Source organism: Serratia marcescens subsp. marcescens ATCC 13880, assembly GCF_017299535.1.
GTDB classification, from domain to species: Bacteria; Pseudomonadota; Gammaproteobacteria; order Enterobacterales; family Enterobacteriaceae; genus Serratia; species Serratia marcescens.
On sequence record NZ_CP071238.1, the window covers coordinates 4,371,563 to 4,428,664 of the forward strand.

Annotated in this window: 49 protein-coding genes and 1 riboswitch (2 of these 50 only partly in view); of the genes, 22 read left to right on the forward strand and 27 right to left on the reverse strand. The window is 61.3% G+C overall.

Annotation, left to right across the window (positions count from 1 at the left end; translation table 11 throughout):
- Window positions 1–482, forward strand: partial view of a DedA family protein gene (locus J0F90_RS20840; RefSeq protein ID WP_004937300.1) — the 3' portion only. The gene continues 181 nt to the left of window position 1, outside the view; only the last 482 of its 663 coding nucleotides appear in the window; its start codon lies off the left edge, out of view; its stop codon occupies window positions 480–482.
- Between the two features lie 10 nt (window positions 483–492).
- Here the strand turns inward: J0F90_RS20840 and J0F90_RS20845 are convergent, their stop codons facing one another.
- Entirely contained in the window at window positions 493–1,413 is a 921-nt protein-coding gene (locus J0F90_RS20845; RefSeq protein WP_033639377.1) for a LysR family transcriptional regulator, read from the reverse strand.
- Between the two features lie 107 nt (window positions 1,414–1,520).
- On the opposite strand from J0F90_RS20845, the gene J0F90_RS20850 reads away from it, so the two are divergent.
- A complete protein-coding gene (locus tag J0F90_RS20850) occupies window positions 1,521–2,549 on the forward strand; it encodes a zinc-dependent alcohol dehydrogenase family protein (protein ID WP_033639376.1) in 1,029 nt (342 codons plus the stop codon).
- A 7-nt stretch (window positions 2,550–2,556) separates the two neighbouring features.
- Here J0F90_RS20850 and J0F90_RS20855 read toward each other — a convergent pair whose 3' ends face one another.
- Window positions 2,557–3,444 (reverse strand): AraC family transcriptional regulator, encoded by an 888-nt coding sequence (locus tag J0F90_RS20855; protein ID WP_156866316.1) that lies wholly within the window; start codon window positions 3,442–3,444, stop codon window positions 2,557–2,559.
- 226 nt (window positions 3,445–3,670) lie between these two features.
- Here J0F90_RS20855 and yqhD point away from each other — a divergent pair, with 226 nt between their 5' ends.
- The 3 genes from yqhD to J0F90_RS20870 all read left to right on the forward strand — a co-directional run bounded on the left by yqhD (window position 3,671) and on the right by J0F90_RS20870 (window position 6,692).
- On the forward strand, window positions 3,671–4,834 hold the full coding sequence (gene yqhD, locus J0F90_RS20860; RefSeq protein ID WP_016930127.1) for an alcohol dehydrogenase: 1,164 nt from the start codon (window positions 3,671–3,673) through the stop codon (window positions 4,832–4,834).
- A gap of 285 nt (window positions 4,835–5,119) precedes the next feature.
- Window positions 5,120–5,944, forward strand: coding sequence for a 2,5-didehydrogluconate reductase DkgA (gene dkgA, locus J0F90_RS20865; protein ID WP_004937289.1), 825 nt, complete (start codon window positions 5,120–5,122; stop codon window positions 5,942–5,944).
- Between the two features lie 142 nt (window positions 5,945–6,086).
- Window positions 6,087–6,692, forward strand: a complete 606-nt coding sequence (locus J0F90_RS20870) for a transglycosylase SLT domain-containing protein (protein ID WP_016930129.1) — start codon at window positions 6,087–6,089, stop codon at window positions 6,690–6,692.
- Between the two features lie 63 nt (window positions 6,693–6,755).
- On the opposite strand, the gene J0F90_RS20875 is transcribed toward J0F90_RS20870, so the two are convergent.
- Both J0F90_RS20875 and J0F90_RS20880 read right to left on the reverse strand, forming a co-directional pair.
- The gene (locus J0F90_RS20875) at window positions 6,756–8,924 is read right to left on the reverse strand and encodes a YgiQ family radical SAM protein (RefSeq protein ID WP_004937285.1); all 2,169 of its coding nucleotides are present in this window, start codon (window positions 8,922–8,924) and stop codon (window positions 6,756–6,758) included.
- An 80-nt stretch (window positions 8,925–9,004) separates the two neighbouring features.
- Window positions 9,005–9,739, reverse strand: a complete 735-nt coding sequence (locus tag J0F90_RS20880; RefSeq protein ID WP_016930130.1) for a GntR family transcriptional regulator — start codon at window positions 9,737–9,739, stop codon at window positions 9,005–9,007.
- A gap of 658 nt (window positions 9,740–10,397) precedes the next feature.
- Between J0F90_RS20880 and J0F90_RS20885 the strand changes: the two genes are divergently transcribed.
- Window positions 10,398–11,795 (forward strand): purine-cytosine permease family protein, encoded by a 1,398-nt coding sequence (locus tag J0F90_RS20885; RefSeq protein ID WP_004937281.1) that lies wholly within the window; start codon window positions 10,398–10,400, stop codon window positions 11,793–11,795.
- Window positions 11,792–12,724 carry a PfkB family carbohydrate kinase gene (locus J0F90_RS20890; RefSeq protein ID WP_033639374.1) on the forward strand — a complete coding sequence of 311 codons (933 nt, stop codon included), beginning with the start codon at window positions 11,792–11,794 and terminating at the stop codon, window positions 12,722–12,724. The genes J0F90_RS20885 and J0F90_RS20890 overlap by 4 nt, the downstream gene beginning before the upstream one ends.
- A 33-nt stretch (window positions 12,725–12,757) precedes the next feature.
- Here the strand turns inward: J0F90_RS20890 and J0F90_RS20895 are convergent, their stop codons facing one another.
- Complete coding sequence (locus J0F90_RS20895) at window positions 12,758–14,008, reverse strand: nucleoside permease (protein ID WP_033641351.1); 1,251 nt, start codon at window positions 14,006–14,008, stop codon at window positions 12,758–12,760.
- An 81-nt stretch (window positions 14,009–14,089) separates the two neighbouring features.
- Window positions 14,090–14,911 (reverse strand): xanthosine phosphorylase, encoded by an 822-nt coding sequence (gene xapA, locus J0F90_RS20900; RefSeq protein WP_033639373.1) that lies wholly within the window; start codon window positions 14,909–14,911, stop codon window positions 14,090–14,092.
- Between the two features lie 137 nt (window positions 14,912–15,048).
- On the opposite strand from xapA, the gene J0F90_RS20905 reads away from it, so the two are divergent.
- Entirely contained in the window at window positions 15,049–15,960 is a 912-nt protein-coding gene (locus tag J0F90_RS20905) for a LysR family transcriptional regulator (protein ID WP_033639372.1), read from the forward strand.
- A gap of 17 nt (window positions 15,961–15,977) precedes the next feature.
- Here the strand turns inward: J0F90_RS20905 and ftsP are convergent, their stop codons facing one another.
- From ftsP to parC, 3 genes are all read right to left on the reverse strand, one after another.
- The gene (gene ftsP / locus J0F90_RS20910) at window positions 15,978–17,393 is read right to left on the reverse strand and encodes a cell division protein FtsP (RefSeq protein ID WP_004937270.1); all 1,416 of its coding nucleotides are present in this window, start codon (window positions 17,391–17,393) and stop codon (window positions 15,978–15,980) included.
- Between the two features lie 132 nt (window positions 17,394–17,525).
- Window positions 17,526–18,260, reverse strand: a complete 735-nt coding sequence (locus J0F90_RS20915; RefSeq protein WP_033639371.1) for a 1-acylglycerol-3-phosphate O-acyltransferase — start codon at window positions 18,258–18,260, stop codon at window positions 17,526–17,528.
- A 246-nt stretch (window positions 18,261–18,506) separates the two neighbouring features.
- On the reverse strand, window positions 18,507–20,780 hold the full coding sequence (gene parC / locus J0F90_RS20920) for a DNA topoisomerase IV subunit A (protein ID WP_033639369.1): 2,274 nt from the start codon (window positions 20,778–20,780) through the stop codon (window positions 18,507–18,509).
- Between the two features lie 325 nt (window positions 20,781–21,105).
- Between parC and J0F90_RS20925 the strand changes: the two genes are divergently transcribed.
- Together J0F90_RS20925 and J0F90_RS20930 are read left to right on the forward strand one after the other, a co-directional pair.
- Window positions 21,106–21,687 (forward strand): NAD(P)H-dependent oxidoreductase, encoded by a 582-nt coding sequence (locus tag J0F90_RS20925; protein WP_016930136.1) that lies wholly within the window; start codon window positions 21,106–21,108, stop codon window positions 21,685–21,687.
- A 33-nt stretch (window positions 21,688–21,720) separates the two neighbouring features.
- A complete protein-coding gene (locus tag J0F90_RS20930; RefSeq protein ID WP_004937258.1) occupies window positions 21,721–22,029 on the forward strand; it encodes a putative quinol monooxygenase in 309 nt (102 codons plus the stop codon).
- Between the two features lie 8 nt (window positions 22,030–22,037).
- Here J0F90_RS20930 and J0F90_RS20935 read toward each other — a convergent pair whose 3' ends face one another.
- From J0F90_RS20935 to nudF, 6 genes are all read right to left on the reverse strand, one after another.
- On the reverse strand, window positions 22,038–22,934 hold the full coding sequence (locus tag J0F90_RS20935; RefSeq protein ID WP_033639368.1) for a LysR substrate-binding domain-containing protein: 897 nt from the start codon (window positions 22,932–22,934) through the stop codon (window positions 22,038–22,040).
- Window positions 22,935–23,016: 82 nt separating this feature from the next.
- Entirely contained in the window at window positions 23,017–24,912 is a 1,896-nt protein-coding gene (parE, locus tag J0F90_RS20940) for a DNA topoisomerase IV subunit B (RefSeq protein WP_025304305.1), read from the reverse strand.
- 46 nt (window positions 24,913–24,958) lie between these two features.
- Entirely contained in the window at window positions 24,959–25,543 is a 585-nt protein-coding gene (yqiA, locus tag J0F90_RS20945; protein WP_015379081.1) for an esterase YqiA, read from the reverse strand.
- The gene (gene cpdA / locus J0F90_RS20950) at window positions 25,543–26,370 is read right to left on the reverse strand and encodes a 3',5'-cyclic-AMP phosphodiesterase (RefSeq protein WP_033639367.1); all 828 of its coding nucleotides are present in this window, start codon (window positions 26,368–26,370) and stop codon (window positions 25,543–25,545) included. The genes yqiA and cpdA overlap by 1 nt, the downstream gene beginning before the upstream one ends.
- Window positions 26,371–26,397: 27 nt before the next feature.
- Window positions 26,398–26,823 (reverse strand): DUF1249 family protein, encoded by a 426-nt coding sequence (locus J0F90_RS20955; RefSeq protein ID WP_004937244.1) that lies wholly within the window; start codon window positions 26,821–26,823, stop codon window positions 26,398–26,400.
- On the reverse strand, window positions 26,823–27,455 hold the full coding sequence (nudF, locus tag J0F90_RS20960; protein WP_004937242.1) for an ADP-ribose diphosphatase: 633 nt from the start codon (window positions 27,453–27,455) through the stop codon (window positions 26,823–26,825). The genes J0F90_RS20955 and nudF overlap by 1 nt, the downstream gene beginning before the upstream one ends.
- Before the next feature lie 347 nt (window positions 27,456–27,802).
- Here nudF and hasF point away from each other — a divergent pair, with 347 nt between their 5' ends.
- Both hasF and dhaR read left to right on the forward strand, forming a co-directional pair.
- Window positions 27,803–29,302, forward strand: a complete 1,500-nt coding sequence (gene hasF / locus J0F90_RS20965; protein ID WP_016930142.1) for a multidrug efflux transporter outer membrane subunit HasF — start codon at window positions 27,803–27,805, stop codon at window positions 29,300–29,302.
- A 152-nt stretch (window positions 29,303–29,454) separates the two neighbouring features.
- Window positions 29,455–31,404 (forward strand): dihydroxyacetone kinase operon transcriptional regulator DhaR, encoded by a 1,950-nt coding sequence (gene dhaR, locus J0F90_RS20970; protein WP_033639366.1) that lies wholly within the window; start codon window positions 29,455–29,457, stop codon window positions 31,402–31,404.
- On the opposite strand, the gene dhaM is transcribed toward dhaR, so the two are convergent.
- From dhaM to J0F90_RS20990, 4 genes are read right to left on the reverse strand one after another with little or no spacing between them, the layout of a single operon-like run.
- Window positions 31,401–32,831 carry a dihydroxyacetone kinase phosphoryl donor subunit DhaM gene (gene dhaM / locus J0F90_RS20975; RefSeq protein WP_033639365.1) on the reverse strand — a complete coding sequence of 477 codons (1,431 nt, stop codon included), beginning with the start codon at window positions 32,829–32,831 and terminating at the stop codon, window positions 31,401–31,403. The genes dhaR and dhaM overlap by 4 nt on opposite strands.
- A gap of 11 nt (window positions 32,832–32,842) precedes the next feature.
- Window positions 32,843–33,475 (reverse strand): dihydroxyacetone kinase subunit DhaL, encoded by a 633-nt coding sequence (gene dhaL / locus J0F90_RS20980; RefSeq protein ID WP_033639364.1) that lies wholly within the window; start codon window positions 33,473–33,475, stop codon window positions 32,843–32,845.
- A 9-nt stretch (window positions 33,476–33,484) separates the two neighbouring features.
- A complete protein-coding gene (gene dhaK / locus J0F90_RS20985; protein ID WP_033639363.1) occupies window positions 33,485–34,555 on the reverse strand; it encodes a dihydroxyacetone kinase subunit DhaK in 1,071 nt (356 codons plus the stop codon).
- Window positions 34,556–34,606: 51 nt separating this feature from the next.
- The gene (locus J0F90_RS20990; protein ID WP_033639362.1) at window positions 34,607–35,707 is read right to left on the reverse strand and encodes a glycerol dehydrogenase; all 1,101 of its coding nucleotides are present in this window, start codon (window positions 35,705–35,707) and stop codon (window positions 34,607–34,609) included.
- 352 nt (window positions 35,708–36,059) lie between these two features.
- Between J0F90_RS20990 and J0F90_RS20995 the strand changes: the two genes are divergently transcribed.
- Window positions 36,060–36,722 carry a DUF1190 family protein gene (locus J0F90_RS20995; RefSeq protein ID WP_004937226.1) on the forward strand — a complete coding sequence of 221 codons (663 nt, stop codon included), beginning with the start codon at window positions 36,060–36,062 and terminating at the stop codon, window positions 36,720–36,722.
- A gap of 3 nt (window positions 36,723–36,725) precedes the next feature.
- Complete coding sequence (locus J0F90_RS21000; protein WP_016930148.1) at window positions 36,726–37,886, forward strand: glutathionylspermidine synthase family protein; 1,161 nt, start codon at window positions 36,726–36,728, stop codon at window positions 37,884–37,886.
- Window positions 37,887–37,934: 48 nt separating this feature from the next.
- On the opposite strand, the gene ygiD is transcribed toward J0F90_RS21000, so the two are convergent.
- Entirely contained in the window at window positions 37,935–38,717 is a 783-nt protein-coding gene (ygiD, locus tag J0F90_RS21005) for a 4,5-DOPA-extradiol-dioxygenase (RefSeq protein ID WP_028127592.1), read from the reverse strand.
- Between the two features lie 322 nt (window positions 38,718–39,039).
- On the opposite strand from ygiD, the gene J0F90_RS21010 reads away from it, so the two are divergent.
- Entirely contained in the window at window positions 39,040–40,572 is a 1,533-nt protein-coding gene (locus J0F90_RS21010; protein WP_033639361.1) for an alkaline phosphatase, read from the forward strand.
- Between the two features lie 53 nt (window positions 40,573–40,625).
- Here the strand turns inward: J0F90_RS21010 and ribB are convergent, their stop codons facing one another.
- The gene (gene ribB / locus J0F90_RS21015; protein ID WP_004937218.1) at window positions 40,626–41,279 is read right to left on the reverse strand and encodes a 3,4-dihydroxy-2-butanone-4-phosphate synthase; all 654 of its coding nucleotides are present in this window, start codon (window positions 41,277–41,279) and stop codon (window positions 40,626–40,628) included.
- Between the two features lie 109 nt (window positions 41,280–41,388).
- Window positions 41,389–41,549: riboswitch (FMN riboswitch) on the reverse strand.
- 145 nt (window positions 41,550–41,694) lie between these two features.
- Here ribB and ubiK point away from each other — a divergent pair.
- Window positions 41,695–41,970, forward strand: coding sequence for a ubiquinone biosynthesis accessory factor UbiK (gene ubiK / locus J0F90_RS21020; protein ID WP_004937216.1), 276 nt, complete (start codon window positions 41,695–41,697; stop codon window positions 41,968–41,970).
- Between the two features lie 51 nt (window positions 41,971–42,021).
- Here ubiK and hldE read toward each other — a convergent pair whose 3' ends face one another.
- From hldE to J0F90_RS21035, 3 genes are all read right to left on the reverse strand, one after another.
- Entirely contained in the window at window positions 42,022–43,452 is a 1,431-nt protein-coding gene (gene hldE / locus J0F90_RS21025) for a bifunctional D-glycero-beta-D-manno-heptose-7-phosphate kinase/D-glycero-beta-D-manno-heptose 1-phosphate adenylyltransferase HldE (RefSeq protein ID WP_004937214.1), read from the reverse strand.
- A 77-nt stretch (window positions 43,453–43,529) separates the two neighbouring features.
- Window positions 43,530–46,367: a bifunctional [glutamate--ammonia ligase]-adenylyl-L-tyrosine phosphorylase/[glutamate--ammonia-ligase] adenylyltransferase gene (gene glnE, locus J0F90_RS21030; RefSeq protein WP_033639360.1), complete on the reverse strand. Its 2,838-nt coding sequence runs from the start codon at window positions 46,365–46,367 to the stop codon at window positions 43,530–43,532.
- Between the two features lie 45 nt (window positions 46,368–46,412).
- Window positions 46,413–47,720, reverse strand: a complete 1,308-nt coding sequence (locus J0F90_RS21035; protein ID WP_033639359.1) for a CYTH domain-containing protein — start codon at window positions 47,718–47,720, stop codon at window positions 46,413–46,415.
- Window positions 47,721–47,998: 278 nt separating this feature from the next.
- On the opposite strand from J0F90_RS21035, the gene J0F90_RS21040 reads away from it, so the two are divergent.
- Both J0F90_RS21040 and J0F90_RS21045 read left to right on the forward strand, forming a co-directional pair.
- Window positions 47,999–48,619, forward strand: coding sequence for a TIGR04211 family SH3 domain-containing protein (locus J0F90_RS21040; RefSeq protein ID WP_016930153.1), 621 nt, complete (start codon window positions 47,999–48,001; stop codon window positions 48,617–48,619).
- Between the two features lie 122 nt (window positions 48,620–48,741).
- Window positions 48,742–49,986, forward strand: coding sequence for a multifunctional CCA addition/repair protein (locus tag J0F90_RS21045; protein ID WP_033639358.1), 1,245 nt, complete (start codon window positions 48,742–48,744; stop codon window positions 49,984–49,986).
- A 41-nt stretch (window positions 49,987–50,027) separates the two neighbouring features.
- Here the strand turns inward: J0F90_RS21045 and bacA are convergent, their stop codons facing one another.
- Window positions 50,028–50,852 carry an undecaprenyl-diphosphate phosphatase gene (bacA, locus tag J0F90_RS21050; protein WP_033639357.1) on the reverse strand — a complete coding sequence of 275 codons (825 nt, stop codon included), beginning with the start codon at window positions 50,850–50,852 and terminating at the stop codon, window positions 50,028–50,030.
- A 133-nt stretch (window positions 50,853–50,985) separates the two neighbouring features.
- The gene (gene folB / locus J0F90_RS21055; RefSeq protein ID WP_033639356.1) at window positions 50,986–51,345 is read right to left on the reverse strand and encodes a bifunctional dihydroneopterin aldolase/7,8-dihydroneopterin epimerase; all 360 of its coding nucleotides are present in this window, start codon (window positions 51,343–51,345) and stop codon (window positions 50,986–50,988) included.
- Window positions 51,346–51,452: 107 nt separating this feature from the next.
- Between folB and plsY the strand changes: the two genes are divergently transcribed.
- Window positions 51,453–52,091, forward strand: coding sequence for a glycerol-3-phosphate 1-O-acyltransferase PlsY (gene plsY / locus J0F90_RS21060; RefSeq protein ID WP_004937201.1), 639 nt, complete (start codon window positions 51,453–51,455; stop codon window positions 52,089–52,091).
- A gap of 30 nt (window positions 52,092–52,121) precedes the next feature.
- Here the strand turns inward: plsY and tsaD are convergent, their stop codons facing one another.
- Window positions 52,122–53,135 carry a tRNA (adenosine(37)-N6)-threonylcarbamoyltransferase complex transferase subunit TsaD gene (tsaD, locus tag J0F90_RS21065; RefSeq protein WP_028127590.1) on the reverse strand — a complete coding sequence of 338 codons (1,014 nt, stop codon included), beginning with the start codon at window positions 53,133–53,135 and terminating at the stop codon, window positions 52,122–52,124.
- A gap of 325 nt (window positions 53,136–53,460) precedes the next feature.
- Here tsaD and rpsU point away from each other — a divergent pair, with 325 nt between their 5' ends.
- The 3 genes from rpsU to rpoD all read left to right on the forward strand — a co-directional run.
- Window positions 53,461–53,676, forward strand: coding sequence for a 30S ribosomal protein S21 (rpsU, locus tag J0F90_RS21070; protein WP_001144069.1), 216 nt, complete (start codon window positions 53,461–53,463; stop codon window positions 53,674–53,676).
- A gap of 136 nt (window positions 53,677–53,812) precedes the next feature.
- Window positions 53,813–55,561 carry a DNA primase gene (dnaG, locus tag J0F90_RS21075; protein WP_033639355.1) on the forward strand — a complete coding sequence of 583 codons (1,749 nt, stop codon included), beginning with the start codon at window positions 53,813–53,815 and terminating at the stop codon, window positions 55,559–55,561.
- A gap of 157 nt (window positions 55,562–55,718) precedes the next feature.
- On the forward strand, window positions 55,719–57,102 hold the 5' portion of the coding sequence (gene rpoD / locus J0F90_RS21080) for an RNA polymerase sigma factor RpoD (protein WP_004937194.1). It continues 458 nt past the right edge of the window; only the first 1,384 of its 1,842 coding nucleotides appear in the window; it begins with the start codon at window positions 55,719–55,721; its stop codon lies off the right edge, out of view.

Here is a 57,102-nt window from a genome sequence, read left to right on the forward strand (position 1 = left end):
TCGCCAAAGGCGTGATGGGCTTTGCCCCCACTCTGCTGATACTGACCGCCGCCGCCGGGCTCGGCTGCTGGCTGAGCTATATCCAGGGCCGCTGGCTGGGCCACACCGGCCTGGTGAAGAGCTGGCTGCTGCAACTGCCGGCACAGTACCACCAGCGCGCGCACAACCTGTTCAACCGCCACGGGCTGACGGCGCTGCTGATCGGCCGCTTCCTCGGTTTCGTACGCACCCTGCTGCCGACCATGGCCGGCATTTCCGGGCTCAACAGCTCGCGCTTCCAGGTGTTCAACTGGCTGAGCGCGGCGATCTGGGTCTGCGCGCTGGTCGGCCTCGGCTACGCGTTCAGCCAAATCCCTCTGGTGAAACGCTATGAAAGCCAGGTGATGACCGGCCTGATGCTGCTGCCGCTGCTGCTGCTGTTCGTCGGCCTGCTGGGCGCCATGCTGGTGATCTGGCGTAAAAAACGCGCCGCCTCTTCCTGAACTGGGCGCGCTACAGCGCCTTCTCGACCAACGCCAGACTGGCAGGCAGTTTGTTCACCAGCGTATCCACCGCCAGCCGCACCTTCAGCGGCAGGTGAGGCGTGTGCGGCCACACCGCATGCGCTTCAAAGGCGGCGCCCGGCCGATCGCGCAGCAAGCGCACCAGCGCCCCGCTCAACAACTGCTCACGCACCAGCCAGCACGGCAGCCAGGCAATGCCGAAACCCGCCGTCGCCGCATCCGCAATCGCCTGCAGGTCGTCCATTTGCAGCCGGTTATTCGGCATCACGTCCTGCGGCTTGCCGTCGCTATCCAATACCAACCAGCTGCGCCGCGCGCCGGCGCGCATATAGGTCACCGCCTCATGCTGCGCCAGTTGCTCGATGCTGTGCGGTTCGCCGCACCGCTGCAGATAGGCCGGCGAGGCGCACAGCGCCATGCGGTGATCGCCGATGCGGCGCGCCACCAAGCCGCTGCTGTTGGCCAGCGTACCGTTGCGAATCGCCATATCGAAGCCGTCCTCAATCAGGTCCACCACCCGATCGCTGAACGACAGCTCCAGCTCCAACCCAGGATGCTCGCGCGTCAGTTCGGTCAGCAGCGGCGCAATGCACATGCGGCCAAACAGCACCGGCATCGACACCCGCAGCCGGCCGCTGACCTGTCGTTTCCCCGACTCCAGCAGCGTTTCCGCGCCACGGATCTCCTCCAGCGCCCGCAGGCAGCGCTCATAAAACAGCGCACCGTCGTCGGTCAGGCTCTGGCTGCGCGTGGTGCGATGAAACAGCCGCACCCCCAGCCGCTGTTCCAGCCGGGCGATGGTTTTGCCGACCGCCGAACGCGAAAGATGCAGCCGACTGGCCGCCAACGCAAAACTGCCCGCCTCCACGGCGGTAACGAATACCGAAATGCCGCTCAACCGATCGCTCATGATTTGTCGCCCTGAAAGAAACAATCTGCGGAAATCTTATCGCCACTGGCGAACCTTCATCAACGATATTATCGACAGGTCGTTAATCGCAGACTTTGGAGAACATCATGACCAATACAATGCAACGCTGGACGATGAGCGCCCTGGGGCGTGAGCACCTGCAGCTGACCACCGACGCGATCCCGCAGCCGGGGCCGCGCGAGATCAGAGTGAAAGTGAAGGCTATCTCACTCAATTACCGTGACAAACTGATGATAGAAAGCGGCATGGGGCTCACGCTGCCGCAGCCGTTCACGCCCGCCTCGGACATGGCCGGCGAGGTCGATGCCATCGGCCCCGGCGTCAGCCGCTTTCAGCCCGGCGCGCGCGTCATTTCCACCTTCAGCCCCGGTTGGCTCGACGGCGAGCAAAAACCCTACGGCGATGCGCGCCGGGTGCCTTATCACACCCTCGGCGGTTTTTATCAGGGCGTGCTGGCGGAATACGTGATAGTGCATGAAGATTGGCTGGTGGCGGCGCCGGCGTCGCTGGACGATGTTCAGGCCAGCACCTTGCCGTGCGCCGGGCTGACCGCCTGGTTCGCACTGGTGGAGCAAGGCAGACTGCGCGCCGGCGACTCGGTATTGGTGCAAGGCACCGGCGGCGTGGCGCTGTTCGCGCTGCAGATCGCCAAAGCGCACGGCGCCGAGGTGTACGTCACTTCCGGCAGCGACGAAAAATTGGCGCGCGCCAAGGCGCTGGGCGCCGACCGCGGCATCAATCGCCTGCATGGCGACTGGGTGGAGAAGGTCTATCAGCTGACCCAGGATCGCGGCATCGACCATGTGGTGGATACCGTGGGCGGCACCAACCTCGGCAACTCGGTGCGCGCCGTGGCGGTGGGAGGACGCATCTCGGTAATAGGCATCCTGGAAGGCAACGAAATTTCCGCCCCCGCCGGCCCGCTGCTATTAAAATCCGCAGTGATTCAGGGCATCGGCGTCGGCCACCGCCGCGCGCTGGAAGACCTGGTGCGCGCCGTGGACGCCGTCAACCTGCAGCCGGTGATCGACCAGGTATACCGCTTCGATCAGCTGCCGCAGGCGCTGGATCACCTCGATCGCGGGCCATTCGGCAAGATCGTCTTAACCCCATAAACGCGGCTCAGCCCTCCAGCAACAGCGGGTTGGCCTCGCGCAGCCGGGCGACTTCATCGCTCGGCGTCATGCCGAACAGCCGTTTGAACTCGCGGCTGAACTGCGACGCGCTTTCGTAGCCGACGCGGATCGCCGCCGTGCTGGCCTTCAGACCGTCATGAACCATCAACAGGCGCGCCTTATGCAGCCGGTACGACTTCACGTACTGCAGCGGCGAGGTGTTGGTCACCGCCTTGAAGTTGTGGTGGAACGCCGAGACGCTCATGTTGACCTCGCTGGCCAACTGCTCGACGTTGATGCTGTCGGCATACTGATGTTCGATACGCCGCAGCGCCTTGGCGATCTGGCTGAAGTGGGTATGCCGATTGACCAACTCCTGCAGCGACGCGCCGCAGGCGCCGCGCAGCACATAATAGAGAATCTCCCGTACGATCTGCGGCCCAAGCACCCGGGCGTCGAGCGGATTGGCCATCACGTCGAGCAGACGCTCGGTGGCGCACAGCAACTCTTCCGTCATTTCCGCCAGGTTCACCCCGTTGCTCTCCGCGCGCGGTTGCATCAGGTAGTCGTCATCGCCGATGTCGATCAGCAAGTCCTGCAGCATTTGGGTATCGATATTGACCGCCAACCCAACCAGCGGCAGTTCCGGGCTGGCGAAGGTTTCGCATTCAAACGGCAGCGGCACCGTCATCAGCAGGTAGTTGCGCGGATCGTATTGGAACTTCTTATTGCCGCAATAGCCGACCTTGTGCCCCTGAAAAACAATGACGATCCCCGGTTCATACATCACCGGCTGACGCGGGCTGTGGCGATCGACATACAAAATCTTCACCCGCGGCACCGGCGACGGCGTGTAGCCGTTGCCGCTGGCGATAGCCATCGCCTGGCGCGCCATGCGGCTGCGCAGCGCATCGATTTCAATCACGGAAACACCCTCTTACAGTCAGAACGATTCGGCATAAATCATAATTTAAAACTCGCCATTTCTACAGCCAGTTGTAGAAATAGGCAAGAACCAAACAGGAATGTGCATTGTGCGTTGCCGCCCGGTTCCTGACAATACGGGCCAGATACTTTTGCGCCACTTTGGCGCCCGCCTGACAGAAAGAGAGAAATCAACCATGCACAACTTCATTCTGCATACCCCAACCAAAATCCTGTTCGGCAAGGACCAAATTGCCGACGTGGCCGGCCAAATCCCGGCGGACGCGCGCATCCTGATCACCTACGGTGGCGGCAGCGTAAAGAAAAACGGCGTGCTGGATCAGGTGCATAGTGCGCTGGCCGGCCGCGACGTGCGGGAGTTTTCCGGCATCGAGCCTAACCCGACCTACGAAACGCTGATGAAAGCGGTCGAGGTGGTGAAAGCGGAAAACATCGATTTCCTGCTGGCGGTCGGCGGCGGTTCGGTGGTTGACGGCACCAAGTTCATCGCCGCCGCCGCCCGTTATACGGCCAGCAACGACGCCTGGCACATTCTGCAGACCGTCGGCAGCCACATCGCCGACGCGGTGCCGATGGGCTGCGTGCTGACGCTGCCGGCCACCGGCTCCGAGTCCAACAGCGGCGCGGTGATCACCCGCAAAAGCAGCGGCGACAAGCAGCACTTCTTCTCTCCGCTGGTGCAGCCGCGCTTCGCCGTACTGGATCCGGTGGTGACCTACTCGCTGCCGCCCCGCCAGATCGCCAACGGCGTGGTCGACGCCTTCGTGCACACCCTGGAGCAGTATCTGACCTACCCGGTCGACGCCAAGGTGCAGGATCGCTTCGCCGAAGGCCTGCTGTTGACCCTGCTGGAAGACGGCCCGCGCGCGCTGGCCGAGCCGGAGAACTATGCGGTGCGCGCCAACGTGATGTGGAGCGCCACCATGGCGCTGAACGGCCTGATCGGCGCCGGCGTGCCGCAGGACTGGGCGACCCACATGCTGGGCCACGAGCTGACCGCCATGCACGATCTCGACCACGCGCAAACGCTGGCCATCGTGCTGCCGGCGCTGCTGCACGAGAAGAAAGCGCAGAAGCGCGAAAAACTGCTGCAGTACGCTGAACGCGTCTGGGGCCTGCGCGAAGGCAGCGAAGACAGCCGGATCGACGGCGCCATCGCCGCCACCCGCGCCTTCTTCGAACAGATGGGCGTGCCGACCCGCATGGCGGATTATCAGCTCGACGGCAGCAGCATTCCGGCGCTGCTCGACAAGCTCCATCAGCACGGCATGACCGCCCTGGGCGAGCATCAGGACATCACCCTGGACGTCAGCCGCCGCATTTATGAAGCGGCGCGTTAATCGCAAAACGGCGATTTTTTGCTAGGCTTTAGTCTCCGCCAGCCATTTTTCGCCGCATCCTGCGCCCGGCCGATCACCGGGCGCAGTCGGGCGCTTCAGCGCCGCCGATCGTTTCGCACCACTCGTCTTACCGCTCATTCGCAGGGAGAGCGGGGAGAAAATGGCCCTCCCGCCACCGCTGAAATTAGGCTGGCAAACCCGGCAACCGCCCATTTTGCCAACTAGAATTTATCTATAGCCGTTTCGGCGCCGCAGGCGCCGCAATCCGTACACAAGGAGATGCGCATGACAACGCAACAACCCATCATCAAACTCCACGATGGTAATCTGATGCCGCAGTTGGGTCTCGGCGTTTGGCAGGCGAGTATTGAAGAGACCACCCGCGCGGTGAGCAAAGCGCTGGAGATCGGTTACCGCTCCATCGACACCGCCGCGATTTACAAGAACGAGGAAGGCGTCGGCGCCGCGCTGCAGTCCAGCTCGCTGCCGCGCAGCGACCTGTTCATCACCACCAAGCTGTGGAACGACGATCAGGGCGATCCGCTGGCGGCGCTGGAAACCAGTCTGGAAAAGCTCAAGCTGGACTATGTGGATCTGTATCTGATCCACTGGCCGCGCCCGCAGCAGGATCAATACGTCTCCGCCTGGCGCGAACTGATCAAGCTGCGCGAACAAGGCCTGGTGAAAAGCATCGGCGTATGCAACTTCCATACGCCGCACCTGCAGCGTCTGTTGGATGAAACCAACGTGGCGCCGGTCGTCAACCAGATCGAGCTGCACCCGCTGCTGCAACAGCGCCAGCTGCGCGCCTGGAACGCCACGCACCATATCGCCACCGAATCCTGGAGCCCGCTGGCGCAAGGCGGTGAAGGCGTGTTCGACCAGCCGCTAATCAAGGCGCTGGCCGAAAAATACGAGAAAACCCCGGCGCAGATTGTGGTGCGCTGGCACCTGGACAGCGGTCTTATCGTCATCCCGAAATCGGTCACGCCGTCGCGGATTCGCGAAAACTTCGAGGTGTTTGATTTCAAACTCGATAAAGATGAACTGGGCGAGATCGCCAAGCTGGATGTCGGCAACCGCCTCGGGCCGGATCCGGATACCCTGTAATCTCCCCCCAAGCCCTCTCCGGCCGGAGGGGGCTTTTCCTTCCCGCACATTGCTCCTTTGCGCCGCCTGACGTTATGATGACGACGCCGGAGGCTCCGCCCGCCGGTTAACGCCGTTAAAAAACAGACAAGCACGGAGCACCATGAAATTCTCTTTCTCACACGGGTCACGGCTGGGCATGCTTTGCGTCATGCTGGTGCTGGCGGGTTGCGCCGGCAAGAAACAGCGCGTCAGCTACGATCGCCACGCCTTCGATAGCGCCATCAAAGACGCCGCCAGCGAATACGGCGTAGACGCCAAGCTGATCACCGCCATGATCCAGGTGGAGTCCGGTTTCAACCCCGCCGCAGTGAGCAGATCCAATGCGATCGGCCTGATGCAGCTGAAAGCCGATACCGCCGGCTGCGACGCCTATCGCTACAAAGGCAAACGCGGTTGCCCGGACGATGACGATCTGCGGGATCCCGACACCAATATCGATCTCGGCGCCGCCTATCTGGCCACCTTGCAAAAACAACAGCTTAAAGGGATAGCCAATCCCGTCACGCTGCGCTACGCCACCATCATCGCCTACGTCAACGGCACCGGGGCACTGCTGCGCACCTTCTCCAGCAACCGTCAGCAGGCCATCGCGATGATTAACAACCTGTCGCCGGAGGCCTTTAACTGGCACGTGCGCAAATACCATCCCGCGCCGCAGGCGCCGCGCCATTTGATGAAAGTGGAAGCCGCGTACGAGCAGCTGTGACGCTCAACAGTGAAAAGGAGAACCCGGGGGTTCTCCTTTTTGTTTACGCATGCGGTGCGGCCGTTACGGCTTGGCTTTGCGAATCGGTTTGCGCGGCGGCCGGTTGGACGGCGTGCGCTGCCGATTGATATCGGTATGTTTGGTCAGCGCCGGCCGGGTATGGCGCTGCAGCCGTTTCGCTTCGCGCTGTTCGTCGATGCTCGGCGCTGGCACCAGACAATCGCGGCGGCTGCCGATCAGGTGCTTCAGGCCCATCTCTTCCAGCGCGGCGCGGATCAGCGCCCAGTTGGCCGGATCGTGGTAACGCAGCAGCGCCTTATGCAGGCGGCGCTGGCGATCGCCGCGCGGCACCACCACGTCTTCGCTCTTGTACCCCACCTTGCTCAGCGGGTTTTTGCCGCTGTAATACATGGTGGTGGAGTTGGCCATCGGCGAAGGATAGAAGTTCTGCACCTGATCGAGGCGGAAACGGTTCTTCTTCAGCCACAGCGCCAGGTTCACCATGTCTTCATCGCGGGTGCCCGGGTGCGACGAGATAAAGTATGGGATCAGGTACTGCTCTTTGCCCGCCAGCTTCGAATAGTGATCAAACAGCTGCTTGAAGCGATCGTAACTGCCCATGCCCGGTTTCATCATCTTCGACAACGGGCCTTCTTCGGTGTGCTCCGGCGCGATCTTCAGGTAGCCGCCGACGTGGTGGGTCGCCAGTTCCTTGATATAGCGCGGATCTTCCACCGCCAGATCGTAACGTACCCCGGAAGCGATCAGGATCTTCTTGATGCCCTCCAGAGAACGCGCGCGGCGGTAAAGCTTGATGGTCGGCTCGTGGTTGGTATCCATGTAAGTGCAGATCTCCGGATACACGCACGAGGCGCGGCGGCAGGTCTGCTCAGCGCGCGGGTTGGTGCAGCGCAGCATATACATGTTGGCGGTCGGGCCGCCCAGATCGGAGATCACACCGGTAAAGCCCGGCACCTTGTCACGGATCTCTTCGATTTCGCGAACGATCGAATCTTCCGAACGGCTCTGGATGATGCGCCCTTCATGCTCGGTGATCGAACAGAACGAACAGCCGCCGTAGCAGCCGCGCATGATGTTCACCGAGAAACGGATCATGTCATAGGCCGGAATGCGATCCTGACCGTAGGACGGGTGCGGTACGCGTTGATAAGGCAGAGCGAAGACGCTGTCCATCTCCGGCGTGGTCAGCGGGATCGCCGGCGGGTTGATCCACACGTAGCGATCGCCGTGTTTTTGCATCAGCGCGCGGGCGCAGCCTGGGTTGGTTTCATGGTGCAAAATGCGCGAGGTGTGCGCATACAGCACCTTGTCGCCCTTCACTTTCTCGAAGGACGGCAGCAGCACGTAGGTCTTCTCCCACGGCTTCGGTTTGGCGGCGCGCACGGTGACAGGCTTGGCTTCCGGCTCTTTCGGCTTGGCGCCGTCGGCGCACGGCAGATCCTCGCCATACGGGTTCGGAATAGGTTCGATGCGGCCCGGCTTGTCGAGGCGGGTGGAATCCACGCCGCTCCAGCCCGGCAGCGCTTCTTTGCGCATCACCGCGGTATTGCGAATATCGTGGATATCGCCGATCTTCTCACCGGCGGCCAGACGGTGCGCCACTTCCACCAACGGACGCTCGCCGTTGCCGTAGATCAGCATGTCGGCTTTGGAGTCCACCAGCACCGAGCGGCGCACGGTATCCGACCAGTAATCGTAGTGGGCGATGCGGCGCAGGCTGGCTTCGATGCCGCCCAACACGATCGGCACGTCTTTATAGGCTTCTTTGCAGCGCTGGCTGTAGACCAGGGTGGCGCGATCCGGCCGCTTGCCGCCGACGTTGCCGGCGGTATAGGCATCGTCGTGGCGCAGTTTGCGATCGGCGGTGTAGCGGTTGATCATCGAGTCCATGTTGCCGGCGGTGATGCCGAAGAACAGGTTCGGTTTCCCCAGCCGCATGAAGTCTTCTTTATTGCTCCAGTCCGGCTGCGCGATGATGCCGACGCGAAAGCCCTGCGCTTCCAGCATGCGGCCGATGATCGCCATGCCAAAGCTTGGGTGATCGACGTAGGCGTCGCCGCTGATGATGATCACGTCGCAGCTGTCCCAGCCCAGTTGATCCATCTCTGCCCGCGACATCGGTAAAAACGGCGCGGTGCCAAAACATTCGGCCCAATAGGGCTTATAGGAAAACAGTTCACGATCGGGTTGGATCAGGCTGGTGGTGCTCATTCTGCTGCTCTTTTTACAGGTTAATTAATCGCCGGGCGGCGATTATACGCACTAGCAGCAAAAAGAGCATGGTTATTTCGCTAACCGTTCACTTCGAATTCATAAACGTCGCTGCGGCACAAGATATCGCTGAACTCCAGCGCCTCACCCTGAGCGTTGCGGCTGGTTTGGATGATGTGCAACAACGGCGCGCCGCACGGCACGTTGAGCAGTTCGGCGACCTCGTCGCTGCAGGACACCGCCTTCAACAGAAAGTGTTTATCTTCAGGCACGATGCCGCGCGATTGCCATAGTGCATACAGTGAATGCTCCAACTGCGCCGGTTCGGGCAAGAAGCGCGGTGGTATATAGGTGGTTTCCAGCGAGACCGGGCTGCCGTTCAGCAAGCGTAACCGCCGCAGTTTGATCACTTCATCCCCCTCCGCCAGCCCCAGCGCCGCCGCGGCCTTGGCCGGCGCGCCGACTCGGGTGCGCAGCAGCCATCGATTGCTGACGCGGCTGCCGTGACGCAGCGCCTGAGCGGTGAAACCGCTGTCCTTATCGAGGGAATAACCAATGCGCATCGCCACGCGGGTGCCGACCCCCTGCTGCCGTGAAATCAGCCCTTTATCCTCCAGCAGCTTCATTGCCTTGCTGACGGTGACGCGCGACAGCGCCAGCCCCTCCGCCATCTGCCGTTCCGGCGGCAGAAATGCCTCCGCCGCCAACACCTGCTGCCTGATCGCGGTTTCTATCGCCGCCGCCAGCTGAATATAACGCGGCGCTACCGCCCCCTGCGCCAGATGGCCACGCAGCCAGGCCATAAAATCCGTCATTCGCCCGCCCTCTTGCTTATGCCATTCGTCTGAGTCTCATTGTTATCCTATCGCCTGTCCGGCGATAGGCACCTCACTTTAACTAAAATATCGCTAATGCTTTCAGAGTGGCATCACAATTTTTGCCTAATGGACTTTCATTGGATCTAGATCGCGCGTAATCTGTGCTTATTGATGTTGATACATCAATAAGCACCAACACCAGGGACCCACTTTAAAAACAATAAAAAACCCGCTGCCAGCCCTAAAGGATACCCTTGATGGCCGGCAGCGGGCCTATACTGCCGGCGCAAACGGCCGATAATAAGCAACGGAGCTAATGGATAGCCTGCTCACGGCTCATCGCCGCATCACAGGATCCCATCGCGGAGGGCGAAGCGGATCGATGTCGGCAAATAGAAACGTTCCCGCTTCGCCAAACCCCGCTGCAGCCCCACTCTTTGACTACACTCATTGGCGCCGTGCGGCCGACGTGCCTCACCCGATAAGGCGGATACCGCCCTCATTTTGACAGACCCGGCGGCATCAGCCGCTACACACTGCGCGGAATCGGCGTCTTCACCGACAGCGGGATAGCCGGCCTCAACCGCGCCAACGGAATCGATTTTCAGTCAACTGCGGCGGCCCTCGCGGCCCTGCGCAACAGGGATCATTTGCTATGACCGATATCAATCGCAATGAAGCATGGAAGGTAGAAAGCACCGGTATCGACCGGGTGCCGGACGCGGAACAGACCGGTAAGCCCATCGAGCTGTTTTGGATCTGGTCGGCGGCCAATATCGGTATTCTCGGCGTGGTGTACGGCGCCATCATCGTCGGCTTCGGCTTATCCTTTCTGCAATCGGTACTCGCCGCGCTGGTCGGCGTCGCCAGCTTCGTGCTGGTCGGCCTCACCAGCTTCGCCGGCAAGCGCGGGCGCACCTCTACGCTGACGCTCTCGCGGGTGATTTTCGGGCTGAAGGGCAACGTGGCGCCCACCCTGTTCAGTTGGATCAACCTGATGGGCTGGGAAGCGGTCAACGTGATCACCGGCACCCTGACGCTGGCGGCGCTGTTCGAGGCCTTCGGACTGGGAACCAGCCACCTGCTGACCGCGCTCAGCCTGCTGCTGTTCGGCGGACTCACTGTCGTCGTCAGCCTGCTGGGGCAAAATACCGTAGTCTGGATGCAGAGCTGGTTCAGCCGCATCTTCGGCACCATGACGCTGATCGTGGTGCTCTATATCCTGTTCAACACTGAGTGGAGCCAGGTGCTGGCGCTGCCTTCCGGCAGTTGGTTGACCGGTTTCCTGCCGGCGGTATCGGTGATCGCCGCCGGCACCGGCATCAGTTGGGCAATCGCCGGCGCCGATTACAGCCGCTATCAAAGCCCGAGCTCGTCGAGCAAAGGCATTTTCGCCGCGGTGATGGGCGGTGCCTGTTTGCCGCTGATGCTGCTGATGCTGGCCGGTATTCTGCTTTCCGTGCAGCTCCCCGATCTGGCCAGCGCCGCCAACCCCATCGCGCTGATAGGCTCGGTGCTGCCCGCCTGGATGGCCATCCCTTATCTGCTGGCCGCCACCGCCGGCATCGTCACCATCGCGGTGCTCAGCCTGTATTCCGCCAGCCTTAACCTGCTGACCATCGGCGTGCAGGTCAAACAATGGCTGGCGGTATCGATCGACGCCGTGGTGGTGCTGGGCATCGCCCTGTATGTGCTGTTCATCTCCGGCGATTTCATGGGGCCGTTCATCTCCTTCCTGGTATTCTGCGGGGTGTTTCTGGCGGCCTGGGAGGCGATTTTCCTGCTCGATTACCTGTGCCTGCGCCGCCGCCACGGGTATGATGGCAACGCTTTGTACGGCCTGCATGGCCAGAACCGCGGCGTGCGCAAAGCCCCGCTGTTTTGCTGGTTCCTCGGCGCCCTGTGCGGCCTGCTGGTCACCAAAACCGGTTTTATCGACGGCCCGCTGGCCAAAGGCTTGTTCGCCGACTCCAGCCTGGGGCTGTTTGTGTCGTTTGCGGTGAGTCTGATCGCTTACGGTCTGTACCTGACCCAACGCAGAGAACATCAATGAATGAGTGGGAAGCTGTAACACCTGTCCTGGTGATTGGGGGCGCGGTCGGCGATCTGGTGATGACGCTGCCGCGCCTGCCAACCCGCGGTGAAGATATCGAAGCCCTGCCGCAGGCGCGGCAAATCGGCGGTTGCGCGTTCAACGTGGCGCGCGCGCTGACGCGCCTTGAAGCGCCGGTGATCAACGGCATGCCGGTCGGCAACGGCGAGTGGGGCGCGGCGATCGAAGCCGCCATGGGCGAACTGGGGCTGGAGGTGCTGTTGCGCCACGGCCAGATGGACAACGGCTGGTGCCTGGCGCTGGTGGAGCCCGACGGCGAACGCACCTTTATCACGGTGTCCGGTTGCGAAAGCCAATGGAATAAAGCGCAGCTGGCGACCCTGCCGCTGACGGAACACACTCTGATCTACGCCAGCGGCTACGAGCTGGCGGGCGAAAACGGCGAAGCGCTGCGCGAGTGGCTGACGCGCATGCCGTTCGACCAACCGCGCCTGATCGATCCCGGCCCGCGCATCGCCCAGCTCAGCGAAGATTTCTTCGCCATGCTCAGCGACAGCCACACTCTGCTGACGCTCAACCGCGACGAAGTGGCCACGCTGTGCGGCGTCGGCGACGCCGTGGAGGCCGCACAGCGCTATGCCGCCGCCCGTAATCTGACGCTGATCTGTCGCCTGGATCGCGACGGCGCGTGGATCTGCGACGGCCGCACGCCGCCGCTGCACGTTCCGGCCTATCCGGTAGAGGTCGTTGACACCATCGGCGCGGGCGATGCCCACTGCGCCGGTTTGCTGGCGGGCCTGTCTGCCGGCTGGCCACTGCCGCGGGCCGTCGATCTGGCCAACCGGGTCGCCGCTTGCGTGGTGGCCAGCCTCGGCGCCGCCAATCCGCCGGACTGGCAGCACCTGCAGCAGCGCTTCCCGCAGGCCTGACGTTTCAGGGCGCAGCCAGCTGCGCCCCCTGCCTTACTGCGCCGCCACCGCGCTCTCCTGCGGCAGGTGGCGGTAGTTGAAGCTCAACGCGAACACGATCCCCAGCACCAGCGTATATAGCGCAAACACCAGCCAGATGCTCTGCCAGTCTTTCACGCCGTCATGGCTGAAGAAGTCCACCACCTCGCCGCTGGCGAGCGCCCCCAGATAGGCGCCCAAACCGTTGACCATGGTCATGAACAGCCCCTGCGCGCTGGCGCGGATGCGGTGATCGGCCTCTTTCTCGACGAAGATGGCGCCGGAGATATTGAAGAAGTCGAAGGCGCAGCCGTAGACAATCATCGACAGCAACAGCAGCACGAAACCAAAGCCGACCGGCGTGCCGTAAGCCAGGAACAGAAAGCGCAGCGTCCAGGCCGCCATGCTGATCAGCATCACCTGCTTGATGCCGTAACGGCGCAGGAAGAAGGGAATGGTGAGGATAAAGAACACTTCGGAGATCTGCGACAGCGACAGCAGCACCGCCGGATACCGGACGCTGAGGCTGTCCTGATACAGCGGATTGAGCGACAGATCGTGCAGGAACGGGTTGCCGAAGGTATTGGTTATCTGCAGCGCCGCACCAAGCAACATGGCGAACAGGAAAAACAGCGCCATGCGCCTCTGGCGGAACAACACCAGCGCATCCAACCCCAGCACGCTCACCCAGCTTTTCGACTCGGCCGCGCGGTTGGTCGGGCAACGCGGCAGCGTCAGCGAATAGGCGGACAGCAGCAGCGACGCCGCAGAAGCCAGATACAGCTGCAGATTGCTGAGCTCGATGCGGCTGAAGCCGACCAACCACATCGCCAGAATGAACCCCACGGTGCCGTACACCCGCACCGGCGGAAAATCCCTCACCGTGTCAAAGCCGTGCTTCTCCAGGCAAAAATAGGAAATGGCGTTGGAGAGCGCGATGGTCGGCATATAGACCATGGCATTGAACAGCATCACCCAGAACATCAGCATCGGTTGCTCGACCTGCGCCGCGCAGTACAGCGCCAGCGCCCCGAGCAGGTGGCACAGCGCATACAGATAGTTGGCCTTCATCCACCGATCGGCGATGATGCCCGCCAGCCCCGGCATGATCAGCGCGGCGATGCCTTTGGCGCTGTAGACCATCCCCACCTGCATGCCGCTGAAATGCAGCGTGTTGATCATGTAGGAGCCCAGCGTCACCAGCCAGGCGCCCCAGATAAAGAACTGCAGGAAAATCATGACTTTTAATCGTGTTTTTATCGCCATCGCCATCACCTTGTTATTATGCTTTCAACGATGATTGGTGCCGCGGGCCCCCTGCAGCCCGCCGCCGGTTTGCTTGCGGTGTTACAGCGTTTTGAACAGCTCGCGGATCAGGCGCATGAAATCGTCCGCCGCCAGCGCCGCGCAGCTGAGCGTTTGTTCGTGAGAAAGAGGCGTATCCGACAGCCCTTCGGCGTAGTTGGTCATCGCGGACACCACCAGCACCTTGAGACCGCAGTGGCGCGCCGCCAGGACTTCCGGCACGATCGACATGCCCACCACGTCGCAGCCCAGGGTCTGCATCATGCGGATCTCCGCCGGCGTTTCGAAATTCGGCCCGGTGTAGGCGGCGAATACCCCTTCCGCCAGCGGGATGCCCGCGCTTTCGGCCACCGCCGCCAGCCCGGCGCGCAGATCGCGATCGTAGGCGTTCGCCAGGCTGAAGAAGCGCGGCCCGAAGCGCTCGTCGTTGGCGCCGACCAGCGGCGATTCCGGCATGAAGTTAATGTGATCGGTAATGGCCACCAGGCTGCCCGGCGCCACCGAACGGCGCAGCGAACCGGCGGCGTTGGTCGCCAGCAGGAATTCGCAGCCCAGCAGTTTGAAGGTGCGCACCGCGGTGGTCATCACCTGCATGCCACGCCCTTCATAGAAATGACCGCGCCCTTTCATGCACAATACCGGCACGCCCTCCAGCTTGCCGGCGACCAGCTGCCCGGCGTGGCCGGCGACGCCGCTCACCGGAAAGCCCGGCAGCTCCGCGTAATCGAGGGTGACGGTTTCGGTCATCACCTCCGCCAGGGCGCCAAGCCCGGAGCCGAGAATCAAGGCCGCTTTCGGCTGGAAACCCGGCAGGCGTGCGCGGACGACATCGGCGCAGGTAAAAGCATCTTCTTGATTAAACATCGTATTCTCTCTTTCAGCGGGGGATAATAAGCCCCATAGTAGAGAGCGAGGCGCGGCCGAGACCAATACATTCTTGGCGGCCGATTTATTCCATTTACCTATAAGTTGAGCTGCGTCACAAGGAGGCGATACCCCGGATGAACCCGCCCCAAGCCCTGCCCGATCCCGGCCGGATTAACTTCCGCCTGCTGCACTATTTCCGCGTGGTGGCGGAAGAGATGAACTTCACCCAGGCGGCGCGGCGGCTGAATATGTCACAGCCGCCGCTCAGCAAGCACATCAAGGAGCTGGAGAGTCAGCTCGGGGTGGTGCTGTTCAAACGCACCACCCGCTCCATGACGCTGACGCCGGCCGGCCGCACGCTGCTGCGCAACGTCGAGCGGCTGCTGGATCAGGCCGACAGCGCATTGCATCAGGTGCAACAGATGGGGCGTGGCGAAGGCGGCCACATGGTGGTCGGCATGGTCGGCACCTCGGCCTGGGGCGGCCTGATCGCGGCGCTGCGGCGATTCAGCGAGCGGAGCGCCGGCGTCACCTGGTCGTTGAACGAGCTGACGCCCAGCCAGCAAATCGCCGCGCTGCAAAAGCGGCATATCGACATCGGGGTCTGGCGAGAGGCGCAGCAGCAGACGCTGCCGGGGTTAACCTGCCAACGGTTGGCAAGCGAGAGCATCGCCGTGGTGTTGCCGCTCGATCATCCGCTGGCGCAGCAGGAAAATATCCCGCTGGCGGCGCTGCAGAACGACAGTTTCATCGTGCTGCCGCCGCATGAGGCCAGCCTGGGGCTGTATCTGCACAATCTGTGTCTGCGGCAGGGATTTTTGCCGGACGTCGCTTATCAGGTCAACGAACCGCAGACCCTGCTGGCGCTGGTGGCGGAAGGCTGCGGCATCACGCTGCTGCCGGACAGCTACGGCCGCATCCCGTGGCCCGGCGTACGCTTTTGCTCGCTGCAACAGGCACCGCCGGCGGATCTGTACGCGGTGTATCGCGCCGACAGCGTCACGCCGGTGGTGCAGGCCTTCCTGGAAATGCTGCGGGCGCCGTAAGCGGCCCGCAGCGCAGATTACATCGTCGGCTGCACCATCAGCTGGCCGGCGGTGCCGCGATCGGCCATCTCCAGCGTCTGGCTGTAATACAGGAACGGGAAGTGTTCGGAGGTAGGTTGGTTGAAATACACCAGCAGCTCGACGTCGCCATCGACCCAGACGGTGTCCTTCCAGCCGCGATCTTCCGCCATCGGCTGCGCGCCGTTGACGCGTTTGATCAGGAACTGCACGCCCTGAATATGGAACGCCTGCGGCGTATCCGCATGAATGTTCCAACGTTCCCAGGTGCCTTGCTGCGCCTGTACGTCGATGCGGTTCATGTCCCAAATCGCGCCGTTGATGCCGACGCCGCCGTCGCCCAGGCGGAAATCGCGGGTGCGGCTGGCGCTGCCGTCCAACAACTGATCCGCCAGCAGGCGCATCGGCAGGTTGTCGGTCACCAGCGGCAGCAGGCCGGTCGGGCGCAGCGTCAGCACCTGGGTGGACACCAGAATGCTCGACGGCTCGAACAGGCCGCGCAGGCGATCCATGATGCCCGCCGCTTCACCGGCGGTGATGGTCACCTCTTCGCCCTTCGACATGTCGATCAGCACTTCCCGGCGTTCGCCAGGCGCCAACGACAGCTGCTGCACCGCGACCGGCGCAGGCAGGAAGCCCTGATCGCTGGCAATCACGTTGAACGGCCGCCCGTCGCTGAGCTGCAGGGTATAGCGGCGCGCGTTGGAGGCGTTAAGCAGGCGCAGACGCACCCAACCGCGCGACACGTCAACATACGGGTTTTGCACGCCGTTGACCAACAGCGTATCGCCGACGAAACCGCCCTGCGACGGTGCATCGTATTGCGGTGTGCCGAAGTTATCGAAGCGTTTGTCCTGAATGATCAGCGGGAAATCGTCGACGCCGTAGTGGTTGGGCAGCGGCAGCGCTTTGCTGACGGCATCTTCCACCAGCCACAGCCCGGCCAGCCCGTTGTAAACGTGCGGCGCCATACGGTTCGGCGTGTTGGCATGGTACCAGCAGGTGGCCGCCGCCTGACGAATGGGCAGCACCGGCGACCAGTCGACGTTAGGCGACATCATGCGCGGCGCGCCGCCCATCAGCGTGCCTGGCACCTGCAGACCGCTGACGGTCATCGCTACCGGCTCCTGCAGGCGGTTGCTGTAGATCAGTTTGACGTCGTCACCGCTGTAAACCCGCACCGTCGGCCCCAGGTACATGCCATTGATGCCCCACACCGCCGCTTTGCGGTTATCCATAAACGCCCAATGGGCGCGCTGCAAGGTCAGGAACAGCGGCTGACCGCGGCGAGACTCCAGCAACGGGGGAATGGGTAACGGGGTCTGCGTTCCGCTCGCCTCAGCCCTCAGCGGCACGGCGCCCGCGCACAGCGCCAGGCCCGATGCCTGTAAAAACTGACGTCGACTGAGTGACATATTTTCTCCATGAAAAGCAATAACTAAACCGTGTGCAAAACCCAAACGCCCGCCAATCAAGATTAGCAGGCGTTCAGGCGTTAACGGCGCTGAACGCCAATTAAAACCCTATTCTTTGAAGCCGGTAGACTCTTATTTTTTGGCGGCGTTGCGCTGGGCGACTTCGGCGTCCAATTCGGTGATTTTCGCCTCCATCAGTTCACGGCAATGGGCCGCCAACTCACGCACGTTTTCTTTGCCGTATTTACTGGTATCCACCGGTGCCAACATCTCGACGATCACATGACCGTTATTCCAGCGATTAAGATTTATATTACCGCTGGTGGTTGATACACAGATCGGCACAATCGGCACGCCGGCGGCGATGGCCGCGTGGAACGCGCCGGTTTTAAACGGCATCAGCCCGCGACCGCGGCTGCGGGTCCCTTCCGGGAACATCCAGATCGAAATGTCTTTCTTTTTGAACTGCTCCGCCACCTGGGCGATGGTGCCGTGCGCCTTGGCGCGATTATCACGATCTATCAGCAGATTACCGGTCAGCCAATACAGCGGGCCGAAAAACGGGATCCACACCAGACTTTTTTTACCGACGGTCACGGTGCGCGGCTGCACGATATTGGAGGCCGTCACCATGTCGTAGTTATTTTGGTGGTTGGCGATATAGATGCAGTTGCCATTGTTGGCCGCATCGGCCGGCACGCGGGTTTCAACCTTGATGCCGAACAGCGTCGACAGGCGGCCGAAAAGATGGCCGAAGGTCGCCACGTGGCGAGGGTTGCGCGGGCTGAACAAGCAATAAACAGAACCGAAAATACACACCAGAATACAGAAAAGAGTGGCGAGAACGGCACGCAAAATCAATAACATAACAACCTCATTAGCACACTGCCAACGCAGTTTACTTCGCTGCGCAGATTCCTTTACTCATTATTTGCCGGCCAGGCGGTAAGCACGCCGATGTTGCCTGCATTTCTCGCTATTTTCCTGCCAGGCGGCAGTACGCACAATAATTTTATGCGCAGAAATGTTAACTATTTGGAAAATAAACGCCAGCAAAAATAAATAAGGCGGCCACAGCATGCTGCGACCGCCCTTTAACGCCGGCGCCAACGCTTACTCTTCGCTGTCGCCGCCCGACGCCCGCACCGGCGCATCCACTTCGACGCGATCGATGCGCTGCAGGCCACGCGGCAGCTGGGTGCCCTTGCGGCCGCGCTCCGCGCGGAACTTCTGAAGATCCTCCGGACGCAGCGTCAGCTTGCGTTTGCCGACATACAACGTGACGGACGCCTGCGGCGGCAGCACGAACAGCCAGGCCAGCTTGTCTTCACCGGCTGCGGCCCGCGCCGCCGGAATGGAGACGATCTTGTTGCCCTTGCCCTTCGACAGTTGCGGCAGATCGGCGACCGGGAACATCAACATGCGCCCGGCGGCGGTGATCGACAGCAGCATATCGTCTGCGCCGTGAATTTCCATCGGCGGCAGCGCTCTGGCGTTGTCCGGCAGCGTGATCATCACCTTGCCGGCGCGGTTGCGCGCCACCAGATCGTTAAAGGTGCAAACGAAACCGTAACCGGCGTCGGACGCCATCAGCAGTTTTTGATCGTCGGCCGCCATCAGCACCTGCTCAATGGTGGCGCCCGGCGGCGGCGTCAGCTTGCCGGTCAACGGTTCGCCCTGCCCGCGCGCCGAAGGCAGCGTCATCGGATCGAGCGCATAGCTGCGCCCGGTAGAATCGATGAACACCACCGGCTGGTTGCTCTTGCCGCGCGCCGCGCCGCGGAAGCTGTCGCCGGCCTTGTAGCTCAATCCTGCCGGATCGATGTCATGGCCCTTGGCGCTGCGCACCCAGCCCATTTCCGACAGCACGATGGTCACCGGCTCGGACGGCACGAAGTCGTGCTCGCTCATCGCCTTGGCTTCCGCGCGCTCGGTCAGCGGCGAACGGCGATCGTCGCCGTAGGTTTGCGCGTCGGCCTGGATCTCTTTCTTAATCAGCGTATTCAACTTGCGCTCGGACGCCAGCAGCGCCTGCAGCTGATCGCGCTCTTTCGCCAGTTCGTCCTGCTCGCCGCGGATCTTGACCTCTTCCAGCTTGGCCAGGTGACGCAGTTTCAGCTCGAGGATCGCTTCCGCCTGGGTATCGGAGATGCCGAAACGCTGCATCAGCACCGGCTTCGGCTCATCCTCGCTGCGGATGATGTGGATCACCTCGTCGATGTTGAGGAACGCCACCAGCAAACCTTCGAGGATATGCAGGCGCTTGAGCACCTTCTCGAGGCGGTAGTTCAGGCGGCGACGCACCGTATCGCGACGATAGGCCAGCCATTCGGTGAGGATCTCCACCAGCCCTTTGACCTGCGGGCGGTTGTCCAGACCGATCATGTTCATGTTGATGCGGTAGCTGCGCTCCAGATCGGTGGTGGCGAACAGGTGATTCATCACCTGCTCCAGATCGATGCGGTTGGAACGCGGCACGATCACCAGACGCGTCGGGTTCTCGTGATCGGATTCATCGCGCAGATCCTCGACCATCGGCAGCTTCTTGGCGCGCATCTGGCTGGCGATCTGCTCCAGCACCTTGGCGCCGGAGACCTGATGCGGCAAGGCGGTGATCACCGCGCTGCCGTCCTCTTTCTTCCACACGGCGCGCATGCGCACCGAGCCGCGGCCGCTCTGGTAAATTTTGCGAATTTCATCGCGCGGGGTAATGATCTCGGCTTCGGTCGGGAAGTCCGGCCCCTGCACGAACTCGAGCAGGTCATCGAGCGAGGCGCCCGGCTTGTCGAGCAGCGCCACCGCCGCAGCGGCGACTTCGCGCACGTTGTGAGGCGGAATGTCGGTCGCCATGCCGACCGCGATGCCGGTGGTGCCGTTCAGCAGGATGTTCGGCAGGCGCGCCGGCAGCATCTTCGGCTCTTGCAGCGTGCCGTCAAAGTTCGGGATCCAGTCGACCGTGCCCTGGCCCAGTTCGGCCAGCAAGACCTCGGCGTATTTGGACAGGCGCGATTCGGTATAACGCATCGCCGCGAACGACTTGGGATCGTCCGGCGCCCCCCAGTTCCCCTGGCCGTCCACCAGCGGATAGCGATACGAGAACGGCTGCGCCATCAGCACCATGGCTTCATAACACGCACTGTCGCCGTGCGGGTGGTATTTACCCAGCACGTCGCCCACGGTGCGGGCGGATTTCTTGAATTTGGCGCTGTTGGTCAGCCCCAGTTCAGACATGGCGTAGATGATGCGGCGTTGTACCGGCTTCAAACCGTCGCCAATGTACGGCAACGCCCGATCCATGATGACGTACATGGAATAGTTCAGATAGGCGTTTTCAGTGAATGTGTGCAGCGGTAAACGCTCTACACCGTCATGAGTCAGATCACTCATTACTCAATTATCCTCAGACCGTGGCTTGGCAATCCCTTGGACGACAAAAGGCATCGCTTGTCGATTCTGCCCGCGATAGTAACCCATCTGCGGGGTAGCTGTCACAGTTGGCGCAAGGATCGCCGCCGGCGGCCGGTTGCGCGATGCGGTTTATGCAAAATTTCGCTGTCTGGCGGCCCGTTTATTGACTGGCAGTCAACACTGTTGTGCGCTGGATCGCATTTTTACTTGCCTGACTCACGATTACACTCGTCACCAGCGAGATGGTTTCCGCCTTTTCAGCGGGAAGCATGCCATATCTTAACTCTGACGGGAGCCGCGAAAGATGAGCAATATCCTGATTATCAACGCTAAAAAACAATTCGGCCATTCCAACGGCGAACTCAACCAAACCCTGAGCGACGTGGCGGAAGGCTTCCTGCGCGATCTGCAGCACGATGTGCAGGTCACCGTGGTCGACGACGGCTATGACATCGAAGCCGAAGTACAGAAATACCTGTGGGCCGACGCGGTCATCTATCAGATGCCAGGCTGGTGGATGGGCGAACCTTGGATCCTGAAAAAATACATCGATGAAGTGTTCACCGCCGGTCACGGCAGCCTGTATGCCAACGACGGTCGCTCTCGTTCTGACGAAAGCAAAAAATATGGCTCCGGCGGCCTGATCCAGGGCAAAAAATACCTGCTGAGCCTGACCTGGAACGCCCCGATGGAGGCCTTCACCGATCCCGATCAGTTCTTCCACGGTATCGGCGTCGACGGCGTTTACCTGCACTTCCACAAGGCCAACCAGTTCCTGGGAATGGAAGCGCTGCCGACCTTTATCTGCAATAACGTGATAAAACAACCGGATATCGAAGCGGACATCGCACGTTATCGCGAGCATTTGGCGAAAATTTTTGCTTAACTGACGCAGAACATTCTCATCAACGAGGCAGACATGATCACCGTAATCGCAGAAATCAAAGTGAAACCCGGCCACCGCGCCACCGTACTGCAAGCCATTGAAAAACTGGTGCCGCTGGTGCTGGCGGAAGACGGCTGCGGCGAATATACGCCGATGGTCGACAGCAATACCCAGGCACCCTGGCAGAAACGGTCGCCGGATTCGGTGTTCATGCTGGAGAAATGGGAAAGCATGGCGCATCTGGAAAAACACCTGGCCATTGAGCACATGCTCAAACACCGCGAGACCATCAAGGACAGCGTGCTGGACACCGAGATCTACATCCTGGAAAACGCCCTGTAAGCTCCGCCTTATAACGTCTGCGCGTCGATGTGCGCGCTGACGTAGTCAAGAAAACAGGTGATGCGCGCCGCCAATTGCGTATTGCGGTAATACACCGCATTGATCGGCTGGCGCACGTCCAGCGTCTCCTGCTCCAGCAACGTCACCAACTTGCCGGCTTCCCGATCGCGGCGGGTCATAAAGTCTGCCAGCTGTACGATCCCCTCGCCCTGCAGCGCCAATTGCCGCAGCGTTTCCCCGCTGGACGCAGAGATCGTCGGCGTGATGGTGAAATGCGGCGCCTGGCGATAGCGCAACGGCCACTGGTTAAGCGACTCCGGCTGGGTAAAACCGAGCAGACAATGCCGATGCAACTCCTCCACGCTCTGCGGCGTGCCGTGCTGCTGCAGATAAGCCGGGCTGGCGAGGATGCGCAGCCTGCTGGCTCCCAGCGCGCGCGCATGAATGGTCGAATCACGCAACGCACCGATGCGAATGGCGATATCCGTGCGTTTTTCCAGCAGATCGATAATCAGGTTGTCGGTGTTCAGCTCGAGCGAAATTTGCGGATAACGTTCTCTGAACCCCGCCACCAGCGGCACGATGACGTGCTCCATAAAAGGTGCGGCCGCATTGATCCGCAGCCGCCCGGCGGGCATTTGCCGGCGCACCGCCATTTGCTCTTCGGCATTTTCCACCGAGCTGATGATCGTACGCGCATGGTTCAGGAAGCTCAGCCCCTCTTCGGTCAGCTCCAAACGACGCGTCGTGCGGCGCATCAGGGTGGTATCGAGCTTATTCTCCAGGCGGCTGAGCGCGCGGCTGATGCCGGATGTTGTCTGGCCGAGCTGATCGGCGGCGGCGGTGATGGAACCGCTGTCGACCACCGAGGTGAACGCCAGCAATTCTTCGAGCGTGATCTTCATGCATTCCGGCCCAGGTTATCGGGCGCCGCATGAACGCCCTGCGGGAAAGCCGGCCCGGCGTTTCACCGGGCCAGGGTCAGGCTCAGACCGCCAATTCGGCCATGTCGCCCTTGTCTTGCAGCCAGTTGCGGCGATCTTCCGAACGCTTCTTGGCCAACAGCATGTCCATCACCGCCAGCGTCTGATCGACGTCATCCTCCGCCACCGTCAGTTGCACCAGACGGCGGGTGTTCGGATCGAGGGTGGTTTCGCGCAGCTGCAGCGGGTTCATCTCGCCCAGCCCTTTAAAGCGCTGCACGTTCGGCTTGCCCTTTTTGCGCTTCAGCTGTTCCAGCACGCCGGCTTTCTCTTCTTCATCCAGCGCGTAGAACACTTCTTTACCGAGATCGATGCGGTACAGCGGCGGCATGGCGACATAGACGTGGCCGCCTTTCACCAGCGAACGGAAGTGGCGCACGAACAGCGCGCACAGCAGCGTGGCGATATGCAAGCCATCGGAGTCCGCATCCGCCAGGATGCAGATTTTGCCGTAGCGCAATTGGCTGAGATCTTCGCTGTCCGGATCGATGCCGATCGCCACGGAAATGTCGTGCACTTCCTGCGAGGCCAGCACTTCGTCCGAGGACACTTCCCAGGTATTCAGGATTTTGCCCTTCAGCGGCATGATCGCCTGATACTCGCGATCGCGCGCCTGCTTGGCCGATCCGCCCGCCGAGTCCCCTTCCACCAGGAACAGTTCGGTCATGGCCAGATCCTGCGAGGTGCAGTCCGCCAGCTTGCCCGGCAGCGCCGGCCCGCTGGTGAGCTTCTTGCGCACCACTTTCTTGGCCGCGCGCAGGCGGCGCTGGGCGCTGGAGATCGCCAGCTCGGCCAGCTGTTCCGCCGCCTGAACGTTCTGGTTCAGCCACAGGCTGAAGGCGTCTTTCACCACGCCGGAAACGAAGGCCGCGCACTGACGCGAGGAGAGACGCTCTTTGGTCTGCCCGGCAAACTGCGGATCCTGCATCTTCACCGACAGCACGTAGGCGCAACGATCCCAGATATCCTCCGCCGACAGCTTCACGCCGCGCGGCAGAATATTGCGGAATTCGCAGAACTCGCGCATCGCGTCCAGCAGCCCCTGACGCAGGCCGTTGACGTGAGTGCCGCCCTGCATGGTCGGGATCAGGTTGACGTAGCTTTCGGTCAGCAGCTCGCCGCCTTCCGGCAGCCACAGCAGCGCCCAGTCCACCGCTTCGGTGTCACCGGCGAAATTGCCGACGAACGGCGCTTCCGGCAGGGTTATCAGGCCGTTAACCGCTTCCATCAGGTAGTCGGTCAGGCCGTCCTGGTAGCACCAGCGCTGCTCGGTGTTGTTCACCTTGTCGATGAAATAGATCTCGACGCCGGGGCACAGCACCGCTTTGGCTTTCAGCAGGTGAGTCAGGCGCGATACCGAGAAACGCGGGCTGTCGAAGAACTGTTCGTCGGGCCAGAAGTGCACGCTGGTGCCGGTGTTGCGTTTGCCGCAGGTGCCGGTCACCGTCAGATCCTGCACTTTGTCGCCGTTTTCGAAGGCGATGCCGTAGACGTTGCCGTCGCGGCGCACGTTGACTTCCACCCGCTTCGACAGGGCGTTGACCACCGAGATGCCAACGCCGTGCAGGCCGCCGGAGAACTGGTAGTTTTTATTCGAGAATTTACCGCCGGCGTGCAGCCGGCACAGGATCAACTCAACCGCCGGCACGCCCTCTTCCGGGTGGATGTCCACCGGCATGCCGCGGCCGTCGTCGATCACTTCCAGCGACTGATCGGCGTGCAGGATCACGTCGATGCGCTTGGCGTGACCGGCCAACGCTTCGTCGACGCTGTTATCGATCACCTCTTGGCCGAGGTGGTTTGGGCGCGTCGTGTCGGTATACATGCCGGGACGACGGCGCACTGGTTCTAGACCGCTGAGTACTTCAATGGCATCAGCGTTATAGCTGGATTGAGTCATCGTTGATTATTTTTTCGTGGTTAAAGGGAGGTGCCGGAACGGTCCGTCAGACCGCGTTTAGCCCTAAAAAATCCACAATCTGGGGGAAGTAGTGCTCGAAACCGACGAAGGCGTGGTTTCCACCCGACTCCACCGTTTGCCGACACGCGGTGTAATACGCCACTGCCTGGCCGTAATCGAGAATTTCATCGCCCGTTTGCTGCAGCAGCCAGATTAAATCCGGCGACTCCAAAGGATCGATCTGCATCACTTTCAGATCGTAAACGTGCCGAGACTCTAACACATATTGCTGGCCGGTGTAGGGGTTCTCGTTGGCGCCGAGATAGTCGACCAGCAGCTCAAACGGCTTGACCGCCGGGTTGACCACCACCGCCGGCAGGGAAAAACACTGCGACAGCCAGGTGGCGTAATAGCCGCCCAGCGACGAGCCGACCAGCCCGAGCGTTTGCCCGGCGCGTTCCAGCACCAGATTTTCCAGCATCTCGGCGGCCTCCGCCGGAAAGGCCGGCAGCTGCGGCACCAGCATCTCGATATCGGGATGGTGTTCGGCCAGCCAGGCCTTGAAGGCCACCGCCTTGGCCGACTGCGGCGAGCTGTTGAAGCCGTGCAGGTAGAGCAGTGTCGAAGGCATCAGTATCCATCCGAGTCCATATCGGGGCGGAAATCGTCGTTTTCCAGGCGGAACACCTGCGTCTCGACGCGACCGTCCGGCAGCAGATCGAGGTAGCGCCAGCCGGGGGAAACGTCGTCGATGGTGAAGTTCGTGCAGTGCGGCTTGAATTGCACGCAGGTAGACGGCGTCGCCAACAGGCGCCGACCCTGCCATTCCAAATCCAGATCTTGGTGAATGTGCCCGCACACCACGGTATTCACTTTCGGATAACGCAGCAGGATTGCGCCCAGCATATGCGGGTTGCGCAGGCTGTGCTGATCGAGCCAGGTGCAACCGGAAGGCAGCGGATGATGGTGCAGCAGCAGCAGCGTATAGCGCTCGGGGTGAGCCTGCAGGCAACGCTCCATCCACTCCAGCTGGTATTCGCTCAATTCGCCGTGCGGCACGCCGAACACCTGGCTGTCCAGCATCAGCACTTGCCAGTTATCACCCAACAGCACCTGTTTGGAAGGCGCAATGCCCGCGGCGGCCAACGCGTCGACCATCGCCGGTTGAAAATCGTGGTTGCCCGGCAGCCACGCGCAGGGGGCCGGCAGTTGCGCGATGCCGGCGGCGAAGTGGCGGTACGCCTCTTGCGAATGATCCTGCGCCAAATCTCCCGTGGCGACGATCAAATCGACGTCGCGGCACTGCGCCTGGATGGCGTCCAGCACCGCGTGATAGCTGCGATAGGTATTGATGCCGAGCAACGTCTCGTGTTCGCCGGCAAAAAGGTGGGTATCTGTTATTTGTAGAATCCTGACCGCGGCCCCACTCGCCACGGGCAGTTTAAACAGGCTTTCCAAATGGTGTCCTTTGTTATTTCAGTCTGTCTAACAAACCGGAACCGCCATCGCTCCATGCGCCAAACAGTAGCGCAGCCAATCAGCAAGAAACTGGTTAATTTGATGCTTTTCGTCGCGTTGATGCAACTTTTTATTAGGATAATCATAACGCGCTTTAAAGCGGTAGATCTGCTGACTGGAACACACTTCCGCAACCATGGCGTCATGGTACAACCGCACCGTCATCGCGGGCAGGCTCCAGTAGCTGACCGCCGGAAAGATCTGCTCGATCTCCACCAGCGACGTGTAACGCGTGGACTCAACGATGGTCAAACGATAGCCGGCGCCGTTCACCTGATAAGTCACCGTTTCGCCCGCTTCGTCGTTGCGCGGCAGCAAGCGGCGCAATTGCGCGAAGTTGGTTTCGCACAATCTCATCATTTCGGGGAAATCAGGGGTATAGCGCTGTTTCATTAGTTGGCCCACTCTTTTCTCAACGATTCATGGTGCAACGCCAGCCATTGCAATGCAATCACTGATGCGGCGTTATCGATCGCGCCTTCCTCAACCCAGCGGTAAGCCTGTTCGCGGCTGACCACATGGACGCGGATATCTTCATGTTCTTCCGCCAGGCCGTGGATGCCCTCGGCGGTGCCGGCGTCCACTTCGCCGACCATGATCGACAAACGTTCGCTGGTGCCGCCGGGGCTGGCCAGGTAGCTCAGCACCGGTTTGCAGCGCCCGACCACCACGCCGGCCTCTTCCTGCGCTTCGCGGCGGCATACGTCCTCGACGCTTTCACCGGTTTCGATCATACCCGCCACCATTTCCAGCAGCCAGGGCGAATTACTGGTATCGACCGCGGCGATGCGCAGTTGTTCAATCAGCACAACCTCGTCGCGCACCGGATCGTAGGGCAGCAGCACCGCCGCATGGCCGCGTTCGAAAATTTCACGCGTGATTTCAGGGCTCATTTCACCATTGAACAACCGGTGGCGAAACCGGTATAAATTGAGTGAAAAAAAACCACGGTACAGCGTCTCGCGTGCAATAATTTCTACATCTTTTTTATCGAAAGTAACGGGCGACGGCTGCGAACGGTTCATGCGCGAATTCTCCTGCTTGAGTATGCCGATAAAATAAACGGTTTTGATGACAGAAACAGCGGGACTCTCCGCCGCGGCTTTATGTTAGGCTGTTTTTCGCCGCCGGATGCGGCACGTTTGTGCGCTCGCAGGTAATAGCGGGAAACAATCCGGATTGTCAGCCATAATATCAGCTGCAGTCGACCCGGGCAGTACGCCAAGGTAAATGGGCGGTCTGAAAGGTAAAAGTTACGTGAGATGGCACATTCAGCCACCTGATGCGTACCTCAGACTCTGCTAGAATCGGCAACTATTTCGTCTATCGTCAGCGCTAACATAGCAATATTGCTGCACAACAAGGAATGCAAATGAAGAAACTGCTCCCCCTTCTTATCGGACTGAGCCTGGGCGGCTTCAGTGCAATGAGCCAGGCAGAGAACCTGCTGCAGGTCTACAAACAGGCCAGGGAAAGTAACCCGGATCTGCGCAAAAGTGCAGCTGACCGCGACGCCGCATTCGAAAAGATCAATGAAGCGCGCAGCCCGTTGCTGCCGCAGCTCGGCCTGACCGCCGGTTACAACTATACCAGCGGATATCGAGACAGCCGCGACACCCATAGCGATAGCACAAGCGGCTCGCTGGCGCTGACGCAAACCATCTTCGACATGTCGAAATGGCGCCAACTGACGCTGCAGGAAAAGACCGCCGGCATCTCCGACGTCACCTTCCAGACCGCTGAGCAACAGCTTATTCTCAACACGGCGACCGCTTACTTCAACGTGCTGAAAGCGATCGATACGCTGTCCTATACCCAGGCGCAGAAAGACGCGGTGTACCGCACGCTGGATCAAACCACCCAGCGTTTCAACGTGGGTCTGGTGGCGATCACCGACGTGCAGAACGCCCGCTCGAACTACGACACCGTGCTGGCGGCGGAAGTCTCCGCCCGCAACGATCTGGACAACGCGCTGGAAACGCTGCGTCAGGTCACCGGCACCTTCTACCCCGAGCTGGCCTCGCTGAACACCGATCGCTTCAGCACCCAGCGCCCGGAAGCGGTGAACAACCTGCTGAAAGAAGCGGAAGCGCGCAACCTGAGCCTGCTGTCCGCCCGCCTGAGCCAGGATCTGGCGCGCGAACAGATCCGCGCCGCGCAGACCGGCTATATGCCGACAGTGGACTTCAGCGCCTCCACGGCGATCTCCAACAACAATTACGGCGGCTCACGCAACACCACGCGCGACGCAGACCTCGGTGAAAACAAAGTGGGTCTGAGCTTCAACCTGCCGCTGTACAGCGGCGGCGCGACCAATTCGCAGGTGAAACAAGCGCAGTACGGCTTCGTCGGCGCCAGCGAGCAGTTGGAAAGCTCACACCGCAGCGTGGTGCAGACCGTGCGTTCGTCGTTCAACAACGTTAACGCTTCGATCAGCAGCATCAACGCCTACAAACAGGCGGTGATCTCCGCGCAAAGCTCCCTGGACGCGATGGAAGCCGGTTATCAGGTCGGTACCCGCACCATCGTCGACGTGCTGGACGCCACCACCACGCTGTATAACGCCAAACGTCAGCTGTCCGACGCGCGTTATACCTATCTGATCAACCAACTGAACATCAAGTCGGCGCTCGGCACGCTGAACCAGAACGATCTGTTGCTGTTGAACGGCGCGTTGGGCAAACCGGTATCGACCGCGCCTGACGCCGTCGCACCGCAGAATCGCGCGCAGGACGCCTATGCGGACGGCTATCAGGACAATGCGCCGATGCAACAAACTGCGGCGCCGGCACCGGCGGCCACTCGCGCATCCGCGCCGGCCGTTACCACCAGCCAACCGGCTCGCAACAGCGGCAACCCATTCCGCAACTGATGCGCGCACGCTGACAAACACGGGGTCCGGCCTGCGCCGCGCCCCGTTTTTTTTTGTCCCGATTTTCCCCGCTTCTGCCCGCCGCCTCACAGCCGCCGCCGCGTCAGGTGGTATCATCATCACTCTCGTTTTCGCAGTCTGGATGAGGTTCGATGGACAACGATTCACGCTGGCAGCGTCTGATTAACGACGGCGAATTGCCGCCGCCGCTGCGCCCGACGCCGGCGGTGTACGCCTCCTGGCTGCGCTGCCGCAGCCTGATGCAACCCGATGTCTGGCAAGCACCGCACCGCGCTCAGGGCGCCACCTTCGAATCGATTTGCCGCCGCAAGAACGATCTGCTGACGCTCGGTCAGGCGGCGCTGGAAGACGCCTGCGAATACATGGAGCCGCGTCGCTGTCTGTTGATGATCTTCGACGAGAGCGGCTGCATGCTGTGGCGCTGCGGCGACGCCCCAACCTGGGAGCTTTTGCAGCAATTGGGGTTCGCCCCCGGCGCCTACTGGGCCGAGGGGCAGATCGGCACCAATGCTCCGGCGCTGGCGGCGGCGGAAGGCCACCCGGTACGAGTGAGCGGTGAAGAGCACGTGCGCCGGGCACTGCACGGTTGGTCATTCTGCGCGACGCCGGTCTACGACAACAGCGGCCGCCAGCGCGGCTCGATCGCGCTGGGCTGCCTGCTGGCCGACTGTGCCGCCGGCGATCTGTCGCTGACGCTGGCCATCGCCCGCGAAATCGGCAACTCGCTGAACGCCGACGGCCTGCTGGCGGAATCCAACCGCCATCTGAATCAACTTTACGGCCTGCTGGACGGCGTGGACGACGGCGTCATGGCCTGGGATCACCGCGGCTACCTGCAATACATCAACCAGCGCGCCGCCGGTCTGCTGAAGCTGGACGAACAGCAGAGCCAGGGCAAACCGCTGGCGCAGCTGTTGACGCTGCCCGCCCTGCTCAAGCGCGCCATCGCCGACCGGCAGCCGCTGCAACACGTCGAAGTCACCTTCGAAAGCCAGCGGCAGTTTATTGCCGCTTTGCTGACGCTAAAGCCGATTTTCGACGGCGATCGCTGCAGTTTCATCGCCCTGCTGCACCCGCTCGAGCGGCTGCGCCAGTACGTCAGCAGCCAGTTGGGGCGCGTCAGCCACAGCTTCGAGCAAATGCCCTCCGCCTCGCTGGAAATGCGGCGGCTGATCCGTTACGGCCAGCAGGCGGCCAAGGGCCAGCATCCGATCCTGCTGCGCGGAGAGGAAGGGGTTGGCAAAGAGCTGCTCAGCCAGGCTATCCACAACGCCGGCGAACGCGCCGCCGGGCCGTATATCGCCCTCAACTGCCAGCTGCTGCCGCAGGCGCAGGGGCTGCGTGAACTGTTGGGCAGCGACGCCAGCGAAGAAGAGGCGGGCCAGCTCAGCAAATTCGAATTGGCCAACGGCGGCACGCTGTATCTCGAACAGATCGAATACCTGCCGGCGGAGATGCAGTCGGCGCTGCTGCAGGTGCTGAAAACCGGCGTGGTGATCCGCCTCAATTCCAGCCGGGTGATCCCGGTCGATGTCCGAGTCATCGCCGGCAGCGCCGCCGACCTGCCGCTGCTGGTGCAGCAAAACCGCTTCCGCCGCCAGCTGTTTTACAGCCTGCAGGCGTTCGAGATCCAGATCCCGCCGCTGCGCCAGCGGCTGAGCGATATTCCGCTGCTGGTCAAACACCATCTGCGCACGCTGGAGCAGCATTTTCAGTGTCGCTTCCGGGTGGATGACGAGGTAATGGCCCAGTTGGCGCTTTATCTGTGGCCGGGCAACGATTTGGAACTGAAAGGGGTGGTGGAGCGCGCGGCGATGATTTGCCACGGCCACCACATCCAGTTGGCGGATCTGCCGGCGCACCTGCTCGGCCAGCCGTCGCTGCTGGAAAGCGATCCGCAGCCCGGCGCGCCGCTGTTGACACTGACGGACATGGAACGCCAGGCGATCCTGCGCGCGGCGACCGTCAGCCGCGGCCAGGTGACGGAGATGGCGCAGCTGCTGGGCATCGGCCGCACCACGCTGTGGCGGAAGATCAAACAGCACGGGATCGACATCCGCCAGTTCAAGCTGCGCGCTTAGTGGCTGAGCTGCAATACCCCGCGCGCGGCGTCCAGCATCGCCTTCTGCCCGCTGCGGGTTTTGCTCAGGCAATCCTGCATGCCGACCACCATCGGAATGCCCATCGCCTTCGCCAGAATGGCGCTGTGCGACAGGGCATTGCCGCCGCTCAGACAGATGCCGAGCACCAGCCGCCTGTCGAGCATCACCACCTCCGAAGGCATCAGTTCGTCCATCACCAATATTGACGGTTCTGCGAGCGCAATAACCGGCAGCGGCAGCCTCTGCAGATGGCACAGCGTGCGGCGCAGCATGTCGCGCACGTCCAATTCGCGCGCCCGCATGTAGTCGTCATCCAGCTCGCGGTACTCTTCGGCGATCGCCTCCAGCACCTGCCGCCAGGCCTGCTCGGCGCTGCACAGCTGTTGCGCGATGCAGGTGTAAGCCGCCTGCTGCAGATCCGGATCGTCCAGCAGCATGCTGTGGGCGCCGAAGATCGCCGCCTGCGGCTTGCCGATCAGCGTGCCTGTGCGTTCCGCCAGCCGGTTCAGATCGCTCAGCGTGTGCTGTAACGCCTCCCGCAGGCGTTGCTGTTCGCCCAGAACCTCGTCCGCGCCGATACGCCGATCGGCGGTTGGCGGCCAGAAGCTGTGGGCCTGAAACACCGGCCCGCTGGTGACGCTTTCCGCCACCGGGATACCGTGCAGCGAAGGCTGCTGCCGCTCGGAGACCGTCTCGCCAAAATGTTGTTCCGCCAGCGCTTTGAACGCCGCCAGCGCCTCGTCCGCCTGCGCGCCGTCGGCGATCAGGCGAACGGTGTCGCCGTGACGCACCTGCAGCAGCGCCAGCTGATTGAGGCTGCGCGGATCGACGCACTGCCCCTGCTTCTCCAGCACCAGCTCGGCCTTGAACGGCGCCAGCGTCTCGACCAGCCGCGCCGCCGGGCGCGCATGCAGCCCATGCGGGTTCTGCACCGTCCAGGTTGCGCTTTTGCCCTGCGCCAGCGGCAAGGCCACGCTTTTCGCCGTCGGTGAAGCCTCGCCCAGCTGTGCCTGTTTGGCCTGCAGCGCCCCCTGCGCCTCCGCCACCACCTGCTCCAGCGAGGCGCCGGAGTTGGCGGCCACCACCGCCGCCAGCGTGCCTTCAACCAGCGGCGCCGCACACAGCCGCACTTTGGCGGCCAGATCCGGATCCAGCAGATCGAGCGCGGTTTCGGCACTGAGCAGCGCGCTGCCCAGATCCATCAGCACCAGAACGCCGTCGCCGTCGGCGACCGCTTCGATCGCCTCCATCACTTTGACCGCGTCGGTGCCGATCGGATGCTGCTCGTCATCCACGCCCGCCGCCAGCGCCAGTTTGCAGCCGTCGCCGCGCATCATCTGCCGCGCCAACTGCTCAACGCCGCGCGCCAGCAACGCGCTGTGCGAAACCACCACGATATTAATCATCTCGCCTCCTGCTAACTGCCGGCGACCTCGGCCAGCGTTTTCATCATCAACATCACCGAAGTGGCGCCGGGATCCTGGTGGCCGATGCTGCGCTCGCCCAGGTAACTGGCCCGCCCTTTGCGCGCCTGCATGGTGATGGTGTTCTCCACCGCCCGCTCGGCGCTGTCGGCGGCGCGCTGCAGCGCCTCCGACACGCTCAGGTTCTGCTGCGCGGACTGACCGAGGCTTTCCACCACCGGCCACCAGACGTCGCACATGGTCTTGTCGCCCGGCTCCGCCTTGCCGCGCATCACCACGCCTTCCACCCCTTCCTGCATCACCTGATGCAGCTCCGCCAGATCCAGGCTCTGCTTGGCGTTCGCCGCCTGCGCCGCGCGGATGAAGAAGGTGCCGAACAGCGGACCGCTGGCGCCACCCACGCTCGACAGCAGCGTCATGCCGGTGTTTTTCAGGATAAAGCCGATATCCTTGTCCGCCACCGACGGCAGCTTTTCCACCACCTTGTTGAAACCGCGATTCATGTTCAAACCGTGGTCGGCATCGCCGATCTCGGTGTCCAGCTGGGTCAGAAAATCGCGCTCCCGGCTGAACACCTCGCCGCAACGCATCAGCCAATCGACAACCTGTTGTTTGGTCAACGCCATGATTCCTCCTCAGCAACCCCAACGCAGCGCAGGCGTTTTCACCGGCGCATCCCACAAGGACAACAGCTCGTCGTCCACGTTCAACAACGTGATGGACACCCCTTGCATATCCAGCGAGGTGCAATAAGAACCCACCAGGTTGCGCTCAATGATGATGCCCGCCTCGGCGCAGCGCTCCGCCAGCCGATGGTACACGCCATACAACTCAGACAATGGCGTGGCGCCCAGATTGTTGACCAGCGCGATCACCCGATCGCCGCGCGTCAGCGGCTGCTTGGTCTGCATTTCGTCGCGCCACTCGCCCTGCTGACGATCCCAGACGCGGATCGCGCGCTGATAGTGGCCGTGGTCGATCAACGTATGGAACATGTCGTCCACCGCCGCGTTGAGCGTGGTGAACGGGCGGCGCGCAATGCCTGGCTCGCCGTGAATGCCGACGCCGAACTCCATTTCGTTCTCTGCCAGGGTGAACGACGGCTTGCCGGCGGCCGGCACGGTACAGGCGCCCAGTGCGATGCCGATTGAATGCCCGTGGTTGTTAATGCGATGCCCCAGCGTCACCACGCTGTCCAGATCGTCGCCGCGCACCGCGGCGGCGCCCAGCAGTTTCTCCATCAGCACGGTGTTGGCCACCCCGCGCCGCCCGGCGGTAAACAGGCTGTCTTTGACCGCCACGTCGTCATCCACCAGCACCGTCGCCACCGCGACGCCGCTGTCGTGCAGCAGCTCGGTGGCGGTTTCGAAGTTGAGCACGTCGCCGGTGTAGTTCTTGATCAGCAGCAGCACCCCGGCGCCGCCGTCGATCGCCTGACCGCACTCGTACATTTTATCCGGCGTCGGCGAGGTGAAAATCTCGCCCGGACAGGCGCCGTCGAGCATCCCTTCACCGACGAAGCCGCAGTGCATCGGCTCATGGCCGCTGCCGCCGCCGGACAAGATCGCCACCTTGCCCGCCACCGGCGCGTCGGCGCGGGTCACGAACACCGGATCCGCGTGCACCAGCAGCTCGGGATGGGCCTCCGCCAGCCCCTGCAACTGCTCTTCCAACACCGACTCGACCTGATTAATCAGTTTTTTCACGATGGTTTCCTCTGTAAGAACAGGGGCGCGGCGCACCGCGCCCCAACGGTATCAATGACGCTGCAACCAGGCGGCGCCCAGCCTATCCGCCGTCAGGATCGCCGCCTGCACGCCCGCAGGGGTGACCTTGAACGGCATGTTGTGAATGGTTTCACCCGCGGCGCAGCTGGCCTCGGCCACCGCCATCATCTTCGCCGCCGCATCGCCGGTGACGCCCATCTGCGCCAACGTGATCGGCAGGCCGATGTCATGACAAAACGCCAGCACGGTTTCAATCTGCGCCATCGGGCTGTTCTGCAGCACCAGCTGCGCCAGAGTGCCAAACGCCACTTTTTCGCCGTGATACAGGTGGTGACACTCCTCCAGCACGGTGAAACCGTTGTGAATGGCGTGCGCCGCCGCCAGCCCGCTGCTCTCGAAGCCGATGCCGCTCAGATACGTATTGGCCTCAATGATGCGTTCCACCGCTTCCGTCACCACGCCGGCTTCGACCGCCAGCTTGGCCTTCACCCCTTCGGCCAGCAGCGTGTCGTAGCACAACCGCGCCAGACTGAGCGCCGCCAGCGTCGATTTGCCGCCGGCCATGCTGGTGGCCTGGGCGTCGAAACAGGCCTGCGCTTCGAAATAGGTGGAGAGCGCGTCGCCCATGCCGGCCACCAGCAGGCGCACCGGCGCGTTGGCGATGATGGCGCTGTCCATCACCACCATGTCCGGGTTGCGCGGGTAGATCAGGTATTCGGCGAATTCGCCCTGTTCGGTGTAGATAACCGACAGCGCGCTGGTCGGCGCATCGGTGGAGGCGATGGTGGGAATGAGCACCACCGGCAGCCGTTGGTAGTGGGCGACGGCCTTGGCGGTGTCGAGCGTTTTGCCGCCGCCGACGCCGATCACCCCGCGGCAGCCGTGGGTCTGCAGCTCGCAGCCAAGCCGGTCTATCTCTTTACGGCAGCACTCGCCGTTGAAGCGGGCCGCATGATGTTTCACGCCGTGCTGCCGCAGGCTGCCCATCAGGGTGTCGCCCGCCAGCTGCATCACGAAGTCGTCGGCGATCACGAAATAATGGTCGGCGAGGGATTTGGCGTATTCGCCGACGGCGGCCAGCGCATTGACGCCCTGAATGTATTTGCCTGGTGACTGGATGATTCTCAACATAACCGGATCCTTGTAGGGAGTTGGCGATGGTACGTTCAGATATCAGGTGATGACGCGCCGACTTCGCCGCCGGCTTGTTGTTGTGCTTCGACTATGAGCGCCTGCCGCCCGCCTGGCGAGCTTCGCGATTTTTGTTCCATTATGGAACATCATCATAGCGACAACGTTTCATGATGAAACGCCAACGCGCGTTTTTTCGCCGCGAAAGCGAACTGGCGCACACCCCAACGTATAACTGCGTAAAGAGTCGATTCTGCGGGCGTTTCAGCTTTAATTTTGACCATGTTTCCCCTATCCTTAGCGCCACTACTGGGAAAGGGCGAAAACAGCCCGCATGATGGGATTGATAACGATGAAACGGACAAAAAACATCAACCAAGAGACGTTCCGCAAATCCTGGCGCAGCTACCGTGTCGCGCCCGTGGCTTTGGCGATCAGCGCCGTCTTTATGCTGGCCGGCTGCGAGAAGAGCGATGAAACGGTCTCCCTGTATCAGAATGCCGATGACTGTTCGCGCGCCAATCCTTCGATGAGCGAGCAGTGCACCACCGCCTACAACAATGCCCTGAAAGAAGCCGCGAAAACCGCGCCGAAATACGCCACTCGCGAAGACTGCGTCGCCGAGTTCGGCGAAGCGCAGTGTACCCAGGCTCCGGCACAGGCCGGCATGGCGGCGGAATCACAAAGCAGCGGCAGCTTCTGGATGCCGCTGATGGCGGGCTATATGATGGGCCGCCTGATGGGCGGTTCCGGCTTCGCGCAGCAGCCGCTGTTCACCTCCAAGAACGCCGCCAGCCCGGCGAACGGCAAGTTTGTCGACGCCAGCGGCAAGAGCTACGGCCCGGCCACCGCCGGCGGCCGCACCATGACGGTGCCGAAAACCGCCATGGCGCCGAAGCCTGCGGTCACCAATACCGTGACCCGCGGTGGTTTCGGCGAGACCGTGGCCAAGCAGACCAGCATGCAGCGCAGCAGCGCCACTTCCAACTCCGGCTCTCGCAGCATGGGCGGTTGATGCATGAAACGTATTGCTATTACCGAGCGCCCGGACTGGCGTGAAAAAGCGACCGAGTTCGGTTTTCGTTTCCACACCATGTACGGCGAGCCGTACTGGTGTGAAGACGCCTATTACCAGTTCACGCTGGCGCAGATTGAAGAGATCGAAAGCGCTACCGCCGAGCTGCATCAGATGTGCCTGCAGGTGGTGGAAAAAGTGGTCGGCAGCGACGAGCTGATGGCCAAGTTCTGCATCCCGAAACACACTTGGGAGTTCGTGCGCAGTTCCTGGCGCACCAACCAGCCGTCGCTGTATTCGCGTCTCGATCTGGCCTACGACGGCGTCAACCCGCCGAAGCTGCTGGAGAACAACGCCGATACGCCGACCTCGCTGTATGAAGCGGCCTTCTTCCAGTGGCTGTGGCTGGAAGACCAGATCAATGCCGGCAAGCTGGATCCGCAATCGGATCAGTACAACAGCCTGCAGGAGAAGCTGATCGAGCGTTTCGGCGAGCTGAAAGCGCACCACGGCTTCGGCCTGCTGCACCTGGCGTGCTGCCAGGACAGCGAAGAAGATCGCGGCACGGTGCAATATCTGCAGGACTGCGCGCAGGAAGCCGGTCTGCCGACCGAATTCCTGTTCATGGAAGAGATTGGCCTTGGCGAGAAAGGCCAGTTCACCGATCTGCAGGATCAGGTGATCGGTAACCTGTTCAAGCTCTACCCGTGGGAATTCATGCTGCGCGAGATGTTCTCCACCAAGCTGGAAGACGCCGGCGTGCGTTGGCTGGAGCCGGCCTGGAAGAGCATCATCTCCAACAAGGCGCTGCTGCCGCTGCTGTGGGAAATGTTCCCGAACCACCCTAACCTGCTGCCGGCTTATTTCGCGCAAGACGATCATCCGCCGATGGATCATTACGTCACCAAACCGCTGTTCTCGCGGGAAGGCGCCAATATCCAGATCGTCGAAAACGGTCAGGAAGTGGCGCGCGTCGATGGGCCGTACGGTGAAGAAGGCATGATCGTGCAGCAGTTCCATCCACTGCCGAAGTTCGAAGACAGCTACACGCTGATCGGCAGCTGGCTGGTGAACGATCAACCCTGCGGCATCGGCCTGCGCGAAGATCGCGAACTGATCACGCAGGATCTGTCGCGCTTCTATCCGCACACTATTCTCGGCTGATCGCCCCGCTGAAAGCAAAAACGCCAGTCTCTGACTGGCGTTCTTTCTTTACCCCACCTGTACCGACAGCATGCTCAGCGCCCCCATTTCGATACCGTCGATCGGCACGCTGATGGTCTCTTTTCCATCCCAACCGCCAAGCACATACAGCAACGGCAGATAGTGTTCCGGCGTCGGATTCGACAACGCCGCGCCCTCATGGCGCATGAAATCCACCAGCGGGTGATTATCGCCCCGATAACGCAGGTTATCCCGGACAAAGTTATTGAACGATTCCGCCCATGGGTAGGCGCTGGTGTCGCCCTGCCATTTCACCATGCGCAGGTTGTGCACCACGTTGCCGCTGGCGACGATCATCACGCCCTCATCCCGCAGCGCCGCGAGTTTGCGGCCCAGCTCATAGTGGTAAGCCGCCGGCTGCGTGCCGTCGACGCTGAGCTGCACCACCGGGATATCGGCATTGGGATACATCTTGATCAATACGCCCCAGGTGCCGTGATCCAACCCCCACTCGCCGAGATCCGCCGTTACCGGCACCGGCGCCAGAATGTGCTGCAGCTGCGCGGCCAGTGCGGGAGAGCCTGGCGCCGGATAACGGGTATCAAACAGCGCCTGCGGGAACCCGCCAAAGTCGTGAATGGTTTTGGGTTTTTCCATCGCGGTGACCGCAGTGCCGCGGGTATACCAATGCGCGGAAACCGCCACGATCGCCTTCGGGCGCGGCAATGACTCACCCAACGCACGCCATGCCCGGGTGTAACGGTTGTCTTCCAGCACGTTCATCGGGCTACCGTGGCCAAGAAACAGTGCCGGCATACGAGAGGTGTTCATAGAGGGATCCTTAGTTCAAATTGTGCTATGCCGCTACATTACGCGCTTTGCCGCAGCAACACAGCCGGATAACCGTGATGAAGATATTCAATAAATTTGAATTAAAAGCAGAGAAATACGCCGGTCAACAGAAAGATAAAAAAATCATATATTTCAATAAAATAATAAGTTCAGTGAATGCCATGACATTACTGCCACACAGATCCAATTTGTGAACAATTTATGTATTTTTTGTTAACAAAATCTATACACTCCTCCTCTGCCGACGGGAGCAGGCAACGCCGTCGCGCGATGGGAATTACGTCTCACCAAGGAGGAATTCATGTTCAGACTCACACTGGCAACCCGCCTGGCGCTTTCCATGTTCTTACTCGCCGGCTGGACGGCAACCACCGGCGCGGCGGACAACGCGCAGCTGACGCAGCGCGAAGATCCTTACTTCCTTCAGGCGCAAGCTCAGCTGCAACAGCGACTGAAACAAACCCCAAACACCAACCGCGCCAAAAACGTCATTCTGGTCGTCGGTGACGGCATGGGGTTTTCCACCGTGACCGCCGCCCGCATTTTTGAAGGGCAGCAGCGCGGCGTGGACGGCGAATCCAACGTGTTGGCCTGGGAGGCCTTCCCCTATCTGGCGGCGGCCAAAACCTACTCCGCCGACGCCCAAATCACCGACTCTGCGCCCAGCGCGGTGGCGATGACCACCGGCGTCAAAACCATCAACGATCTGATGGGTCTCGATCATACGGCTACCCTCAACAACTGCGAGGATCAGCAAACCAAGGCCGTCACCACGCTGTGGGAGATGGCCGCAACGCTCGGCATGTCCACCGGCGCCGTGACGACCGCCACCATTACCCACGCCACGCCGGGCGCCACCTATGCCCATATCGCCAATCGCGACTGGGAGTCTGACGCCAAAATGCCGGCAAATGCCCTGGCCGCAGGCTGCCGCGACATCGCGCGCCAGTTGGTGGAAATGAAGTACGGCAACGGCCTGAACGTAGCGATGGGCGGCGGGCGCGCCAACTTCCTGCCCGACAGCGTGAGCGATCCGGAATACCCCGGCAAGAAAGGTGCCAGAAAGGACGGCCGCGACCTGACGCAGGCCTGGCTGCAACGCTACGGCGAGCGCGGGCAATACGTCTGGAATCAGGCGCAGTTCAACAAAATCGAACCGGGCAACGTCGACCATCTGCTGGCTCTGTTCGAGCCGTCGCACATGAACTTCGAGCACGACCGGCGACAAGACGCGGCGGGAGAACCCTCACTGGCGGAAATGGCCGGCAAGGCCATCGATATTCTGTCCAGGAATCCTGAGGGTTATCTGCTGTTGGTGGAGGGTGGGCGCGTCGATCACGGCAGCCATAACGGCAACGCCTACCGCACGTTGAGCGACGCGGTCGCCCTGAACGAAGCGGTGAAAACCATCGTCGATAAGGTCGATCTGGACGACACGCTGGTGATCGTGACCGGCGATCACAGCCACACGCTGACCATCGCCGGCTATGCCAAGCGCGGCAATCCTATCCTCGGCATTTCCGTCGGCGTCGACGGCAAACCTCGGCTGGGCAGCGACGGCAAGCCCTACACCACCCTCGGTTTCGCCAATGGCCCCGGCGGCGCGATCCCGCTGACCGAGCGCCCGGCATTGACCATGGAGCAAACCACCGCGCCCGACTTTATTCAGCCGGCGCTGGTGCCGCTGAACAGCGAGACGCACGGCGGGGAAGATCTCGGCATCTACGCCATCGGCCCCTGGGCGCACCTGTTCCAGGGCACGGTGGAGGAGAACTACACCTTCCACGTGATGAATTACGCCAGCCGCATCGGCGAACGCCTGTCAAAACGCTAGCCACAAAAAAAGCCGCTTTACGCGGCTTTTTTATCGTTGAAAGCGGCCGGCTATCAGCTGGCTTTTTTCTCGTGCGCCTGGCGGTAGGCCACCAGATCTTCGATGGTCAGCACCACCATGTCGTGCTGTTTGGCGAAGGTGATCACTTCCGGCGCGTGCGCCATGCTGCCATCGTCGTTGGTCAGTTCACACAGCACGCCGGCTGGTTTGAAACCGGCCATGGAAACCAGATCGATGGTCGCTTCGGTGTGGCCGCGACGGCTCAACACACCGCCCGGCTGCGCGCGCAGCGGGAACACGTGGCCCGGGCGGTTCAGGTCGCTCGGCTTGGCGCTGTCTGCCACCGCCGCACGGATGGTGGTCAGGCGATCGGAAGCGGAAACCCCGGTGGTCACGCCCTGCGCCGCTTCGATGGTCACGGTGAAGGCGGTCTGGAACTGGCTGGAGTTGTTGGTCACCATCATCGGCAGCTCAAGCTGCTGACGGCGTTCTTCGGTGATGCACAGGCACACGATACCGCTGCCGTGGCGAATGGTCAGCGCCATCTGCTCAACGGTCATGGTTTCCGCGGCGAAGATCATGTCACCTTCGTTTTCACGGTTTTCATCATCGAGCACCATTACGCCGCGCCCGTTGCGCAGTGCGTCGATCGCGCGTTCAACGCGTTCTGTTGGCGTGCCGAAGTCTGAAAGTAGCGTCTGATTCATGGTAAAAAACCTCATTAAAAATTATGGATTACCAGAACCAGGGCGATCTTGAGGAGTAGCTAGCAATAGCTAAAAAAATAACGCAAGCGGGCGCATGCCCGGCAGATACCGTTACTCTCTCCCATCCGGACTATAACCGTCGGCCCCGGAATTACACCGGATCTGCTGACCTCTAACCGGCCTTTACAGGCTGGCTGAGCGCTCGCGGGCTTTCACCGTAGAAGGTGATTTACCGCCGGTGGGGACTTTCACCCCGCCCTGAGAATAAGCAAGATGACTATAACGCTAATGGGTAGGCAGGGCAATTGGCAAAAGCACAATTCGGCCACGTACGGCGAATGCGCTTAATGGTTTATCCGACGGGCAACTCGCATTACACTAAGCGGCAGCTATTAAACTCTGAAAGGGATACGCCATGATTGACCCGAAAAAAATCGAACAAATCGCACGCCAGGTTCATGAGTCCATGCCTAAAGGCGTTCGTGAATTCGGGGAAGACGTTGAGAAAAAAATCCGTCAGGTGCTGCAGTCGCAGCTGACCCGTCTGGATTTGGTTAACCGCGAAGAGTTCGACGTGCAGACTCAGGTGCTGTTGCGCACCCGCGAGAAGCTGGCGCTGTTGGAGCAGCGCATGGCCGAGCTGGAAAGCAAGCTGAGTGCGGCGCCGGCCGCCAAGCAGGAAGACGAATAATTCCCGCCAAGGGCGCGCACCGCGCGCCCTTGTACTTTACGTCGCCCGGCGTTAGCCGCGCCCGTCTTTGATCGCTTTGATGATGTTGGTGGTCGACAGGCCGTCTTCAAAGTTCAACACTTTGACATCGCCGCCGTTGGCCCACACTTCCGCACTGCCGGCAATCTCTTCCGGCTTGTAATCGCCGCCTTTCACCAGCAGATCCGGCAAGATGTCGGCGATCAAGCGCTGCGGCGTGTCCTCTTCGAACGGCACCACCCAATCCACCGCTTCCAGCGCGCCCAGCACGATCATGCGGTTCTCCAGCGCGTTGACCGGGCGTTTTTCCCCTTTCAGGCGTTTGGTCGAGGCGTCGCTGTTCACCGCCACGATCAGGCGATCGCCCAGCTTGCGGGCGTTGGCCAGATAAGAGACGTGGCCGGCATGCAGAATGTCGAAGATGCCGTTGGTCATCACCACTTTCTCGCCGCGCTGACGCGCCTGCGCCACGGCATTTTTCAACTGCGCTTCGGTCATCACGCCAAAGCCGGTTTCGGCGCGGCCGCGCACCGCGTTTTCCAGCTCGATGGGCGACACGGTAGACGTACCGAGCTTGCCCACCACCACGCCGGCGGCGGCGTTAGCAAGGAAGCAGGACTCTTCCAGCGAGTTGCCGGCGGCCAGCGAGGCAGCCAATACGCCGATCACGGTGTCGCCGGCGCCGGTCACATCAAACACTTCCTGCGCCTGAGTCGGCAAGTGCAGCGGCTCAACGCCAGGCTGCAGCAGCGTCATGCCGTGTTCGGAGCGGGTAACCAGCAGCGCCGACAGCTCGAAATCCGCCACCAGCTTCATGCCGCGTTCCACCAGTTCCGCCTCATCCTTACAGTGGCCCACCACCGCTTCGAACTCGGACAGGTTCGGCGTCAGCAGCGTCGCGCCGCGATAGCGCTCGAAATCAGAGCCTTTCGGATCGATCAGCACCGGCACCTTGGCGGCGCGCGCCAGCTGGATCATGCCCTGCACCTGGCTGAGCGCCCCTTTGGCGTAATCGGACAGCACCAGCGCGCCGATCTGCGGCAACGCCTGCTGAATGCGCTCCAGCATCGGCTGCGGATCGACGTTGGAGAAGCCTTCTTCGAAGTCGAGACGGATCAGCTGCTGGTTGCGCGACAGCACGCGCAGCTTGGTGATGGTCGGATGGGTCGGCACCGAGACGAAGTCGCAGCGCACGTTGACTTCATTCAGTTTGGCGCTCAGCGCCCGCGCCGCATCGTCGATGCCGGTCAGACCCACCAGGCGGGAAGTAGCGCCCAGCGAAGCGATATTCATCGCCACGTTAGCCGCGCCGCCGGGACGCTCTTCGATGGTATCGACCTTGACCACCGGCACCGGGGCTTCCGGTGAAATGCGGCTGGTCGGCCCATACCAATAGCGATCCAACATGACGTCACCGACCACCAGCACACCGGCGCGGCGAAAATCAGGCAGCGTAACTTTCATCCGATAACTCCAAAAAAGAACAAAATTTTAGTGGCGCAGATATTACCACAGACCGCCGGAATACCCGCAAAAAGGTATCAATCCAGCCATTTGGCCCAGCTGGCGCGCACCTGCTCGCGCTCGGCGGCAAACAGCTCGCTGTCGACCTTGCCGGAATGCTCCTGCAGCGCCAGGTGGTGGATCTCGTCGCGCATGGTGACATAAGCCTGGGTCAGCGCGCGCGCCTCCTCTTCCGGCATGATGTCGTAATTGGCCATCAGCTCGAAGATGCGCACGTTGTCCGACCAACGCGTCAGGCGCGGTTCACCCGGCGCATAGCGTAAGACCAGATATTGGGCGATAAATTCGATGTCGGTAATGCCGCCCTCATCAGCTTTGATATCAAACAGATCGCGCTGCTTGTTGCCGAGATGGTTGCGCATCTTTTCGCGCATCTCGCGCACTTCGCGCTTCAGGGTCTCCGGATCGCGCGTTTTGCACAGGATCTCGCGCCGGATCGCGTCGAACTGCTGATGCAGCGCCGGGTCGCCATGCACGATGCGCGCGCGCACCAGGGCCTGATGTTCCCAGGTCCAGGCTTCATTTTGCTGGTAGTCGGCGAACGCCTCGACGGTGCTGACCAGCATCCCCGCGGCGCCGGAAGGCCGCAGGCGCGCGTCCACCTCATACAGAATGCCGGAAGAGGTGCGGGTGCTGAACAGATGCATCACCCGCTGCGCCAGCCGCAGGTAGAACTGGCGGCCGTCGATGCAGCGATGGCCGTCGGTCATCACCTCCGGCGGACAATCCAGCAGGAACACCAGATCGAGGTCGGAACTGTAACCCAGCTCCCAACCGCCCAGTTTGCCGTAGCCGATCACCGCAAAGCCGCGCCCCTCACGCTCCTGCAAATGGGTGGGCTGGCCGTAGCGCGCCACCATGTCGCTCCAGGCCTGTTGCACCACCGCGTCGATGATCGCCTCCGCCAGATAAGTCAGGTGATCGCTCACTTTCATCACCGGCAGCGCGCCGGCGATATCCGCAGCGGCGATGCGCAGCTGCTGCGCCTGTTTGAACTGACGCAGCGCCTCCAGCTTTTGCTCTTCGTCGTCTTCCGGCACCCGCAGCAGATATTGCCGCAGCTCGCTGCGGTAGGCGTCCAGCGCCACCGGCTGATACAGCGTGGCCGGATCCAGCAGTTCGTCCAGCAGCAGCGGGTAACGCGACAGCTGGTTGGCGACCATCGGCGACGCGGCGCACAGGCGGATCAGATGGCTGAGCGCCGCGTGATACTCCACCAGCAGCTCGAGGTAGGTGGTGCGGGTGACGATGCTGAGCAGCAGCTGCGCCAGCCGCACCAGCGCGGTCGGCGCGTCCTGGCGCGGGCACACCTCCGCCAGCAGGCGCGGCATCAGCTGATCGAGCACGTCGCGGCCGCGCGGGCCGATGGTGCGTTTGTCGACGTCGTGGCGGAAATCGGCGATGGTGCGCAGCATCTGTCGACGCGCCTCTTCGTCGAGGTGCGGCGTCAGCGGCGCCAGCTCGTTCTCCTCCAGCGCGTCCTGCCACAGGCTGTGGTAGTGCTGGTAGTCGGGATCTTCACCGACATCCGGGCTATCGTCGCCGATCAGGTCGTCGAACACCGCGCGCACCGCCTGCATGTGCGCGTCCAGCGCCGCCATCAGCGCCGGCCAATCCGCCAATCCCATGCCGTAGGCCAACCGCGCCTGATCGAGCGCCTCCTGCGGCAGCGTCTGGGTTTGCTGATCGCCGATCGCCTGCAACAGGTTCTCCAGCCGCCGCAGGAACAGGTAGGCGGCGCTCAGCGCCCGCACCTGCTCGGCCTCCAACAGCCCCAGCTCACCCACCGCCTGCAGCGTCGGCAGCAGCGAACGCCCCTGCAGCGCCGGCTCGCGGCCGCCGCGGATCAGCTGGAATACCTGAGTGATGAATTCGATTTCTCGAATGCCGCCGGCGCCCAGCTTGATGTTGTCCTTCAGACCGCGCCGCCGCACTTCACGGGCGATCATGCCCTTCATGTTGCGCAAAGATTGGATGACGCTGAAATCGATGTAGCGGCGGAACACGAACGGCCGCAGGGTTTTGCGCAGCTCCTGGCTATAGGCGTCTTCCGCCCCGCCCATCAGGCGCGCCTTCACCATCGCATAGCGCTCCCAATCGCGCCCCTGCTCCTGATAATAATCTTCCAGCGCCGCGAAGCTCATCACCAACGGGCCGCTGTCGCCGAACGGCCGCAGCCGCATGTCCACGCGATAGACGAAGCCGTCGATGGTTTGCTGATCCAGCGCCTTGATCAACCGCTGGCCGAGGCGGGTGAAGAACTGGGCATTGTCCAGCTCGCGCCGTCCGCCCTGGGTCTGGCCGTTCTCCGGGTAGGCGAAGATCAGATCGATATCCGACGAGAAATTCAACTCGCCGCCGCCCAACTTGCCCATGCCGAGGATCAACAGCGGCTGCGGCTCGCCGGCGGCGTTGCACGGCGTGCCCCATTCGCGGCAGCAGGTTTGGTACAGCCAGTCGCGCGCGCTGACGATCAGCGTTTCCGCCAGTCCGCTCAGCTGCAGCAGCGTTTCTTCGGTCGAACACAGCCCCTGAGCCTGCGCCCAGGCGATGCGCACCAGCGTTTCACGGCGAAACAGACGCAGCGTGCGCATCAGCTGCGCCTCGTCGCGCACCTCTTCCAGCTCGTCCTGCAGCCAGGCGGCATAGTGTTGCCACTCGCCGGGCGCCGGCGGCTGTTCGCGCAGCGTCGCCAGCCAGGCAGGCTGAGCGAGCAGCGCGTCGCTGACGAAATCGCTCGACGCCAGCACCCACTGTTCCTGCTCGCTGAAGGCGCAGTCCGCGCCGTGAACTTCCTGAAAACGCTGCACAATCTGCTGTGCCTGAGCCTGTAACGCGGCTGAAAGTGGCGACATAGTGTATGACCCGTTCTGCGGCCCACGGCTGGCGGGCCGGCTGGATTAACGAAGCGCGCCGTTTAACCAGAATGGCGCATGCGATAAGGCCTGTTTGCGGCTGGCTTCATACCAGCCCTGGCGGCGCTCGCTCAGCGCCGCCTGCAGCTCGCGCCAGGCCTCGATATAAGGCCCGGTCTGCTCGTCGGGATAAGCGCCCGACAGCAGGACCAGCGCCGAAATCTGACGCGTCAGGCGCGGCAATTGTTCCTGATATTCATCTTCGTTCAGCGTACGGCTGAAGGCCTCTTTCAGCTCCGCGCCGCTGCGCCCCAGCATGATGTCGCTGAAGCGTTTGAAAGAACCATCCAGCTTGGCCTGCGCTTTGGCGTCGATAAACGGTCGCCAGGCGCCGCTCACCAGCCATGATGTGAGCGCCAACTTACATTGCAGGTAGACCGCGCTGTAGCACAGGGTCTCTGGTTGCGCGGTTTTGTCCGCCAACAGCGGTTCGAGCTCGGTCAGGCGGGCGCGCAGGTCGGCGCTGGCCTTGCGCGGCACCAGGCCGCCGAAGATCACCAGCGCCTGGCGGATCGTTCCGACCGCCTCAATCACCGAAGCGCGCGCCTGCGCGTCGCCGCGCAGCCACAGCTCTTCATGGTACTGCCAGTGGCTGAGCGCCAGCTCGAAGGCGGCGATCATCCCCTGCTCTACGGTCGCCTTCGCCGCCGGCTTCAGCACCCGCAGCGGACGCACCTCACGCGGCGGATTGCCCTGCGCCAGGTGGTAACCGCGCGCTGCCTTGCTCAGGCTGCCCTGACGCAGCCCGTCGTGCGCCGCCAGCTCACCGGCCAACGCCAGCAGATCGGCGGTATTGCCTTTCAGCAACTCCAGTTCTATCTCACTCAGGGCTTCGCTGAGATCACCGGCGCGCACCTCACCCTGATCCAAGCCAATCTCTATCTCGCTTTGGCCGTAAGTAACCACCCACTTCTCACGCACGAAATCAGTACGGAACAGCGGTTGCAACGCCTGCTGCAGCGCCGCGATATCGCAATCCTGCGGCCAGATGTCGGCAGGGAACTGCGCCAACGCCAGCTGCGGCTCGGCGATAGCGACATTGTATTCCGGGCGCTGGTGCAGGCCGCCCACCACTTTACCGGCGGTTTTGATGGTCATCTCAAAGCGATCGTCGAAACCGCGAATGCGCAGCCCCATGTCGTGACGGCGCAGGAAGTTGTCGGCCGTTTCGAAGTAAATGTTGGTCAGCTTTTGCGGCGCGGAATGCTGATGCGGCCAGGCGGCGAGCCAGTGTGGCAGAGCGGCCACCGCTTGCGGCGCGGCGATGAATTTCAGTTCAATTTCAACGGTCATAATTCTTTAACACCAATAAGTTACGCATTCGCGTCGGTTTCAGCGCGGCGCGCTCGGCCCGCCGTATGCTGCCCACTGACGCACAGTTGTCATTATCTTACCGCGATTCCCGGCGCCTTAACCCTGCTAACTGTAGAAAAAACCTGTTACGTTATAAAACGCTGCGCAACTCACAGAATCAGCCACAGTAAGATAGTTCTCATTCCGGTTTTGGCGTTGCGTCGTCAGACTGAACCCTCTACTATCGTTCCATAAATTCACCCAGAAACGATGAACTAATGCAGAAATTACGCCTGATTTTCCTTGCCGCGCTGAGCTTCAGCATCACTTGGGCCGCACATGCCGAAGATAAACGCTATATCTCCGATGAGTTAAGCACTTACGTCCATAGCGGCCCAGGTAATCAGTACCGTATTGTCGGCACTCTGAACGCCGGTGAAGAAGTGACCCTGCTGAGCGTCAACGACAGCACCAATTACGGCCAGATCCGCGATCCGAAAGGCCGCACCACCTGGATCCCGCTCGATCAGCTCAGCCAGACGCCAAGCCTGCGCACCCGCGTGCCGGAGCTGGAACAGCAGGTGAAAACCCTGACCGACAAACTGGCCAACATCGATAACACCTGGAACCAGCGTACCTCGGAAATGCAGGAAAAAGTCGCAGGCAGCGACAGCACCATCAGCAGCCTGCAGAAGGAAAACCAGGATCTGAAAAACCAGCTGGTGGTTGCGCAGAAGAAGGTCAACGCCGTTAACCTGCAGCTCGACGACAAGCAGCGCACCATTATCCTGCAGTGGTTCATGTACGGCGGCGGCGTTGCCGGCGTCGGTTTGCTGTTGGGCCTGCTGTTGCCGCACCTGATCCCGCGTCGCAAGAACAACAATCGCTGGATGAACTGATTTCAGTATCGTTCAGTTTGAGTATGGGCGCCTGCGGGCGCCTTTTTCATTGGCGCCGACATCCCGCGGCCAATTCATGTAATCTGATAGACAGGGCCTTACACGATATTCAGGAGTCAACAGTGCAGATTTATCTGGTCGGCGGCGCCGTTCGCGACAGCCTGCTCAACATTCCGGTGGTCGATCATGATTGGGTGGTGGTGGGCGCCACGCCGGCGGAGTTGCTGGCATTGGGCTACCAGCAGGTCGGCAAAGATTTTCCGGTGTTCCTCAATCCCGATACCCACGAGGAGTATGCGCTGGCGCGCACCGAGCGCAAATCCGGCCAGGGGTACACCGGTTTTACCTGCTATGCCGCGCCGGACGTGACGCTGGAAGACGATCTACTGCGGCGCGATCTGACCATCAACGCCATCGCCCGTTCCACCGAAGGGGAACTGATTGACCCTTACGGCGGCGTGGCCGATCTGCAGGCGCGCGTGCTGCGCCACGTTTCCGACGCGTTCGGCGAAGATCCGCTGCGCGTGCTGCGCGTGGCGCGATTCAATGCTCGCTTCGCTCATCTGGGTTTTCGCATCGCCGACGAAACGCTGGCCCTGATGCGCCGGATGGCGCACAGCGGTGAACTGGCCGCGCTGACCGCCGAACGCGTCTGGAAAGAAACTGAAAAAGCGCTGCAAAGCCAGAGCCCGCAGGTCTATTTTCAGGTGCTGCGCGACTGCGATGCGCTGGCGGTGCTGTTCCCGGAAATCGACGCGCTGTTCGGCGTGCCGGCTCCCGCCAAGTGGCACCCGGAGATCGACACCGGCGTACACACGCTGATGGCGCTGGCGATGGCCGCCCGCCTCACGCCGGAGGTGGACGTGCGCTTCGCTACGCTGTGCCACGATCTTGGCAAAGGGTTGACGCCGAAAGCGTTCTGGCCGCATCACCACGGCCACGGCCCGGCGGGCGTACGGCTGGTCGAGGCGCTGTGCCAGCGGCTGCGGGTGCCCAACCCGGTGCGCGATCTGAGCAAGCTGGTGGCCGAGTACCATGATTTGATCCACACCGTGAACAAGCTGCGGCCGGAGACCCTGCTGAAGCTGTTCGACGCCATCGACGTCTGGCGCAAGCCCCAAAGGCTGGAGCAGATGATCCTGACCAGCGAAGCGGACGCGCGCGGCCGCACCGGCTTTGAGGAGAATCCTTATCCGCAGGGCGACTATCTGCGCCAGGCGTATCAGGTGGCGAACGCGGTATCGATTAAAGAGGTGGTAGCCAGCGGGCTGCAGGGCACCGCGATCCGCGATGAGCTCAAACGCCGTCGCCAGCAGGCGCTGGCCGACTGGAAGCTCAACCAAACCATCCTCAACGATCAGGCATAAAAAAACCCCGCAGAGCGGGGTTTTTTTACTTGCCATCGTGCTTACAGGAATACCATGTAAACCACGGCCGCCACGATAAAGCGGTAGATGGCGAACGGCACGAACGAGATGCGTTTGATCAGCGACAGGAAGGTCTTGATCGCAATCAGCGCCACCACGAAGGCAGTCACGAAACCGACGGCGAACATCGGCAGATCGCCCCAGGTCAAGAAGTGCAGGCTCTTGTACAGATCCAGACCGCTGGCGCCAATCATCATCGGCACCGCCAGGATGAAGGAGAACTCGGACGCCGCATAACGGTTTACGCCCACCAGCATACCGCCGGCGATAGTGGAACCCGAACGGGAGAAACCCGGCCACAGCGCCAGGCACTGGAAGCAGCCAATCATGAACGCCTGGCGGTAGGTGATGTCATCCAGCCCTTCCGCTCTCGGTTTCTTCGGCTTCAGCCATTCCGCCGCCAGCAACAGCAGGCCGCCGACGACCAACGCGTACATCACGTTTTTCGGCGCGAACAGCGATTTAATCACATCGTGGAATACCAGACCCAGCACCACCGCCGGGATCATCGCCAGCAGGATATGCCCCAGCTTCAGTTGGCCGCTGGTTTTGCCCTCGTGCTCCACTGGCTTGCCGCCGAAATGGATGCCGATCAGGCCGAACAACCGGCGCCAGAACATCACCACCACGGCCAGGATCGACCCCAATTGGATGATGACTTCAAAGGTTTTGGCTTTGTCGCCGGTAAAACCCAGCCACTCGCCAACGATAATCATATGCCCGGTGGAAGACACCGGCAGAAATTCGGTTAACCCTTCGACAACCCCAAGAACAAACGCAATAAACAGTGAATGCATGTCAGCCATGTGCTTCGCTCACCCCATAAAATAACGGCCATCACATAAAAAAGCGGCAGTGCTTAAAAGACAATGCCGCTAAAACAATTCTCAGGATTAAGACCAGTTTAACGGTCTTTCGTTGCAAGCAGATGACATAAAATCATGCGGGACGAGTGCCGCGCTCAATGATCACGCCGACCCGATTGGCATGTGCTACAGCGCCCGGTTTGCTGACCTTAATACGGACCCACGGGGAATTGAAGCGCTGAAGCAACATTTCGGATATTTCCTCCGCCACGCGCTCCACCAGCGCGAAGCGGTTCGACTCAACATGCTGGATCACGGCGTCGCTGACATCGGCATAGCTCAGACAGTCATTTACATCGTCGCTGGCGGCGGCCGGCCGGTTATCCCAGCCCATTTCGATATCGAACACCAGCTTCTGACGAATGCCCTGTTCCCACTCATAAACGCCAATGGTGGTAATTACGGTAAGCTCTTCAATAAATACGATATCCATCACGTCATTCTCTGTTTTTGGCCTTGCCGGATACCACTTCCAGCGGAATGTGCGTATTATCCATAGATGTTGCGAGTAAAACGACCATTATTAAACGGAACCGCGTTATGAGTGCTACCGCGCTTGGCATGATTATCTTCGCGTATCTGTGCGGCTCGATTTCCAGCGCGATCCTGGTTTGCCGGATCGCCAGGCTGCCGGATCCGCGTGAACATGGCTCAGGAAACCCCGGGGCGACCAACGTCCTGCGCATCGGCGGCCGGCTGGCGGCGGCGGCGGTGCTGGTGTTCGATATTCTGAAAGGGATGCTGCCGGTCTGGCTGGCCTACAAACTCGATGTGCCGCCGCTGTATCTGGGCCTGACGGCGATCGCCGCCTGCCTGGGGCACATCTATCCGGTGTTCTTCCACTTCCGCGGCGGTAAAGGCGTGGCGACGGCGTTTGGCGCCATCGCGCCTATCGGCTGGGATCTGACCGGCCTTATGACCGGCACCTGGCTGTTGACGGTGCTGCTCAGCGGCTACTCTTCGCTTGGCGCCATCGTCAGCGCGTTGATCGCCCCGTTCTACGTCTGGTGGTTCAAACCGCAGTTCACCTTCCCGGTAGCGATGCTCTCCTGCCTGATCCTGATGCGGCATCACGACAATATTCAGCGCCTGTGGCGCGGCCAGGAAGGCAAGATCTGGGGCAAGTTCCGCAAGAAGAAAAACGACGCGGATAACGGTGACCAGCCGAGAGAAGAATAACAGAAGGGCCGGATAATCCGGCCCTTTGCTTTATACCGCAGGCAGTTCCGCCAGCGGCCAACGCGGCCGCACGGAAACGCTCAGCGCCGGGTTGGCGCCGCTCTTCAGCCGCACCATGCCGGCATAGGCGATCATCGCGCCGTTGTCGGTGCAAAATTCCGGGCGGGCATAGAACACCTCCCCGCCGCGCTTGTGCATCATCTCCGCCAGTTTGGCGCGCAGCGTGCGGTTGGCGCTCACGCCGCCGGCCATCACCAGGCGTTTGAAGCCGGTCTGCTCCAACGCGCGTTTGCATTTTATCGCCAGCGTATCCACCACCGCATCCTCGAAGGCGCGGGCGATGTCGGCACGCGTCTGATCGTCGTTGCCGTTAGAGCGGATGGTGTTGGCGGCAAAGGTTTTCAGCCCGGAGAAACTGAAGTCCAACCCCGGACGATCGGTCATCGGCCGCGGAAAGGTAAAACGCCCCGCAGTGCCCTGCTGCGCCATCTTCGACAGCATCGGCCCGCCGGGATAATCCAGGCCGAGCAGCTTGGCGGTTTTGTCGAACGCTTCGCCGGCGGCATCGTCGATCGACTCGCCCAGCAGTTCATATTCACCGATGCCGGTGACGCTGATCAGCTGAGTGTGGCCGCCGGAGACCAGCAGCGCGACGAACGGAAATGCCGGCGGGTTGTCTTCCAGCATCGGCGCCAGCAAGTGGCCTTCCATATGGTGCACCGGCACCGCCGGCACGTTCCAGGCGAACGCCAGCGCACGCCCCACGGTTGCGCCGACCAGCAGCGCCCCCACCAGGCCCGGCCCGGCGGTATAAGCCACGCCGTCAATATCGGCCGGGGTCAGGTTAGCCTCTTTCAGCGCCGCCTGAATCAGCGGCACGGTTTTGCGCACGTGATCGCGGGAGGCCAGTTCCGGCACTACGCCGCCGTAGTCGGCGTGCAGCTTCACCTGGCTGTATAATTGGTTGGCCAACAAACCGGTTTGATCGTCATACACTGCAATTCCGGTTTCATCGCAGGACGTTTCTATACCCAGTACTCGCATTACATTTCCCATCATTCACGTGCGGCCGCCAGTCTACCACATTCCGCCGCATTTACCGCCGGCGCCGCGCATCTTGTCACCGGCTTGCGCCTATGTCGATGATTCATCCAGAAAATGCCCGAGCGATTAAACACGAGCATTTTTTTCTGATTAGTCTATAATCAGCGCCCGGTGCAAAATTGCGCACGTTGCGGCAGAGCGACGCGGGTTTCAATTTGCTGTGATGCTTTACAAAGCAGCATCCATTGGAGTAAAATTCCGCACCATTTTGAAAAGGCTGGCGCTTGGCCAGCAGCAAACCGAATTTTATTGAGGTGAGAGGCACATGCCGGTAATTAAAGTACGTGAAAACGAGCCATTTGACGTTGCTCTGCGTCGTTTCAAACGCTCTTGCGAAAAAGCGGGTGTTTTAGCTGAAGTTCGTCGTCGTGAGTTTTATGAAAAACCAACTACCGAACGTAAACGCGCTAAAGCTTCTGCTGTGAAACGTCACGCGAAGAAACTGGCTCGCGAAAACGCACGCCGCACTCGTCTGTATTAATTCTTCGGGGGCAACCCCACCGCGTGAATTTCTGATTTTCAAAATCGCGCAGACCGAGTAGTTGCATACGAAGGCCGTGCTTTCCGAAAGGAATGCGCGGCTTGTTCTCGTTTATAGGCTAATGAAGTAAGGGCTTATGGCTGGACGAATTCCGCGCGTATTTATCAATGACTTGCTGGCTCGCACCGACATCGTCGATTTGATCGACGCCCGCGTGAAGCTCAAGAAGCAAGGCAAGAACTATCACGCGTGCTGTCCGTTCCACCACGAAAAGACGCCTTCCTTTACCGTTAATGGCGAAAAGCAGTTTTATCACTGTTTTGGGTGTGGTGCGCACGGCAACGCCGTCGACTTTTTGATGAATTACGACCGACTCGAGTTTGTCGAAACCATCGAAGAACTGGCGACCATGCACGGGCTGGAAGTGCCTTACGAAGCGGGCACCGGGCCAACCCAGATCGAGCGCCATCAGCGCCAGAGCCTGTACCAACTGATGGAACAGCTCAGCGCGTTCTATCAACAGTCACTGCAGCAGTCCTCCGGGGCGCCGGCGCGCAGCTATTTGCAGCAGCGCGGATTGAGTGACGACGTTATTCGCCATTTCGCCATCGGCTTCGCGCCGGCGGGATGGGACAACGCCCTGAAGCGTTTCGGCCGCGACGCCGACTCGCGCCGCGCATTGAACGATGCCGGCATGCTGGTGACTAACGATAAGGGGCGTTCGTACGACCGTTTCCGCGAACGGGTGATGTTCCCCATCCGCGACAAGCGCGGGCGCGTGATCGCCTTCGGCGGCCGCGTCCTGGGCGACGGTATGCCGAAGTACCTGAACTCGCCGGAAACCGAAGTTTTCCATAAGGGCCGCCAGCTGTACGGCCTGTATGAAGCACAGCAGAACCACCCTAACCTGCAGCGGCTGCTGGTGGTGGAAGGGTATATGGACGTGGTGGCGTTGGCGCAATTCGGCATCGACTATGCCGTCGCCTCGCTCGGCACCTCGACGACGGCGGAACACATTCAGCTGTTGTTCCGCGCCACCGACAACGTCGTCTGCTGTTACGACGGCGACCGCGCCGGCCGCGAAGCGGCCTGGCGGGCGCTGGAAACCGCGCTGCCATACCTGAATGACGGGCGCCAGCTGCGGTTCATGTTTTTGCCCGACGGCGAAGACCCGGACACGCTGGTGCGCAAGGAAGGCAAAGAAGCCTTCGAACAACGAATGGAGCTGGCGCAGCCGCTGTCCACGTTCCTGTTCGAAAGCCTGCTGCCGCAGGTGGATCTGAGCAGCCCGGACGGACGCGCCAAGCTGAGCACGCTGGCGCTGCCGCTGATTACTCAGGTGCCGGGCGAAACGTTGCGCTTGTACCTGCGCCAGGAGCTCGGCAACAAGCTGGGGCTGCTGGACGACAGCCAGCTCGACAAGCTGATGCCCAAGCAGGCTGAAAATGCGAATCCTTATCAGGCGCCCCAGCTAAAACGCACAACCATGCGTATACTGATAGGGTTACTGGTGCAAAATCCGCAGTTGGCTACACTTATCCCTTCGCTGGAAGGGTTGGAGCAGACCAAACAGGCGGGATTGCCGCTGTTCGTCGAACTGGTGCAGACCTGTTTGGCGCAGCCGGGCCTGACGACCGGGCAATTGCTGGAGCTGTATCGCGACAACAAATTCAGCCAGCAGCTTGAAACCTTGGCGACATGGAACCATATGATCGTTGAGGACATGGTCGAACAGACCTTTTTAGATACGTTGGCCAGCCTGTACGACTCGGTGCTCGAGCAACGGCTGGAAACGCTGATCGCCCAGGCCAGAACGCGCGGTCTGAGCGCGGAGGAACGTGAAGAAGTCCGTTCTCTCAACCAGGTTTTAGCGAAGAAAAACTGAATACCAAACGGCTTAAGTGCCGATAATTGCGAGGGCAGAGCCCTGCACAGTGCCGCCATAGTGGGCCGCGGCGATAACGAAAACGCCCCAAATGCTATTGTTGGCGGTTTCGCCGACCGACACCAACCTAAATACTCTGAAGTGTGGATACCGTCTTATGGAGCAAAACCCGCAGTCACAGCTGAAGCTACTTGTCACCCGTGGTAAGGAGCAAGGCTATCTGACCTATGCTGAGGTCAATGACCATCTGCCGGAAGATATCGTCGACTCCGATCAGATCGAAGACATCATCCAGATGATTAACGACATGGGCATCCAGGTGATGGAAGAAGCACCGGACGCCGATGACCTGCTGCTCGCCGAAAACTCGAACAGCACGGACGAAGATGCGGAAGAAGCCGCCGCACAGGTTCTGTCCAGCGTGGAATCCGAAATCGGCCGCACCACCGACCCGGTGCGCATGTACATGCGCGAAATGGGCACCGTCGAACTGCTGACGCGCGAAGGCGAAATCGACATCGCCAAGCGCATCGAAGACGGCATCAACCAGGTACAGTGCTCGGTTGCCGAATACCCGGAAGCCATCACCTACCTGCTTGAGCAGTACGATCGCGTCGAAGCGGGTGAAGCGCGCCTGTCCGATCTGATCACCGGCTTCGTCGATCCTAACGCGGAAGAGGACATCGCCCCCACCGCGACCCACATCGGTTCTGAACTGTCGAGCGAAGAGCAAGACGACGACGAAGAAGATGAAGACGACGAAGACGACGACACCGAAGACGATAACAGCATCGATCCTGAGCTGGCGCGTCAGAAGTTCGCCGAGTTGCGCGATCAGTATGAAGCGACGCGTCTGGTGATCAAGAAAAACGGCCGCAGCCACGCCAGCGCCGCGGACGAGATCCTGAAGCTGTCTGAAGTGTTCAAGCAGTTCCGCCTGGTGCCGAAACAGTTCGACTTCCTGGTCAACAGCATGCGCACCATGATGGACCGCGTTCGCACCCAGGAACGCATCATCATGAAGCTGTGCGTTGAACAGTGCAAAATGCCGAAGAAAAACTTCGTCACCCTGTTCGCCGGCAACGAAACCAGCGATTCCTGGTTTGAAGCCGCGCTGGCGATGGCCAAGCCATGGTCGGAAAAGCTGAAAGACGTTGCTGAAGACGTGCAGCGCAGCCTGCAGAAACTGCGTCAGATCGAAGAAGAGACCGGCCTGACCATCGAGCAGGTCAAAGACATCAACCGTCGCATGTCGATCGGTGAAGCGAAAGCCCGCCGCGCGAAGAAAGAGATGGTTGAGGCCAACCTGCGTCTGGTTATTTCCATCGCCAAGAAATACACCAACCGCGGCCTGCAGTTCCTGGATCTGATCCAGGAAGGCAACATCGGCCTGATGAAAGCGGTAGACAAGTTCGAATACCGCCGCGGCTACAAGTTCTCGACGTACGCCACCTGGTGGATCCGTCAGGCTATCACCCGCTCCATCGCCGACCAGGCGCGCACCATCCGTATTCCGGTGCATATGATTGAGACCATCAACA

What these genes read in the sequence shown, in the direction of transcription:
- J0F90_RS20895 (WP_033641351.1), bottom strand. Translation starts at nt 14,008, where the DNA reads ATGGCGATAAAAACACGATTAAAAGTCATGATTTTCCTGCAGTTCTTT.
- J0F90_RS20855 (WP_156866316.1), bottom strand. Translation starts at nt 3,444, where the DNA reads ATGGCGCGCCAGGCGATGGCTATCGCCAGCGGCAACGGCTACACGCCG.
- ygiD (WP_028127592.1), bottom strand. Translation starts at nt 38,717, where the DNA reads ATGAACACCTCTCGTATGCCGGCACTGTTTCTTGGCCACGGTAGCCCG.
- glnE (WP_033639360.1), bottom strand. Translation starts at nt 46,367, where the DNA reads ATGTCGCCACTTTCAGCCGCGTTACAGGCTCAGGCACAGCAGATTGTG.
- dhaR (WP_033639366.1), top strand. Translation starts at nt 29,455, where the DNA reads ATGGACAACGATTCACGCTGGCAGCGTCTGATTAACGACGGCGAATTG.
- hasF (WP_016930142.1), top strand. Translation starts at nt 27,803, where the DNA reads ATGAAGAAACTGCTCCCCCTTCTTATCGGACTGAGCCTGGGCGGCTTC.
- J0F90_RS20875 (WP_004937285.1), bottom strand. Translation starts at nt 8,924, where the DNA reads ATGAGCACCACCAGCCTGATCCAACCCGATCGTGAACTGTTTTCCTAT.
- J0F90_RS20850 (WP_033639376.1), top strand. Translation starts at nt 1,521, where the DNA reads ATGACCAATACAATGCAACGCTGGACGATGAGCGCCCTGGGGCGTGAG.
- J0F90_RS20880 (WP_016930130.1), bottom strand. Translation starts at nt 9,739, where the DNA reads ATGACGGATTTTATGGCCTGGCTGCGTGGCCATCTGGCGCAGGGGGCG.
- rpsU (WP_001144069.1), top strand. Translation starts at nt 53,461, where the DNA reads ATGCCGGTAATTAAAGTACGTGAAAACGAGCCATTTGACGTTGCTCTG.
- J0F90_RS20935 (WP_033639368.1), bottom strand. Translation starts at nt 22,934, where the DNA reads ATGAAGATCACGCTCGAAGAATTGCTGGCGTTCACCTCGGTGGTCGAC.
- J0F90_RS20890 (WP_033639374.1), top strand. Translation starts at nt 11,792, where the DNA reads ATGAATGAGTGGGAAGCTGTAACACCTGTCCTGGTGATTGGGGGCGCG.
- dhaL (WP_033639364.1), bottom strand. Translation starts at nt 33,475, where the DNA reads ATGGCGTTGACCAAACAACAGGTTGTCGATTGGCTGATGCGTTGCGGC.
- tsaD (WP_028127590.1), bottom strand. Translation starts at nt 53,135, where the DNA reads ATGCGAGTACTGGGTATAGAAACGTCCTGCGATGAAACCGGAATTGCA.
- dhaM (WP_033639365.1), bottom strand. Translation starts at nt 32,831, where the DNA reads ATGATTAATATCGTGGTGGTTTCGCACAGCGCGTTGCTGGCGCGCGGC.
- parE (WP_025304305.1), bottom strand. Translation starts at nt 24,912, where the DNA reads ATGACTCAATCCAGCTATAACGCTGATGCCATTGAAGTACTCAGCGGT.
- J0F90_RS20995 (WP_004937226.1), top strand. Translation starts at nt 36,060, where the DNA reads ATGAAACGGACAAAAAACATCAACCAAGAGACGTTCCGCAAATCCTGG.
- J0F90_RS20990 (WP_033639362.1), bottom strand. Translation starts at nt 35,707, where the DNA reads ATGTTGAGAATCATCCAGTCACCAGGCAAATACATTCAGGGCGTCAAT.
- yqiA (WP_015379081.1), bottom strand. Translation starts at nt 25,543, where the DNA reads ATGCCTTCGACACTGCTCTACCTGCACGGCTTCAACAGCTCGCCGCAG.
- yqhD (WP_016930127.1), top strand. Translation starts at nt 3,671, where the DNA reads ATGCACAACTTCATTCTGCATACCCCAACCAAAATCCTGTTCGGCAAG.
- J0F90_RS20915 (WP_033639371.1), bottom strand. Translation starts at nt 18,260, where the DNA reads ATGTTATTGATTTTGCGTGCCGTTCTCGCCACTCTTTTCTGTATTCTG.
- J0F90_RS21035 (WP_033639359.1), bottom strand. Translation starts at nt 47,720, where the DNA reads ATGACCGTTGAAATTGAACTGAAATTCATCGCCGCGCCGCAAGCGGTG.
- ftsP (WP_004937270.1), bottom strand. Translation starts at nt 17,393, where the DNA reads ATGTCACTCAGTCGACGTCAGTTTTTACAGGCATCGGGCCTGGCGCTG.
- J0F90_RS20905 (WP_033639372.1), top strand. Translation starts at nt 15,049, where the DNA reads ATGAACCCGCCCCAAGCCCTGCCCGATCCCGGCCGGATTAACTTCCGC.
- ubiK (WP_004937216.1), top strand. Translation starts at nt 41,695, where the DNA reads ATGATTGACCCGAAAAAAATCGAACAAATCGCACGCCAGGTTCATGAG.
- J0F90_RS21040 (WP_016930153.1), top strand. Translation starts at nt 47,999, where the DNA reads ATGCAGAAATTACGCCTGATTTTCCTTGCCGCGCTGAGCTTCAGCATC.
- J0F90_RS20845 (WP_033639377.1), bottom strand. Translation starts at nt 1,413, where the DNA reads ATGAGCGATCGGTTGAGCGGCATTTCGGTATTCGTTACCGCCGTGGAG.
- xapA (WP_033639373.1), bottom strand. Translation starts at nt 14,911, where the DNA reads ATGTTTAATCAAGAAGATGCTTTTACCTGCGCCGATGTCGTCCGCGCA.
- J0F90_RS20925 (WP_016930136.1), top strand. Translation starts at nt 21,106, where the DNA reads ATGAGCAATATCCTGATTATCAACGCTAAAAAACAATTCGGCCATTCC.
- dnaG (WP_033639355.1), top strand. Translation starts at nt 53,813, where the DNA reads ATGGCTGGACGAATTCCGCGCGTATTTATCAATGACTTGCTGGCTCGC.
- folB (WP_033639356.1), bottom strand. Translation starts at nt 51,345, where the DNA reads ATGGATATCGTATTTATTGAAGAGCTTACCGTAATTACCACCATTGGC.
- dkgA (WP_004937289.1), top strand. Translation starts at nt 5,120, where the DNA reads ATGACAACGCAACAACCCATCATCAAACTCCACGATGGTAATCTGATG.
- J0F90_RS20870 (WP_016930129.1), top strand. Translation starts at nt 6,087, where the DNA reads ATGAAATTCTCTTTCTCACACGGGTCACGGCTGGGCATGCTTTGCGTC.
- J0F90_RS20885 (WP_004937281.1), top strand. Translation starts at nt 10,398, where the DNA reads ATGACCGATATCAATCGCAATGAAGCATGGAAGGTAGAAAGCACCGGT.
- nudF (WP_004937242.1), bottom strand. Translation starts at nt 27,455, where the DNA reads ATGAACCGTTCGCAGCCGTCGCCCGTTACTTTCGATAAAAAAGATGTA.
- J0F90_RS20955 (WP_004937244.1), bottom strand. Translation starts at nt 26,823, where the DNA reads ATGAAACAGCGCTATACCCCTGATTTCCCCGAAATGATGAGATTGTGC.
- J0F90_RS20930 (WP_004937258.1), top strand. Translation starts at nt 21,721, where the DNA reads ATGATCACCGTAATCGCAGAAATCAAAGTGAAACCCGGCCACCGCGCC.
- bacA (WP_033639357.1), bottom strand. Translation starts at nt 50,852, where the DNA reads ATGGCTGACATGCATTCACTGTTTATTGCGTTTGTTCTTGGGGTTGTC.
- J0F90_RS21010 (WP_033639361.1), top strand. Translation starts at nt 39,040, where the DNA reads ATGTTCAGACTCACACTGGCAACCCGCCTGGCGCTTTCCATGTTCTTA.
- hldE (WP_004937214.1), bottom strand. Translation starts at nt 43,452, where the DNA reads ATGAAAGTTACGCTGCCTGATTTTCGCCGCGCCGGTGTGCTGGTGGTC.
- ribB (WP_004937218.1), bottom strand. Translation starts at nt 41,279, where the DNA reads ATGAATCAGACGCTACTTTCAGACTTCGGCACGCCAACAGAACGCGTT.
- plsY (WP_004937201.1), top strand. Translation starts at nt 51,453, where the DNA reads ATGAGTGCTACCGCGCTTGGCATGATTATCTTCGCGTATCTGTGCGGC.
- J0F90_RS21000 (WP_016930148.1), top strand. Translation starts at nt 36,726, where the DNA reads ATGAAACGTATTGCTATTACCGAGCGCCCGGACTGGCGTGAAAAAGCG.
- parC (WP_033639369.1), bottom strand. Translation starts at nt 20,780, where the DNA reads ATGAGTGATCTGACTCATGACGGTGTAGAGCGTTTACCGCTGCACACA.